Annotated in this window: 53 protein-coding genes and 4 tRNA genes (2 of these 57 only partly in view); 15 read left to right on the top strand and 42 right to left on the bottom strand. The window is 70.7% G+C overall.

Translation table 11 applies throughout. From position 1 onward, the window contains the following. Positions 1–922, bottom strand: the 5' portion of a protein-coding gene (locus FS532_RS07650) for a multidrug effflux MFS transporter (RefSeq protein WP_144752142.1). 335 nt of this gene lie to the left of the window's left edge; 922 of the gene's 1,257 nt are visible here — the first part of the coding sequence; its start codon is at positions 920–922; the stop codon falls past the left edge of the window. Positions 923–1,105: 183 nt separating this feature from the next. On the opposite strand from FS532_RS07650, the gene FS532_RS07645 reads away from it, so the two are divergent. Next, positions 1,106–1,687 carry a TetR/AcrR family transcriptional regulator gene (locus tag FS532_RS07645; RefSeq protein ID WP_186321952.1) on the top strand — a complete coding sequence of 194 codons (582 nt, stop codon included), beginning with the start codon at positions 1,106–1,108 and terminating at the stop codon, positions 1,685–1,687. A gap of 70 nt (positions 1,688–1,757) precedes the next feature. Here FS532_RS07645 and FS532_RS07640 read toward each other — a convergent pair whose 3' ends face one another. From FS532_RS07640 to FS532_RS07605, 8 genes are all read right to left on the bottom strand, one after another. Next, complete coding sequence (locus FS532_RS07640) at positions 1,758–3,740, bottom strand: S53 family peptidase (protein ID WP_260852605.1); 1,983 nt, start codon at positions 3,738–3,740, stop codon at positions 1,758–1,760. A gap of 181 nt (positions 3,741–3,921) precedes the next feature. Next, entirely contained in the window at positions 3,922–4,494 is a 573-nt protein-coding gene (locus FS532_RS07635) for a hypothetical protein (RefSeq protein WP_144752136.1), read from the bottom strand. Between the two features lie 10 nt (positions 4,495–4,504). Beyond that, a complete protein-coding gene (locus FS532_RS07630) occupies positions 4,505–5,893 on the bottom strand; it encodes an MFS transporter (protein WP_144752133.1) in 1,389 nt (462 codons plus the stop codon). A 94-nt stretch (positions 5,894–5,987) separates the two neighbouring features. After that, a complete protein-coding gene (locus FS532_RS07625; protein ID WP_144752130.1) occupies positions 5,988–7,133 on the bottom strand; it encodes a cystathionine gamma-synthase in 1,146 nt (381 codons plus the stop codon). Between the two features lie 59 nt (positions 7,134–7,192). Beyond that, on the bottom strand, positions 7,193–8,557 hold the full coding sequence (locus FS532_RS07620; RefSeq protein WP_144752126.1) for a cystathionine beta-synthase: 1,365 nt from the start codon (positions 8,555–8,557) through the stop codon (positions 7,193–7,195). 10 nt (positions 8,558–8,567) lie between these two features. Beyond that, a complete protein-coding gene (locus FS532_RS07615; RefSeq protein WP_144752122.1) occupies positions 8,568–10,001 on the bottom strand; it encodes a mechanosensitive ion channel domain-containing protein in 1,434 nt (477 codons plus the stop codon). Continuing rightward, a complete protein-coding gene (locus FS532_RS07610; protein WP_144752119.1) occupies positions 9,998–12,217 on the bottom strand; it encodes an adenylate/guanylate cyclase domain-containing protein in 2,220 nt (739 codons plus the stop codon). Before FS532_RS07610 ends, FS532_RS07615 begins: the two co-directional genes overlap by 4 nt. Before the next feature lie 242 nt (positions 12,218–12,459). Then, positions 12,460–14,340, bottom strand: coding sequence for an ABC transporter ATP-binding protein (locus FS532_RS07605; protein ID WP_260852616.1), 1,881 nt, complete (start codon positions 14,338–14,340; stop codon positions 12,460–12,462). A 189-nt stretch (positions 14,341–14,529) separates the two neighbouring features. On the opposite strand from FS532_RS07605, the gene FS532_RS07600 reads away from it, so the two are divergent. Next, complete coding sequence (locus FS532_RS07600) at positions 14,530–15,954, top strand: amino acid permease (RefSeq protein ID WP_144752116.1); 1,425 nt, start codon at positions 14,530–14,532, stop codon at positions 15,952–15,954. Between the two features lie 66 nt (positions 15,955–16,020). Here FS532_RS07600 and FS532_RS07595 read toward each other — a convergent pair whose 3' ends face one another. The 5 genes from FS532_RS07595 to FS532_RS07575 form a co-directional block, all read right to left on the bottom strand. Next, positions 16,021–17,067 (bottom strand): hypothetical protein, encoded by a 1,047-nt coding sequence (locus FS532_RS07595; RefSeq protein ID WP_144752113.1) that lies wholly within the window; start codon positions 17,065–17,067, stop codon positions 16,021–16,023. Positions 17,068–17,272: 205 nt separating this feature from the next. Continuing rightward, positions 17,273–17,656, bottom strand: coding sequence for a 50S ribosomal protein L7/L12 (gene rplL, locus FS532_RS07590; protein ID WP_058726969.1), 384 nt, complete (start codon positions 17,654–17,656; stop codon positions 17,273–17,275). 51 nt (positions 17,657–17,707) lie between these two features. Continuing rightward, positions 17,708–18,223 carry a 50S ribosomal protein L10 gene (rplJ, locus tag FS532_RS07585; protein ID WP_144752110.1) on the bottom strand — a complete coding sequence of 172 codons (516 nt, stop codon included), beginning with the start codon at positions 18,221–18,223 and terminating at the stop codon, positions 17,708–17,710. A 362-nt stretch (positions 18,224–18,585) separates the two neighbouring features. After that, entirely contained in the window at positions 18,586–20,139 is a 1,554-nt protein-coding gene (locus FS532_RS07580) for a sensor histidine kinase (protein WP_144752107.1), read from the bottom strand. Further along, positions 20,136–20,876: a response regulator transcription factor gene (locus FS532_RS07575; RefSeq protein WP_144752104.1), complete on the bottom strand. Its 741-nt coding sequence runs from the start codon at positions 20,874–20,876 to the stop codon at positions 20,136–20,138. The genes FS532_RS07580 and FS532_RS07575 overlap by 4 nt, the downstream gene beginning before the upstream one ends. A 105-nt stretch (positions 20,877–20,981) precedes the next feature. Between FS532_RS07575 and FS532_RS07570 the strand changes: the two genes are divergently transcribed. The 5 genes from FS532_RS07570 to FS532_RS07550 all read left to right on the top strand — a co-directional run bounded on the left by FS532_RS07570 (position 20,982) and on the right by FS532_RS07550 (position 26,572). Then, positions 20,982–22,040 (top strand): acyl-CoA dehydrogenase, encoded by a 1,059-nt coding sequence (locus FS532_RS07570; protein WP_186321951.1) that lies wholly within the window; start codon positions 20,982–20,984, stop codon positions 22,038–22,040. Continuing rightward, the gene (locus FS532_RS07565; RefSeq protein ID WP_144752101.1) at positions 22,034–23,395 is read left to right on the top strand and encodes a PIG-L family deacetylase; all 1,362 of its coding nucleotides are present in this window, start codon (positions 22,034–22,036) and stop codon (positions 23,393–23,395) included. Before FS532_RS07570 ends, FS532_RS07565 begins: the two co-directional genes overlap by 7 nt. After that, positions 23,392–24,120 carry a glycosyltransferase gene (locus tag FS532_RS07560; protein ID WP_144752098.1) on the top strand — a complete coding sequence of 243 codons (729 nt, stop codon included), beginning with the start codon at positions 23,392–23,394 and terminating at the stop codon, positions 24,118–24,120. Before FS532_RS07565 ends, FS532_RS07560 begins: the two co-directional genes overlap by 4 nt. Positions 24,121–24,209: 89 nt before the next feature. Continuing rightward, entirely contained in the window at positions 24,210–25,742 is a 1,533-nt protein-coding gene (locus tag FS532_RS07555) for an ABC transporter permease (RefSeq protein ID WP_144752095.1), read from the top strand. Positions 25,743–25,897: 155 nt separating this feature from the next. Continuing rightward, positions 25,898–26,572 carry an ABC transporter ATP-binding protein gene (locus FS532_RS07550; RefSeq protein ID WP_079238975.1) on the top strand — a complete coding sequence of 225 codons (675 nt, stop codon included), beginning with the start codon at positions 25,898–25,900 and terminating at the stop codon, positions 26,570–26,572. Between the two features lie 84 nt (positions 26,573–26,656). Here FS532_RS07550 and FS532_RS07545 read toward each other — a convergent pair whose 3' ends face one another. The 6 genes from FS532_RS07545 to FS532_RS07520 all read right to left on the bottom strand — a co-directional run bounded on the left by FS532_RS07545 (position 26,657) and on the right by FS532_RS07520 (position 33,077). Continuing rightward, complete coding sequence (locus tag FS532_RS07545; RefSeq protein WP_144752092.1) at positions 26,657–27,589, bottom strand: TolB family protein; 933 nt, start codon at positions 27,587–27,589, stop codon at positions 26,657–26,659. A 122-nt stretch (positions 27,590–27,711) separates the two neighbouring features. Beyond that, positions 27,712–28,551: a carbohydrate ABC transporter permease gene (locus FS532_RS07540; protein ID WP_097179843.1), complete on the bottom strand. Its 840-nt coding sequence runs from the start codon at positions 28,549–28,551 to the stop codon at positions 27,712–27,714. Continuing rightward, positions 28,544–29,539, bottom strand: coding sequence for a carbohydrate ABC transporter permease (locus tag FS532_RS07535; protein WP_097179844.1), 996 nt, complete (start codon positions 29,537–29,539; stop codon positions 28,544–28,546). The genes FS532_RS07540 and FS532_RS07535 overlap by 8 nt, the downstream gene beginning before the upstream one ends. 216 nt (positions 29,540–29,755) lie before the next feature. Next, positions 29,756–31,057, bottom strand: a complete 1,302-nt coding sequence (locus FS532_RS07530; RefSeq protein ID WP_079236579.1) for an ABC transporter substrate-binding protein — start codon at positions 31,055–31,057, stop codon at positions 29,756–29,758. 125 nt (positions 31,058–31,182) lie between these two features. Beyond that, positions 31,183–32,334 (bottom strand): Gfo/Idh/MocA family protein, encoded by a 1,152-nt coding sequence (locus FS532_RS07525; RefSeq protein WP_144752089.1) that lies wholly within the window; start codon positions 32,332–32,334, stop codon positions 31,183–31,185. Next, positions 32,331–33,077, bottom strand: a complete 747-nt coding sequence (locus FS532_RS07520; protein ID WP_222121954.1) for a sugar phosphate isomerase/epimerase family protein — start codon at positions 33,075–33,077, stop codon at positions 32,331–32,333. Before FS532_RS07520 ends, FS532_RS07525 begins: the two co-directional genes overlap by 4 nt. 213 nt (positions 33,078–33,290) lie before the next feature. Between FS532_RS07520 and FS532_RS07515 the strand changes: the two genes are divergently transcribed. After that, complete coding sequence (locus FS532_RS07515; RefSeq protein ID WP_186321950.1) at positions 33,291–34,502, top strand: ROK family transcriptional regulator; 1,212 nt, start codon at positions 33,291–33,293, stop codon at positions 34,500–34,502. Between the two features lie 58 nt (positions 34,503–34,560). Continuing rightward, positions 34,561–35,280 carry a YqaJ viral recombinase family protein gene (locus FS532_RS07510; RefSeq protein ID WP_144752082.1) on the top strand — a complete coding sequence of 240 codons (720 nt, stop codon included), beginning with the start codon at positions 34,561–34,563 and terminating at the stop codon, positions 35,278–35,280. On the opposite strand, the gene FS532_RS07505 is transcribed toward FS532_RS07510, so the two are convergent. The 6 genes from FS532_RS07505 to FS532_RS07480 form a co-directional block, all read right to left on the bottom strand. Further along, positions 35,277–35,885, bottom strand: a complete 609-nt coding sequence (locus FS532_RS07505; RefSeq protein ID WP_144752079.1) for a Pr6Pr family membrane protein — start codon at positions 35,883–35,885, stop codon at positions 35,277–35,279. The genes FS532_RS07510 and FS532_RS07505 overlap by 4 nt on opposite strands. A gap of 84 nt (positions 35,886–35,969) precedes the next feature. Then, positions 35,970–36,659, bottom strand: a complete 690-nt coding sequence (rplA, locus tag FS532_RS07500) for a 50S ribosomal protein L1 (protein WP_097179850.1) — start codon at positions 36,657–36,659, stop codon at positions 35,970–35,972. A gap of 88 nt (positions 36,660–36,747) precedes the next feature. Continuing rightward, positions 36,748–37,179 carry a 50S ribosomal protein L11 gene (gene rplK / locus FS532_RS07495; protein ID WP_079236584.1) on the bottom strand — a complete coding sequence of 144 codons (432 nt, stop codon included), beginning with the start codon at positions 37,177–37,179 and terminating at the stop codon, positions 36,748–36,750. Between the two features lie 141 nt (positions 37,180–37,320). Continuing rightward, the gene (nusG, locus tag FS532_RS07490) at positions 37,321–38,328 is read right to left on the bottom strand and encodes a transcription termination/antitermination protein NusG (RefSeq protein ID WP_144752076.1); all 1,008 of its coding nucleotides are present in this window, start codon (positions 38,326–38,328) and stop codon (positions 37,321–37,323) included. Positions 38,329–38,447: 119 nt separating this feature from the next. Continuing rightward, entirely contained in the window at positions 38,448–38,711 is a 264-nt protein-coding gene (gene secE / locus FS532_RS07485; RefSeq protein ID WP_402739123.1) for a preprotein translocase subunit SecE, read from the bottom strand. A 35-nt stretch (positions 38,712–38,746) separates the two neighbouring features. Further along, positions 38,747–38,819 (bottom strand) — tRNA-Trp (locus tag FS532_RS07480). 182 nt (positions 38,820–39,001) lie between these two features. On the opposite strand from FS532_RS07480, the gene FS532_RS07475 reads away from it, so the two are divergent. Next, complete coding sequence (locus FS532_RS07475) at positions 39,002–40,183, top strand: pyridoxal phosphate-dependent aminotransferase (protein WP_144752666.1); 1,182 nt, start codon at positions 39,002–39,004, stop codon at positions 40,181–40,183. 75 nt (positions 40,184–40,258) lie between these two features. Here the strand turns inward: FS532_RS07475 and FS532_RS07470 are convergent, their stop codons facing one another. From FS532_RS07470 to FS532_RS07460, 3 genes are read right to left on the bottom strand one after another with little or no spacing between them, the layout of a single operon-like run. Beyond that, complete coding sequence (locus FS532_RS07470; RefSeq protein ID WP_144752073.1) at positions 40,259–41,287, bottom strand: UDP-N-acetylmuramate dehydrogenase; 1,029 nt, start codon at positions 41,285–41,287, stop codon at positions 40,259–40,261. Between the two features lie 2 nt (positions 41,288–41,289). Then, positions 41,290–41,715 (bottom strand): MaoC/PaaZ C-terminal domain-containing protein, encoded by a 426-nt coding sequence (locus FS532_RS07465; protein ID WP_144752070.1) that lies wholly within the window; start codon positions 41,713–41,715, stop codon positions 41,290–41,292. Further along, positions 41,712–42,161: a MaoC family dehydratase N-terminal domain-containing protein gene (locus FS532_RS07460; RefSeq protein ID WP_079236588.1), complete on the bottom strand. Its 450-nt coding sequence runs from the start codon at positions 42,159–42,161 to the stop codon at positions 41,712–41,714. The genes FS532_RS07465 and FS532_RS07460 overlap by 4 nt, the downstream gene beginning before the upstream one ends. Before the next feature lie 137 nt (positions 42,162–42,298). Between FS532_RS07460 and FS532_RS07455 the strand changes: the two genes are divergently transcribed. Then, positions 42,299–42,688, top strand: a complete 390-nt coding sequence (locus tag FS532_RS07455) for a hypothetical protein (protein WP_144752067.1) — start codon at positions 42,299–42,301, stop codon at positions 42,686–42,688. A gap of 193 nt (positions 42,689–42,881) precedes the next feature. On the opposite strand, the gene FS532_RS07450 is transcribed toward FS532_RS07455, so the two are convergent. The 5 genes from FS532_RS07450 to FS532_RS07430 all read right to left on the bottom strand — a co-directional run bounded on the left by FS532_RS07450 (position 42,882) and on the right by FS532_RS07430 (position 45,445). Beyond that, positions 42,882–42,955: transfer RNA gene (locus FS532_RS07450), tRNA-Met, on the bottom strand. Between the two features lie 32 nt (positions 42,956–42,987). Beyond that, positions 42,988–43,059: transfer RNA gene (locus tag FS532_RS07445), tRNA-Thr, on the bottom strand. 91 nt (positions 43,060–43,150) lie between these two features. Further along, positions 43,151–44,335 (bottom strand): M23 family metallopeptidase, encoded by a 1,185-nt coding sequence (locus FS532_RS07440; protein ID WP_144752064.1) that lies wholly within the window; start codon positions 44,333–44,335, stop codon positions 43,151–43,153. A gap of 146 nt (positions 44,336–44,481) precedes the next feature. Next, a complete protein-coding gene (locus tag FS532_RS07435) occupies positions 44,482–45,303 on the bottom strand; it encodes an inositol monophosphatase family protein (RefSeq protein WP_144752061.1) in 822 nt (273 codons plus the stop codon). A gap of 57 nt (positions 45,304–45,360) precedes the next feature. Then, positions 45,361–45,445: transfer RNA gene (locus FS532_RS07430), tRNA-Tyr, on the bottom strand. 139 nt (positions 45,446–45,584) lie between these two features. Between FS532_RS07430 and FS532_RS07425 the strand changes: the two genes are divergently transcribed. Next, positions 45,585–46,073, top strand: coding sequence for a YajQ family cyclic di-GMP-binding protein (locus FS532_RS07425; RefSeq protein WP_069712130.1), 489 nt, complete (start codon positions 45,585–45,587; stop codon positions 46,071–46,073). Positions 46,074–46,089: 16 nt separating this feature from the next. Beyond that, the gene (cls, locus tag FS532_RS07420) at positions 46,090–47,550 is read left to right on the top strand and encodes a cardiolipin synthase (RefSeq protein ID WP_144752058.1); all 1,461 of its coding nucleotides are present in this window, start codon (positions 46,090–46,092) and stop codon (positions 47,548–47,550) included. A gap of 186 nt (positions 47,551–47,736) precedes the next feature. On the opposite strand, the gene FS532_RS07415 is transcribed toward cls, so the two are convergent. The 4 genes from FS532_RS07415 to FS532_RS07400 all read right to left on the bottom strand — a co-directional run bounded on the left by FS532_RS07415 (position 47,737) and on the right by FS532_RS07400 (position 52,250). Further along, positions 47,737–48,858 carry a heparan-alpha-glucosaminide N-acetyltransferase domain-containing protein gene (locus tag FS532_RS07415; RefSeq protein WP_144752055.1) on the bottom strand — a complete coding sequence of 374 codons (1,122 nt, stop codon included), beginning with the start codon at positions 48,856–48,858 and terminating at the stop codon, positions 47,737–47,739. Between the two features lie 17 nt (positions 48,859–48,875). Then, the gene (locus FS532_RS07410) at positions 48,876–50,246 is read right to left on the bottom strand and encodes an FAD-dependent oxidoreductase (protein WP_144752052.1); all 1,371 of its coding nucleotides are present in this window, start codon (positions 50,244–50,246) and stop codon (positions 48,876–48,878) included. Positions 50,247–50,336: 90 nt separating this feature from the next. Further along, a complete protein-coding gene (locus tag FS532_RS07405) occupies positions 50,337–51,416 on the bottom strand; it encodes a polyprenyl synthetase family protein (protein ID WP_079236595.1) in 1,080 nt (359 codons plus the stop codon). Between the two features lie 33 nt (positions 51,417–51,449). Continuing rightward, entirely contained in the window at positions 51,450–52,250 is an 801-nt protein-coding gene (locus FS532_RS07400; RefSeq protein ID WP_440130705.1) for a demethylmenaquinone methyltransferase, read from the bottom strand. Between the two features lie 73 nt (positions 52,251–52,323). Here FS532_RS07400 and FS532_RS07395 point away from each other — a divergent pair, with 73 nt between their 5' ends. Then, entirely contained in the window at positions 52,324–53,583 is a 1,260-nt protein-coding gene (locus FS532_RS07395; RefSeq protein ID WP_144752049.1) for an isochorismate synthase, read from the top strand. Between the two features lie 34 nt (positions 53,584–53,617). Here the strand turns inward: FS532_RS07395 and menD are convergent, their stop codons facing one another. Then, positions 53,618–55,318 carry a 2-succinyl-5-enolpyruvyl-6-hydroxy-3-cyclohexene-1-carboxylic-acid synthase gene (gene menD / locus FS532_RS07390; protein WP_313957233.1) on the bottom strand — a complete coding sequence of 567 codons (1,701 nt, stop codon included), beginning with the start codon at positions 55,316–55,318 and terminating at the stop codon, positions 53,618–53,620. A gap of 40 nt (positions 55,319–55,358) precedes the next feature. Then, positions 55,359–55,757 (bottom strand): PLDc N-terminal domain-containing protein, encoded by a 399-nt coding sequence (locus tag FS532_RS07385; protein ID WP_079236598.1) that lies wholly within the window; start codon positions 55,755–55,757, stop codon positions 55,359–55,361. Between the two features lie 63 nt (positions 55,758–55,820). Here FS532_RS07385 and FS532_RS07380 point away from each other — a divergent pair, with 63 nt between their 5' ends. Further along, positions 55,821–56,144, top strand: a complete 324-nt coding sequence (locus tag FS532_RS07380; protein ID WP_144752046.1) for a DUF4229 domain-containing protein — start codon at positions 55,821–55,823, stop codon at positions 56,142–56,144. Between the two features lie 11 nt (positions 56,145–56,155). Here the strand turns inward: FS532_RS07380 and FS532_RS07375 are convergent, their stop codons facing one another. Together FS532_RS07375 and FS532_RS07370 are read right to left on the bottom strand one after the other, a co-directional pair. Beyond that, positions 56,156–57,151 carry a 1,4-dihydroxy-2-naphthoate polyprenyltransferase gene (locus FS532_RS07375; protein ID WP_144752043.1) on the bottom strand — a complete coding sequence of 332 codons (996 nt, stop codon included), beginning with the start codon at positions 57,149–57,151 and terminating at the stop codon, positions 56,156–56,158. A gap of 46 nt (positions 57,152–57,197) precedes the next feature. Beyond that, on the bottom strand, positions 57,198–57,671 hold the final stretch of the coding sequence (locus FS532_RS07370) for an AMP-binding protein (protein ID WP_144752040.1). Its footprint extends 657 nt past the window's final position; the window shows 474 of its 1,131 coding nt (coding positions 658–1,131); the start codon falls outside the window, past its right edge — the gene reads right to left on this strand; its stop codon occupies positions 57,198–57,200.

Here is a 57,671-nt window from a genome sequence, read left to right as displayed (position 1 = left end):
GGAACAGCGTGGCGGTCGAGCACGCCAGGATCCACTGCGGTCCGACCCGTTGCGCCAACCGAGCCGACACCTGCACGCCGACGACGACGCCCACGGAGTTCACCGCGAAGAGCAGGCCGTACTGCTGGGCGTCGAGCCCGTACAAACCCTGGAACAGGAACGGTGAGGCGCTGAGGTACGAGAAGAGTCCGCTGAAGACCATCGCCCCGATGAGCGCGACCCCCACGAAGATGCGGTCCGAGAAGAGCGCACGGTAGCGCTGCCCGATCGTGGAGTGACCGGCCTCGTGCCGTCGCGCCGGCGGCAGCGTCTCCACGATGAGCAGGATCGACGCGATCACCACGGCGGCGCCGTAGCAGGCGAGGAACACGAACACGCCGCGCCAACTGACGAACCGGAGCATCTGCGACCCGATGAGCGGGGCGAGGATCGGCGCGAGGCCGTTCACCATCGCCAGCCGGGACAGCATCCGCACGAGGGGCTTGCCGCCGAACAGGTCACGGACGGTGGCCATCGCGACGACACCACCGGCCGAGGCACCCATGCCCTGCAGCACGCGGAAGAGCGCGAGGACCTCGACGTTCGGCGCGAGCGCGGCGCCGATCGAGGCGCCCACGTGCACGGTCGTCGCGATGATCAGCGGCAGGCGCCGGCCGACCTTGTCGCTCCACGGGCCGACGAGCAGCTGCCCGGCCGCGAAGCCGAGCGTCGTCGCCGTGAGGGTGAGCTGCACCGCGCCGTCGGTGATGCCGAACTCGTCCTTGAGCGACGGGAACGCCGGCAGGTAGAGGTCGATGGTGAACGGTCCGAGCGCGGTGAGGGCGCCCAGGACGAAGACGTAGACGAGTCGCTGCCGTCGGGAGAGCGAGTCTCCCGGGTGCAGGACGACCCGGAGCGAACCGGTGGTGGCGGGCGCGGTCACGAGCAGGAGTCCTTCGACGGTGAGGGGGGAGGGAGGTGATCGCGGGATCGATCGAATCGATTCGGCCGCGGAACCATCCTACGGGTCCCGTGTCGTGGTCCGCGCATGCGGTACCGTCGGGTAGCTCGGTACCGTCTGCGGACGATGTGTCGGGTGGAACCGGATCAGAAGGGGGATGGCGTCATGGTGGATGCCCGGATCCTGCACACGACCGCAGCCCTTCGCGAGGCGATCCTGCGTCTCGCCGCCGACCGCCCGGTCTCCGAGATCACCGTCGCCGACGTGACCCGCGCCGCCGGGATCAACCGGGCGACGTTCTACTCGCACGCGGTCTCCCCCGGATCGCTGCTCGCCGACGTCCTCACGCCGGAGCTCGACCGCATCCGCGAGGACGACGCCGACGCTCGTCGCGCTGCCGCCGATCGCGGGGCCGACGCCGACGAACTCGCGACGATCACCCGTCGCGGCATCAACGCCGTGGTCGAGCACGTGGTCGCCCACCGGGACATCTACGGCCGGGCGTTGCCGGACCCGAACGACGCGTCACTGCACCGGCTGCTCGTCGAGCACTTCACCGTGTCGAGCGCGCAGCACATCGCCTCGCTCGAGGCGGCGCACCGGCCCGAACTGCTCGACGACGTCGCGGCGGGGTTCGTCGCGCAGGGGTTCGTCGGGGCGATCGAGGCGTGGCTCGCAGGGTCGCGGCGCTCCCGGAAGGCACTCGTCGACACGATCGTGCTGTCGTTCCCCGCGTGGTGGCGCTGACGACTCGCGACTGACGGGAGGCACGGTGCCAGCTGGCACCGTGCCTCCCGTCAGTCGGTCGGTCGCGTCCCTACCGGCGCGCGACCTGCGTCAGGCCGGTGAACGACACCGCGCCGAGACCGGTCACGTCGTCGTACCCCTTGGCGGTGGTGAGCGACGTGTCGTGGTCGAGCGTGACGAGGTAGTCCTTGCCGGACGACGCACTGGTGTAGGCCAGGGCGATCGGCGACGACGGCGGCCGGACGTCGCTGAACGCGGACGGCGCGGCACGGTACGTGGCGTAGATCGTCGGGTTCGCGAAGCCGAGCCGGACGTTCGTCGACTGCTGCACGATCGCGGACAGCGCGGCCGTGATCGGCGACGCGAGCGAGGTCCCGCCGTACGTCTCGTTCTCGAACGGTCCGACCGCGAGGGTCGAGTCGTCCGTGATCGGACGGATGCCGATCGCGAACCCCGTGTACGGGTCGGCGAGTGCCGCGAGGTCCGGCGAGACGCGCTTGCCACCGGCGAGCGACGTGGGCACGACGCCCTTCTGGTAGGCGGGCTGGTCGAACAGGGTGCTCCGGCCGCCCCCGGCACCGCCGCCGACGATGCCGCCGGGCAGCGGGGTCGAGTAGACGTTGCCGCGGTCACTGCTGACGATCTGGTCGAGGACGTCGCCCCACCCGGTCTCGAAGGTCTTCTTCCCGTTCTTCCCGATGCCGAGGCTGGTGCCGCCGACCGAGGTCACCCACGGGCTGGACGCCGGGAAGTCCGGCTGGGCGCTGCCGAGCGCCGCCGACTCGTCGCCGTTGTCACCGCTCGAGAAGTACAGGCCGATGCCCTCGCCCGCAGCCTGGATGTGCAGGTTCTCCTGTCCGCGGATGCTCGAGAGCGGGACGTTCTCGCCGACGTCGCCGTAGCTGTTGCTCACGAGGTTCGCGAGGCCCTGGTCGAGGATCTTCGACATCGCGACGTCGAGCCCGCCACCGCAATTCGTGCCGCCGACGTAGAGGATCTTCGCCGCCGGGGCGACCGCGTGCACCGACTGGACGTCGAGCGTCTCCTCGCCCTGCCACCCGCTCGGCTGCTGGCAGAGCACCTGGTCGGTGAACTGCGACGTCGCGGGGATGCGCTGCTGGAAGGTCGCGCTCGTGAGCTGGGGCTCGCCGTTCTGCACGGAGTACGAGTTCGTGTCGTGCACGATCGTGGGCGAGGCGTACGCGTCGATGATCGCGACCGTCTGCCCCTGCCCCTGGACGCCCTTCGCCGCCAACGCGTCGACGCCGTACGCCGAGCGGATCTGCTTCGGCACGTAGCCGCACGCGAAGGTGTGCACGCTGGTCTTCCCGTAGGCGGCGGGGACCGTCGCGGTGTGCTCGCCGTCGTACTGGGAGCACGTCGCCTGGATGCCGGTGGGGGCGGTCGCCTGCTGACGGAGCGAGCGGGTCGGCGTGGACGAGGCCGGGGTCTCCCCCTGCTCGACCAGCTCCGGGTGCGTCAGGAGCCGGCCCTGGTCGACGCTGACGCCGCTGACGAGGCCCGCGACGGACGCCGGGAGCGTCGGAGCGGTCGACGGTGCGACGAGGGTGCGGCCGCCGTGCCGGTAGCTGTGCAGCGAGGTGCCGAGCACCGAGTCCACGACGGACGCCGGCCCGCGGAACACGACGTACTCGTGGCTGGCCGGCACCGCGGTGATGGTCAGGCCCTGGGCTCGCAGGAAGCCGGTCACCTGGTCGGCGTCGGCCTTCGTCGGCGCGTACTGCGCGATCCACTGGGCCGGGCTCAGGGGCTTGCGGTACCGGGCGTTGCCCGGGGTGGAGACCGCGGTCGCGAGGGCTTCCGCTCCGCGCTGGTTCGTGAGGGGCAGGTACACCTCGCCCTCGACGTCGGTGTCGGCGGCGACCGTACCGACGTCGTTCGTGCTCGTGGCCCACGACGGGGTCGAGTCGGGCAGCACGTGCCGGGTCGCGGCGTCGGCCGGGCCGGCGGCGAACAGCACGGCGCCGATGGTGCACGCTGCGGTGGTCAGGGCGATGGCTGCGGTTCGGGTGGAGCGGGGGCGTCGTTGCACTTCGGGTCCTCTCGACGGGCTGCGGTGAGGCGACTGTAGTGAGCGCCGAGTCACCCCGGACAGTCGGTCGTTCCACCGACGAACCACGTCACCCGTTCGGGGGACTCATACTGTCCCTCCACACAGCCGACCGCCCCGTGGTTGCTGGGGACCGCCGAGCAGCGCCTGAGTGCGACCTGGGTCAGTCGCCGACGGGCTTCTCACCCCGCTGGAGGGATTCGACCACCGCGGTCGCACGCGCCACCGTCGCGGCGTCGGAGTCCGTGCCCTGCACCCGGTAGTCGGCGGACACACCGTCCCCGCCCGTGCCGGACGTCGGCAGCGGATCGCCGAGGGCGACGATGACCACACCGGCGTCGTGCGCGACCTGGACCTCGCCGCTCAGCGATGCCGGGTCGGCTGCCTCGACGAGGATCGCCTTCGCGCCGGCCTTGACGAGCGCACGCATCGCCGTGCTCTGGTCGGCCGCCGGGTCGGCCGAGCCCGCGACCCGCACGTCCGGGGTGAACCCGGCAGCGGTCAGGTCGTCGTGGAACCGGTCCGACAGGGACACTCCGCCGGAGGTCGTGCCCGGGGTGGCCGCGGCGTGCAGGAGCACGACACCGACGACGGCGTGCTGGTCGAACCCGCCGTCCGAGCTCGTCAGGTCTGTGCTCTGCACGGGGGTCGGCGCCGCGGACGTCGTGCCCTGGCACCCGGTGAGGGCGAGGGCGGAGCCGACGATCACGGCTGCGGCGACGATGCGGAGGAGCACGGGTGCCACGCTACCCGCCAACTGGTGCCGCGGCCGGTGCCGGGACCGGACCCAGGCGACGGACGGCGACGACGGCGAGTGCCGCGATGAGCGTCATGCCGCCGAAGACGAGCGGGAACGACACGGCGCCGTCCGCACCACCCGTGCCGATGAACAGCAGGCCCGTGACGGCGAGTCCGATCACGCTGCCCGAGGCGTCCGCGATCGTCAGGGCCGAGCTCGCGAAGCCGTCGTCGCCCTCGCCCGAGAACCGGAGCGTCAACATCGAGGTCCGCGGGTAGACCGCTCCCATGCCCGCTCCGCCGACGAACCACCCGACGACGAGCACCCACCAGGGCAGGCCGAACGACGCGACCGCGAGTGCCGTGAGCAGGCTGACGAGCACAAGCGACAACCCGACGCCGAACGTCCGGGCGGCGGTGAGCCGTTCCTCGCCCAACCGACCGTGCAGCCAGCTCGACCCCGCCCAGCTCAGCGCCGCCACCGTCAGTGCGAGCCCGGCGGCCGAGGCGGACAGGCCGTCCTTCGCCTGCAGCAGGAACGGCACGTACGCCTCGCTCCCGAAGAACGACGCCGCGACGAGGCCGCGCAGCAGGATCACCGACGGCAACCCGGGCGCCGCACGGAAGGTGCCGGTCGGCAGCAGCGGGCGGAGCGCGAACCACGTGCCGACGAGGCCGATCACCACGGCGGCGACCCGTGCCCACGCGCCGAGGTCCGGGGCGACGTTCAGCAGCAGGATCGCCACGGCGGCCGCGACCGACCAGCCGATCCGGGAGCGCTGCCACGGTGGCCGGAGCTCGACTGCGGGCGGGTGCAGCCGGCCGAGCGTCGGGACGAGCAACGTGAACGCGCCGACGGCGATCACGAGCGCCCCCGCGAAGACCCAGTGCCAGTTCCAGACGTCGGTCACGATGCCCGCGAGCGCCGGACCGACCAGCGCCGGCACCACCCACGCGGCGGCGAACCCGGCGAACACGGGACCGTGCAGCTCGGCCGGGAAGATCCGGGCGACGAGCACGTAGAGCACGACGTCGATCGCGCCGGCGCCGAAGCCCTCGACGAGGCGTCCGGCGAGGAAGACCTCCATCGTCGGAGCCAGCATGACGATCGCGGTGCCGATCGCGAACAGGCCGGCGGACACCCACGCCACGATCCGGCCACCGGCACGGTCCGTCCAGTTGCCCGCGAGGACCATCCCCGGCACGCCGGCGGCGAGCGGTGCCGCGAACGCCAGCGCGTAGAGGGTCTCGCCGTCGAGGTCCCGGCTGATCTCCGGCATGACGGTCGTCATCGCGAGGTTCTGGAACGCGGCGACGGCGACGATCGCGACCATGCCGACGGTGGCGAGGGCGTACGGGCCGCTGAACAGACTGGTCCTCGTCGCGGCGGTGCTCACCCGATCATCGTAGGGCCAGCCACTGACGGCCTGGAGAAGCGTGGCGGGGCCGCCACGTGCCTCCAGGCCGTCGGTTCTTCAGCTGTCCAGCGCCTCAGCGCTGCAGCGCCTGCTGCAGGTCCGCGACGAGGTCGCCGGCGTCCTCGATGCCGACCGACAGGCGGACGACGTTCTCCGGGACGGCCAGTTCCGTCCCCTTCACCGAGGCGTGCGTCATCTCGCTCGGGTACCCGATCAGCGACTCGACGCCACCGAGGGACTCGGCGAGCGCGAACAGCTCCGTCGACTCGGCGAACCGCCGTGCGGCCTCGGGACCGCCCGAGAGCGCGACCGAGAGCATGCCGCCGAACCCGCGCATCTGGCGTGCGGCGACGTCGTGGCCGGGGTGGTCGGCGAGTCCCGGGTAGTAGACACGCTCGACGCCGGGCGCGGCGACGAGGGCCTCGGCCACGGCCTGCGCGTTCTGCGAGTGCCGCTCCATCCGGACCGCGAGCGTCTTGATGCCGCGGGTGGTCAGGAACGCGTCGAACGGCGACGAGACCGCGCCGGCGCCGAACTGCAGGAACTGGACCTTCGCGGCGAGTTCCTCGTCGGCGAGCACCACGGCACCACCGACGACGTCCGAGTGGCCGCCGAGGTACTTCGTGGTGGAGTAGACGACGACGTCGGCGCCGAGCGACAGCGGCTGCTGCAGGTAGGGCGACGCGAAGGTGTTGTCGACGACGACGAGCGCACCGGCCCCGTGACCGAGCTCGGCGAGGGCCGCGATGTCGGCGATCTTCATGAGCGGGTTCGTCGGCGTCTCGACCCACAGCACGGTCTGGTCCGGCGCGTCCTCGAGCGCGGCACGGACCTGGTCGAGGTCGCTCATGTCCACCACGACGAGCTCGACGCCCCACGGGACGTGCAACCGGCTCACCAGGCGGTGGGTGCCGCCGTACACGTCGTTGCCCATCACCACGCGGGCCCCGGGGACGAGGGCGGCGCGGAGCAGGGCGTCCTCGGCGGCCAGACCGGACGCGAAGGAGTACGCCGCGACGCCTCCGTCGAGGTCGGCGAGCAGGGTCTGCAGCGAGTCGCGCGTCGGGTTGCCGGCGCGGGAGTACTCGTAGCCGTTCCGCATGCCGCCGATGCCGTCCTGCACGTACGTGGACGTCAGGTGGATCGGCGGGATGACGGCGCCGGTGGGGCCGTCGGGCTCCTGTCCGGCGTGGACGGCACGGGTGCTGAACTCGGTCATGCGGGCTTCGTTCCTCGGTCGGTTCGGTCGGGTCGGTCGGATCGGGCGGGTCGGGCGGGTCACTCGGAGAGGTAGGTCAGGAGGTCGTGGCGGGTCAGGACGGTGACGGGCTTGCCGTCCTCGACCACCAGGAGCGCGTCGACGGACTCGAGCGCGCGACGGGCCGAGGACACCGACTCGCCGACACCGATGAGCGGCAGCGGCTCCCCCACGAAGCCGGTCAGGGCGTCCGCCATCTTCGCCGCGCCGGTGAAGACCTGCTCGAGCAGGTCCTTCTCCGCCACCGCGCCGACGACCTCGCCGATGACGACGGGCGGTTCCGCGCTGAGCACGGGCATCTGCGAGACGCCGTACTTCGTCATGATGTCGACGACCTCGCGCACGGTGTCCGCGGGGTGGGCGTGGACGAGGTCCGGCAGACGGCCGTCCTTGCCCGCGATGAGCGACCCGACGGTGCGCTCGTCGTCGGTCTCGGCGAAGCCGTAGGAGCGCATCCACCGGTCGTTGAAGATCTTGCCGAGGTAGCCGCGACCGCCGTCGGGCAGGAGCACCACGACGACGTCGTCCTCGGTGAGGTCCCGTGCGGCACGCAGGGCGGCGACGACGGCCATGCCGCTCGACCCGCCGACGAGCAGACCCTCTTCGCGCGCGAGGCGACGGGTCATCGCGAACGAGTCGGCGTCCGAGACGGCGATGATCTCGTCCGGCACGCCGGCGTCGTAGGCGTCGGGCCAGAAGTCCTCGCCGACGCCCTCGACCAGGTACGGCCGGCCGGTGCCGCCCGAGTAGACGGAGCCCTCCGGGTCGGCCCCGACGATGCGGACGCGTCCGTCGGAGGCCTCCTTCAGGAACCGGCCGGTACCCGAGATCGTGCCGCCCGTGCCGACGCCCGCGACGAAGTGGGTGATCTGCTGCTCGGTGTCGCGCCAGATCTCCGGACCGGTGGTCTCGTAGTGGCTGCGCGGGCCGTTCGGGTTCGCGTACTGGTTCGGCTTGTAGGCGCCCGGGATCTCGCGGACGAGCCGGTCGGACACCGAGTAGTAGGACTCGGGGTGCTCCGGCGGCACCGCGGTGGGCGTCACGACGATCTCGGCCCCGTACGCCGTCAGGACGTTCCGCTTGTCCTCGCCGACCTTGTCCGGCAGCACGAACACGCACCGGTACCCGCGCTGCTGGGCGACGAGCGCGAGCCCCACCCCGGTGTTGCCGGAGGTCGGCTCGACGATCGTGCCGCCCGGTCGCAGGTCACCGGAGGCCTCGGCCGCGTCGATGATCCGGGTGGCGATCCGGTCCTTCGAGGAACCGCCGGGGTTGAGGTACTCGACCTTCACGAGGACGGTCGCACGGACCCCCTCGGTCACCCGGTTGAGCTTGACGAGCGGGGTGTCGCCGACGAGGTCGACGACGGAGTTCGCGTATCGCACGCCGTCGAGTCTAGGCGGCGGACACCGTCTTCTGCTGGGACTCGACGTGTGCGGACACCGCGGCCGAGACCTCCTGCCGACGGCGGTCGATGACGTCGCCCATGTCCCGCGCGAGGGCCGGCGTCCCGCGCACGATCTGGTCGAGGGCGGTGGCGGGCACGACGAGGACGGCGACCTCGGTGAGCGCGACGGCGGTGGTGAGGAGTGCCTCCCGGGTGAGCGCCGTCTGGCCGAGGTAGTCCCCCGCCTCGACCCGCGTCGCCGGCAGCTGGGTGTCCTCGAACGGGACGCGCAGGTCGACGCTCCCCACGAGCACGAACCGCACGGCGTCGGGCACGGTGCCCGCGGTGACGATGGTCTCCCCCGCCGCGTACCGCTCGAGCCGTACGAGCGGGGCCATCGCGGTGGTGTCGTCCCCGGTCAGGTACAGGGTCGGGGCGATCGTCGCGAGCGCCTCGTCCCGCCGTTCGTCGGTGATGAAGTCGTCGGTGGTGTCGCCGTCCAGCCCGAGCCCCGCACGCCGGGCGGCGTACCAGAGCCACATCCGGAACTGGGCGAGCGCGTCCCCTTCCTGCGAGGGACCGCGCACCTCGAACGAGACCGTGTACCCGGACCCACCCGTCGGGACCGCGACCGGCTGGGTGCCCGGGTAGCGCTGCTGCAGGCCCGTCGCGACCCGCTGCAGGAGCGCGACCACGGCCGCCGGAGGGTCGTCCGTCGTGAACGTGACGTCGGTCGAGACCGGGAACGTGCCTCCCGTCCGGCTGAGGTTCGTGAACGACGCCCCCGCCAGCGAGGAGTTCGGCATGATCAGGATCCCGGCGCCCGTGTCGATGTGCACCGACCGCCAGTTCACCTCGACGACCCGGCCACGCACCCCGCCCGCGTCGAGCCAGTCGCCCAGCCGGAACGGCTGCTCGAACAGCAGGAACAGACCGGCGATGACCGGACCGACGGCGGACTGCAGCGCGAGACCGATGACGAGCGAGCCGACGCCGAGGGCCGTGAAGATCCCGCCGACGTCGGCGCCCCACACGATCTTGAACACGAGCGCGAGCCCGAGGGCGATGAGCACGATCCGGGCGATGTCCACGAAGATCGACGGGATCTTCTCGCGCCACGAGCCCTTCCGGGCGTTCGTGAACAGGACGATGTTCAGGCCGTTCAGCACGAAGACGATCACCAGGAAGCCGAGCACCGTGCCGATGATCTGGTTCACCACGGGCTTGCCCGGGTCGACCGCGTCGGTGACCTGCACGGACAGGATCAGGATCGCGATGATCGGTACGACGGCGTTCCGGAGCAGCCCGATCACCTTGTGCAGCGAGTTGCCGCGGCGCTCGAGGTTCGACTGCAGCTCCGTCAGGATCAACAGCAGCAGCGGGAGCCCGACGATCACGCTGATCGCGGGCCAGAACCAGGGCTGCTCCCAGAACGCGGTCACGATGCGCTCCGCTCGAGACGCCAGATCCGCTGCGGGCCGGCCTGGGTCTGGACCTCACCGACGTCCTGCACGCCGCCGCGGTCACCGAGCTTGTCCACGACCCGCTGCGTCGCGTACACACCGGGCGTCGGCGCGATGCCCTGCACGCGGTACGCCAGGCTCACGGCGTCGCCCCACATGTCGTAGACGATGCTCGACCGGCCGACCAGACCGCTCGTGACCTGGCCGGTGTCGATGCCGGCACGGAGACCGATCTTCGCCCCGTGCTGGGCGTTGAACCGTTCGAGGACGCCCTGCGCCTCTTCGGCCCAGTCGACGACCCGACGGACGTTGTCGACCCGCGGCACGCTCAGGCCGCAGCTGGCGAGGTAGCCGCTCCGCGTCGTGCGGACCCGCTCGATGCCGTGCCGGCCGGCTGCCTCGTCGAGGGAGCGCCACACGTCGTTCACGAGCGACAGGGACTCCTCGGCGGTGAGCCCGGACGCGAACTCGTCGAATCCGATGATGTCCGCGTAGACGACGGCGACGTCCTGGTGGTCGGCCGCGATGGTCTCGTCGCCCTGCTTGTAGCGGCGCGCGACCTCCTCGGGCATCAGGGTCAGCAGCAGCGTGTCGTTCTGCCGTCGCTGTTCGTCGAGCAGGTCCTGTTTCACCTGCAGGCTGCGACTCATGTCGTTGAACGCCAGGCCGAGGTCGCCGATCTCGTCGCCGGCCTTCGTCTTCACCTCGACGCCGAGGTCACCCGAACTCACCCGGTTCACCGCCGTCTGCAGGCGCCGGATCGGTCGGACGAACACCTGCGCCAAGAGCAGCGACAGCAGGCTCACGAGCACGATGATGCCGACCAGGGCGAGGCCGATGTTGCGCGCGAAGTCGTTCACGGGCGCGAACGCCTCGGAGGTGTCCGTCTGTGCGACGACGACCCACCGGAGGCCATCGACCTCGAGCGGGGCGTACGCCGACAGGACCTCCTTCCCGCGGTAGTCCGTCGAGATCACCGTCCCCGACTTGCCCTGCAGCGCCCGGGTCACCGGGGTGGTGTTCACCTCCTGCAACAGGACGGAGCCCTTCACCGCGACCTGGCGGGCCGCCGTCGACGGTGCCGTCCCGGCAGCGACGACGTCGCGCTGGTACTGCTTCGGGTGCTCGATGAGCTGGCGCGGGTACGACCGCATGAGGTGGTCGGCGCCGACGAGGTACGACTCCCCGGTGTCGCCGAGGCCGTCGTCCTTCCACTGGTCGTTGCCCGTCATGACGTTGTTGACGAGGCTGATCGGCACCTGGACCGCCATCACGCCGATGATCTTGCCGTCCTCCCCCACCGGCGACATCACCCAGAGCGTCGGGACGTTGAGGCTCGGTACGTACCGGGCGAAGTCGGTGACCACGAAGTCATCCGAGCTCGTCAGCTGCAGGGCCTGCTGGTACCCGGCCGCGAGGTTCGAGTCGCGGTACGGCCCGCTGTCGAGGTTCGTCCCGAGGTCCGCGCCGGAGTACGCCGAGTAGACGACGTCCCCGTCGGTGTTCATGAGCAGCAGGTCCTCGTACCCCGCGGCCTCCACCGCCTGCTGGAAGTACGACTGGTACTCCGCGTGCGCCCTCGACCAGGCGCTGCCGTCACCGGCGTCGTCCTGCTCGATGGCCTTGTCGTAGTCGTTGAACGGCGCCGTGTACCGCGCCTGCAGGTAGGCCTGCGGATCCTCGGTCGGCGCGAACTGGTCCGGGTTCGCGGTCCCACCGGAAGCCTTGTCGAGCTGCGGCACGAAACTGTCCCGGTACCAGGCGTCGACCTTCGTGTGGTCGTCGTCCGACACCGGCCGCGACTGCAGGTCGTCCCACCCGGACTCGAACGCCTTCGTCGCGCCGATCACGCTCTCGTTGCGGGTCTGGGCCACCACCGACTGGGTGAACTGCCCGAACGAGCGCTTGAGCTCCGTGATCCTGGCCTCGCGCAGGGACGTCACCTGGTTGAACGCGGCGTTCTCGAGCGAGTTCCGGCCGTTCAGGTAGCCGACCACGCCGACCACGAGCGAAGCCAGGATGCTCACGGCGAGGAGCATGACCAGCAGTTTCGACTGGATGTCCAGCGACCCGCTCGTGAGGAACGCGCGCAGCTTGCCCTTCTTGCGCGGTGCGTCCTCGACGACACGTGGCGCGTCGGAGCCGACGGGGCCGGTCGGGGGGATGGGATCGGACGTCGGTGGGACTGCGGTCACTTCGAACTCCGCTCAGGGGCACGGGCGCAGGTGCGCGTGCGTCCACAGGTACCACACGAGTAACACTCGTGTCAGCGTGTCCGCCGAATCAGTCTCCGTCGGGTCGTCGCGAGTCGACGGTCGTCGCGAGCCGACGGTCGACGGTCGTCGGACTGGAGGCGCGTGGCGGCGCCGCCACGCGCCTCCGGTCCGTTCGTCGGTCGCGTCTGCGTGCCGTGGTGACGTCGCCTGCGGTGGCCGGGTCAGCTGCCCAGCGCGTCAGCCGGTGCGTTCTGCTGGTGGTGCAGCATCGCGTAGATGCCGTCGCGCGCCAGGAGTTCCTCGTGACTGCCCTGTTCGACGATCTGCCCGTGGTCGAGGACGAAGACGACGTCGGCGTCGCGGATCGTCGACAGGCGGTGCGCGATCGAGATCGTCGTGCGGCCCGCCGCCGCGTTGTCGAGGGCCGTCTGCACCACGCGCTCGGAGATGGAGTCGAGGGCGCTCGTCGCCTCGTCGAGGACGAGCACAGGCGGGTCCTTGAGCAGCACGCGTGCGATCGCGATGCGCTGCTTCTCGCCGCCGGACAGGCGGTACCCGCGCTCCCCCACCACGGTGTCGTAGCCGTCCGGGAACGACGCGATCGTCTCGTGGATGTTCGCCGCCCGAGCTGCTTCCTCGAGTTCGGCGTCGGTGGCGTCGGGCTTCGCGTAGCGCAGGTTGTCGCCGATCGTGGCGTGGAACAGGTAGGTCTCCTGGCTGACGATGCCGACGTGGCGCATGAGGTCCTCGTGTGCCAGGTCGCGGACGTCCTGCCCGGCGAACCGCACCGAACCCGCGGTGGCCTCGTAGAGGCGCGGCACGAGGTACGAGACGGTCGTCTTGCCCGCGCCGGACGGTCCCACGAAGGCGGCGAACTGGCCGGGCTGGAGCTCGAACGACACCCCACGAAGAGTGGGCTTGTCGGCCTCGCCGTCCGGGTACGTGAACGTCACGTCGTCGAACGCCACGTGCCCGACGCGGGACTCGTCGACGGGCTTCGCGGTGGGCGGGTCGGTGATCGCGGGCTTGAGGTCGAGGTACTCGAAGATGCGGGCGAACAGCGCGCCGGAGGTCTGCAGGTCGAGGACGACGCGGAGCAGGCCGACCGTCGGGAACAGCAAGCGGGACTGCACGGTCGTGAACGCCACGATCGTCCCCGCCGTGATCGGGACGTCGCCGATGATGAGGTACGCGGCGACCACGTAGATGATCGCCGGGATGATCGACAGGAAGATCGACACGATCGCGAAGAACCACTGCCCCGACATCTGCTGGCGGACCTGCAGGCGGATCTGGTTGCGGTTCTCGTTGCCGTAGCGCTGCGTCTCCGCACGCTGCTGGTTGAAGCTCTTCGCGAGCAGGATGCCGGAGACGCTCAGTGCCTCCTGCGTGATCGCGGTCATGTCCGACAGCGACTCCTGCGTCTGCGCGGCGATCTTCGCGCGGACCTGGCCGACCCGTCGCTGCGCGATCACCAGCAGGGGCAGCAGGATGACCGCGACGAGGGTCATCTGCCAGCTGAGGAGCAGCATCGCGACGACGGCGGCGATCACCGTCACGGTGTTGCCCAGGATCGACGAGATCGTGTTGTTCAGCACGCTCGCGACGCCACCGACGTCGTTCTGCAGGCGCGACTGGATCACGCCGGTCTTCGTGCGGGTGAAGAACGCGAGCTCCATCCGCTGGAGGTGCCCGAACAGGCGCATGCGCATCGAGCCCATGACCTTGTTGCCGACGGTCGCGGTCAGGTAGGTCTGCCAGACGCCGAGCCCGGCGCTCGCGATCCAGAGCGCCACCATCGCGCCGACGAGGACGTACAGCACGGGCATGTCCGGGCCGCCGCCGCCCTTCGGGAACAGCCCCTCGTCGAACGCCCGCTGGGTGAGGAGCGGTGGGATGACCGAGATCGCGGCCCCGATGAGGACCAGCACGACCGTGAGGATGATCGCGTTCCGGTGCGGCACGAACAGCCCGGCGATGCGCTGGACGAGGTGCGGGATCTTCGGGGCCTCGGCGTTGGCGGCCTTCTGGGCCTCGAAGTCGCCGCTCGAGATCCGCCCGCCGCCCCGGCCGCCACCGCCGCCGCGCATGCCGCCGTGCATGCTCACGACGCGTCACCCCTGTCCATGCTGCCAACCTAGCCCTGGGCCCGGACATCGGCGGGGTCCGGCCCGGTCCTGGTCCATTCGACCGTGTTCAGGGTTCATTTGACCGTGTTCGGGGTTCATTTGACCCTGTTCAGGGGGCATGCGACCATTTCCCGTCCCCTTCCCCGCACCACTCGAGGTCCCATGACGTCCGCGCCCACCCGCCCCACGTCCCTGCGCGCACAGCTCGCCCGCCGCAAGCCGATCGAGCAGCTGCAGGCCGAGGCCGCGGCGGGGGTGAACGGGGAGCCGCTCCGCCGGTCGCTCGGTGTCTGGCACCTTACGATGATCAGCGTCGGCGCGACCCTCGGCACCGGCATCCTCGTGGTGCTCGGTACCGCCGTCCCCCTCGCGGGCCCGGCGGTCTGGATCTCGTTCGTGGTCGCCGGTGTCGCGGCGCTGCTGTCGGCCCTGTCGTACGCCGAGATGGCAGGTGCGGTGCCGACGTCGGGGTCGAGCTACTCGTACACGTACGCCACCATGGGCGAGGGGATCGCCTGGGTGTGCGGGTGGTGTCTCGTGCTCGAGTACGCCGTGTCCGTCGCCGCCGTCGCGGTGGGTGCGAGCGAGTACGTCGACGAGACCCTGCGCGTGTTCGGGCTCCACCTGCCCGCAACGCTGTCGGCCCCTCCGGGTGAGGGCGGCGTGGTCAACCTGCCGGCGGCGGTCCTGGTCCTGCTCGCCACCGCGATCCTGCTGCCCGGCGCGCGGGAGAGCGCCTGGGTGAACACCGTCATGGTCATCGTGAAGATCGCCCTGCTCGTGTTCTTCGTCGTCGTGGCGTTCTCGGCGTTCCAGGCGCAGAACTTCGAGCCGCTCGCGCCGATGGGTGCCGCCGGGGTGACCGCCGCGGCGTCCCGACTGTTCTTCTCGTACATCGGTTTCGATGCCGCCTCGACCGCCGGCGAAGAGGCGAAGAACCCCCGCCGCGACCTCCCCCGCGCCATCATCGGGTCGATCGCGCTCATCACGGCGCTGTACATCCTCGTGGCCATCGCCGCGATCGGTGCCCGGTCGTGGACGTCGTTCTCGTCGACCGAGGCCTCGCTCGTGCGCATCGTCGTCGACGTCACCGGCCAGCCGATCGTCGCGCTCGTCTTCTCGGTCGGCGCCGTGATCGCGATCGCCAGCGTGGTGCTCACCGTGCTCTACGGGCAGACCCGCATCCTGCTGACGATGGCCCGAGACGGCCTCGTGCCGAAGGTGTTCGGCCGGGTGTCGCACCGCACCGGCACCCCGATCGCGAACACCCTCATCATCGGGCTCGTCGTCACGGTCGTCGCCGCGCTCGTGCCCCTCGGGGAGCTCGCGGACGCGACGAGCATCGGCACCCTCGTGGCCTTCGCACTGGTGAACGTGTCCGTCATCGTGCTCCGTCGCACCCGGCCCGACCTCGAGCGGTCCTACCGGGTGCCGCTGTTCCCCGTCGTGCCGATCCTCGGCGCGCTCTGCTGCGTGCTGCTGGCGGTGTTCCTCGGCGTCGGTACCTGGATCGCCTTCGGCATCTGGATGGTCGCCGGCGCCGCGCTCTACCTGGCCTACGGCCGCCGCCACAGCACCCTGCGCTGACGCGGGCCGCGCTGCGCTGCGCTGCGCTGCAGGCGGCGCTACCGAGTTCACGCGCTGGGCGACACTTCACGCCCGCTGCCGCCCGTGATCTGTCGCCCAGCCAGCGAAGTTCGCTGTCCACAGGTGCCAGTCCACAGCACCACCGTCCACAGATCGCGGTCGGACCCCTCGCACCGGGGCGTCAACCGTGAGTCTGGCCCCATGAACGCTCACGTCCAGCGACCACCTCTGCATCGGGCGACAGCTGCTGATCCGTCGCACGCCCGGATGCTCCAACGTCGACACGCGGCGGGGGCACTCGTCCGGCTCATCGCAGGCGTGTACATCGGAACCGGCGACTGGGATCGACTCGACACGGTCGGCCGACACCTCGCCCGGGCTCGCGCGGTTGCCCCGCGACTGCGTCCAGGGTCGGTCTTCTCCCACATCAGCGCAGCGCTCATCCACGGCTGGCCACTCGTCGGCGACGCACCCGACCTCGTACACGTCACCGATCCTGCGATCCCCTCCATCCAGCACCGTGCGGGATGCATTCGCCACCCGATCAACGGCATCCCTCGCAACGATGGACGCACCTTCGAGGGTGTTGCGGTCACGTGCACACTCGACACCGCTGTCGACGTGATCAGGACCTGCGCACCCCACGTCGCAGCGACCGCCGTCGATGCCGCCGTTCGTCAGGGCGCCCTCTGCCCAGCCGAGCTCGGCCAGGCCCTGCCGTCCCGTCCGGCGCGGGGGTCCGTCCGTGCTGAGACCGTTCTCGCAGCGCTCGATGCTCGACACGAGTCCGTCGGTGAGTCGTTCGCCGCGGTCCGGTTCGTCCAGCTCGACCTCCCGCCCTGCGAACCGCAGGTCGAGTTCCGCCACCCAGACGGTTCCGTCGATCGAGTCGACTTCTGGATCCCGTCGCTCGGTATCGTCGTCGAGTTCGACGGGCGTCAGAAGTACGTCGATACGTCGATGCTCGATGGCCGCGATCCGGCCGACGTGCTCTGGGCAGAGAAGCGCCGGGAGGACCGACTCCGCGTCCACCCCATGGTCCGGACCGTCATCCGCGTCACATGGTGGCACCTCGTCGAACTGGACAGGCTCCGCGCGCTCTTCCGTGCTCATGGCGTCCGGGTCTGATCGAACGTCCTCACGTCCTCACGTCCTCAGCGACACTTCACGGGCGACACACGGCGTGAGATGTCGCTCAGCGCGAAAGGTCCCCAGCGGCTGCCAGGGGCGCCCGCGCTCCGCCCCACCCGACCCCACACACAAGACGAAGGCCGCCGCCCCCGGAGGGGCAGCGGCCTTCGTGACCGAACGGTCGAGACTACGCGAGCTCGATCGTGGCGCCGGCGGCCTCGAGGGCCTCCTTGGCCTTGTCAGCGGTCTCCTTGTTGACACCCTCGAGGATCTTGGCGTCGGCGGTCTCGACGAGCGCCTTGGCCTCACCGAGGCCGAGCGACGTCAGGCCACGGACCTCCTTGATGACCTGGATCTTCTTGTCACCAGCGGACTTGAGGACGACGTCGAACTCGGTCTTCTCCTCAGCGGCCTCGGCCGGAGCAGCGGCGCCGGGGGCGGCAGCAGCGGCGACCGGGGCGGCCGCGGTGACCTCGAAGACCTCTTCGAACTTCTTCACGAAGTCCGAGAGCTCGATGAGCGTGAGCTCCTTGAAGGCCTCGATGAGCTCGTCCTGCGAAAGCTTCGCCATGATTTTCTCCTACTACTAGCTAGTACGTGTGGTTGATGAACGCGTGCCTGATCAGGCCGCGGACTCCTGCTTCTCGCGAAGGGCGTCCACGGTGCGGACGGCCTGCGAGAGGGGTGTCTGGAACAGGTACGCAGCACCGAACAGCGAGGCCTTGAAGGCGCCGGCGAGCTTGCCGAGCAGAACTTCACGGGACTCGAGGTCGGCGAGCTTGTCCACCTCGGTCGCGGAGAGCGGGTTACCGTCGAAGTAACCACCCTTCACCACGAGCTCGGGGTTCGCCTTGGCGAATGCACGCAGCGACTTCGCGACGGCGACGGTGTCACCGTGGACGAAGGCGAGAGCGGACGGGCCGGCGAGTTCGTCGTCGAACGACGAGATGCCGGCGTTGTTCGCCGCGATCTTGGTCAGCGTGTTCTTCACCACGGCGTACGTGGCGTGCTCACGGATCGAGTTGCGGAGCTCCTTGAGCTGCGCGACCGTGAGACCGCGGTACTCGGTGAGCAGAACGGCGTTCGAGCTACGGAAGGACTCCGTGAGCTCGGCGACCGCAGCTTCCTTGTTCGCCATGGTTCTCCTTGGGGGTCTTGCCGGCAGCCCCAGGTCCACGAACGAAAAAAGCTCCGGCGCAGAGGCTCGGAGCTGCTCCCCCGAGAACGGAAGGAGTGGTTCGGAACACCTGCGCGGGATGCCTCTCCGGGAGAGGACCTTCGGTCACGCTGCAAGCAGCACGACATCCGGCGGTCTTTGGCTTCGAGAACTGTACCAGATGCCGTGGACGGCACCAAACACCGGACTGGAGGCGCGGTGCGGGCCCGCCCCGTGCCTCCAGTCCGTTAGTCGGTGCGTTCTGACCCATCGCGCGCGCGATGGAAAGCGGAAACGCGCGTAGGAGGCAGGAAGAAGCTGCCTCCTACGCGCGGTTCGGCCTCCTACGCGCGGTTCGGCACGTCGGACCACGTGTCGGCGTCGGGCACCTCGGGCACCGCAGGCACCTCGGTCTCCTCGCGCACCGCCGCCCCGGGCGCGGGCGCAGCGGGCGCGGCCGGCTGCTCCGCGGGCAGGTGCACCGTGAACACGGTGTCCCCCGGCTCGCTCGTCACGTCCACGGACCCGCCGTGCGCCTGCACGACCGCGTCCACGATCGCGAGCCCGAGCCCCGTCGATCCCGCGGAACGGGAGCGCGAGCTGTCAGCCCGGGCGAACCGTTCGAACAGCTTCGGCAGGAACTCCGGGTCGATGCCCTGTCCGGTGTCCCGCACGGTGAGGTCCACGCCGGAACCCGACTCCGACGGCGCGAGTCCGACGGTGATGCGGGTGCCGTCCGGGGTGTGGGTCCGGGCGTTGGTGACGAGGTTGACGATGACCTGGTGCAACCGCGCGGCATCGCCGACGACGACCACGGGCGCGTCGGGGACGTCGACCTCGATCGGGTGCTCGGGCGACGCGGCGTGGGCGTCGTTCACGGCGTCGAACACGAGCCCGGTCAGGTCCACGTCGTCGAACTGGATCTCGCGGCCCTCGTCGAGGCGGGCGAGGAGCAGCAGGTCCTCGACCATCGAGGTCATCCGGATCGACTCGGACTCGATGCGGCCCATCGCGTAGACGACGTCCTTCGGCAGGTCGCCGCCCATGCGTCTGGTGAGCTCGGCGTACCCGCGGACCGATGCCAGCGGGGTGCGGAGCTCGTGCGAGGCGTCGGCGACGAACTGCCGGACCTTCTGCTCGGAGCGCTCGCGCGCCTGCATGGCACCGGCGATGTGCCCGAGCATCCGGTTGAAGGCGCTGCCGACGCGGCCGACCTCGGTGCGGGGATCGGTGTCGGGGACGCGGACGTCCTGCAGGGCGTCGCTGCGCTCGAGCGGCATCCGCGCGACGGTGGAGGCGGTCTCGGCGACGCGCTCGAGCGGCCGCAGGGATCGGCGGACGACGACCGCGGCGACCACGGACGCGGCGACCAGGGCTGCGGCGACGACCAGGATGACGACGACGAGCAGTGACCGGACGCTCTCGTAGACGGGCGACATCGGGAGGCCGACCACCAGGACAGCGTTGCCGAGCACCGGGTTGTCGACCTGCACGGCGGCGACACGGTAGCGCCCGAGCGATCCCTTGAGGTCCATCGTCGCGGGGTCCACGCCGACCTTGACGTCGCCGAGCCGATCGAGCTGCTCCGTAGTCAGGGCGGAACGGGAACTGTCCTCGTTCAGCACGATGCCACCGGCGCCGCCACCGGTCACGTAGTACGCGGTGAGCGTCCCGGCTGCCTGCCCGAGCGGCTGGAGCGAGTCGTCGTTCGGCCGCTGGCCGTTCGGATCGCCCTGGCCGAACTTCGTGCTCGCGCGGCTCGTCGCCTTCTGCAGCTGACCGTCGATCGTGCCCGTCTGGATCGACGCGAGCGCGATGATGCTGCCCGCGCCGATGACCGCGCTGACGGCGACGACGAGCGCGACGATGCTCAGGACGAGCCGGCGGCGGAGGGTCACGAGGTGGGCTTGATGACGTACCCGACGCCGCGCACCGTGTGGATCATCGGGGTCTCGCCGGCGTCGATCTTCTTGCGCAGGTACGAGATGTAGATCTCGACCACGGAGGACTTGCCTCCGAAGTCGTACGACCACACGCGGTCGAGGATCTGCGCCTTCGACAGCACGCGGCGCGGGTTGCGCATGAGGAAGCGGAGGAGCTCGAACTCGGTGGCGGTCAGCTCGATCGAGCGGCCGGAACGGGAGACCTCGTACGACTCCTCGTCGAGCACCAGGTCGCCCACGACGATGCGCGAGTCTCCCGCCTCGGAGATCGAGATCTGCGACCGACGGATGAGACCGCGCAGCCGCGCCACCACTTCCTCCAGGGAGAACGGCTTCGTGACGTAGTCGTCGCCCCCCGCGGTGAGGCCGGTGACGCGGTCCTCCACGGAGTCCTTCGCGGTGAGGAACAGGACCGGGGTGTCGTCGTTGTTCTGCCGCAGCCGACTGAGCACCTGCAGGCCGTCGAGGTCCGGCATCATGACGTCGAGCACCATGGCGTCCGGCTTCCACTCGCGCGCCGTCGTCAGTGCGTCCTGCCCGCCGCTCGCGCTCTTGACGTCCCAGCCCTCGTAGCGGAGCGCCATGGACAGGAGGTCGGTGAGGCTGGCCTCGTCGTCGACGACGAGGATGCGCAACGGGGTTCCGTCGGCACGCGTGAGGCGCGGGGCTGCTGCAGGCTGGGAGATGGTCACGTCTTCGAGTATCGAGAGTTTCCTATGAGCGGTCTGTGGAGCGACCGTCGACGCTCTGTGGATTCCCGAGCAGGCACTCGGTGTCCGCTCCGTACCGTGAGCGGCATGCTCCGATCCTCGGCCTGGCCGGCCTCCGCCCGCACCGTCGACACCGCTCGGCTCGAGGAGTCCGCGCGGGTCACGGCGTCGTCCGGGAGGCACGGCTCGGCCCCGGCGGACCGACTCGCGTTCGCCCGGTCGGTCGCCTCCAGTGCCCCACTCCTGTCCGCCGGGACGGCCGGCGGGGCCTTCGCGGCACTCGCGGCCGTCGGCGCGGCCGACGTCGCCCTCGCGCGCACGGTCGAGCCGCACCTCGACGCGCTCGGGATCCTCGCCCAGGCCGGCGTCCCCGCGCCGGAGGGCTCGACGTGGGGCGTGTTCGCCGCCGAGGGACCGGGGCTGCGACTCACGGCGACGTCGGGCGGAACCGGCGGCTCGTTCGCGCTCGACGGCACGAAGCCGTGGTGCTCGCTCGCGTCGACGCTCTCGAACGCGCTCGTCACCGCCCACGTCGGGGACGAGCGGCAGCTGTTCGCGGTCGACCTCCGGCAGGACGGTGTGACCGTGCACGACGAGGCCTGGGTGGCGCGGGGCATGCCCGACGTGCCGAGCGGGCCGGTCGACTTCGCCGGGGTGCACGCCACGCCCGTCGGGGCTCCCGGCTGGTACCTCACGCGACCGGGCTTCGCGTGGGGCGGGATCGGCGTCGCGGCGTGCTGGTGGGGTGGGGCGGTCGGGCTCGGACGGGTCCTCCGCGACCTCGCCGCCGCTCGTCCGGACTCGGAGCTGCTGCAGGCGGCCCTCGGGGCGACGGTCGCGGACCTCGCCGACGCCGAGGACGCCCTCGCCGACGCCGCTGCCCGGATCGACGGTTCCGATCCGGCGTCGACGTCCGACGACGACTGGTCGCTGCTCGCCCAGGTCGTGCGCTCGCGCGTCCGCCGGGCCGTCGACGCCGTCCGGCACCGGGTGGTCGCGACGATCGGTCCCGCTCCCCTGACGTCCGACCCGGCGATCGCGGCACGGGTCGCGGACCTCGAGCTCTACGTCCTGCAGGACCACGGCGAACGGGACCTCGCCCGCATCGGCCGGATCGTCGTCGAGCGCGGCGGTGTCGCGTGGTGAGCTTCGACCACCGCGAGCCGGGCACCGACCCCGCGGACTGGACGGCCTTCCTGGACTCGGTCGCCGCACGGCCCCTGCGGCTCGACGCGGTCGCCTCGGTCGTGGTCGTCGCGCCGCACCCCGACGACGAGACCCTCGGGGCCGGCGGGCTGATCGCGACCGCCGCCGACGCCGGTGTCCCCGTGCACGTGCTGCTCGTCACCCACGGCGAGGGCTCGCACCCGGACTCGCCGAGCACCACCCCCGAGGATCTCCGGTCGATCCGAGACACCGAGTTCCGGGCGGCGCTGGCCGTCCTCGCCCCCGCGGCGAGCGCCACGGTCCTCGGCGTGCCGGACGGCGGGCTGCGCGAGCACCCGGACGTCCTCCGGGCGGCGCTGACCGAGCGGCTCGCGGGCGTCGACGGCCCCGTTATCGTCGTCGCACCGTGGCGCGGGGACGGGCACCGGGACCACCGGATCGCGGGCGAGGTCGCCGCGGACGTCGTGTCGCACGCGACCGGGTCGGCGCTGCTCGAGTACCCGGTCTGGGCGTGGCACTGGGATGAGCCGTCAGCCCCCGCGGCGCCGTGGGACCGCGCCCGATCACTGGCGCTGTCGTCGGCGGTCCTCGGTCGGAAGCGCGCCGCACTGGACGCGTACCCGTCGCAGACCCGGCCACTGTCGCCGGCACCGGGTGACGAGGCGATCGTGGACGACCGGCACGCGGCGCACCACCTCCGCCCGACGGAGTGGTTCTTCGCCGAGTCCCCGGCGCAGTCGTCCCGCTCGCGGGAGTCGTTCGACGCCCACTACGAGCGGAAGCCCGAGGGGTGGGACTTCGACGGTTCCTGGTACGAGCGACGGAAGCGTGCGGTGACGCTGGCGGCCCTCCCCCGCGAGCGCTACCGGTCCGCGCTCGAGCTCGGCTGCGCAACGGGCGTGCTCACCGCCGAGCTGACCGAGCGCGCCGACGCCGTGCTCGGGACCGACATCGCCGCGGCACCGCTGGAACGTGCGCAGCTCCGGGCGCCGGCCGCACGGTTCGTCCAGGCCCAGCTGCCGACCGAGTGGCCGGGTGGGCGGTGGGACCTCGTCGTGATGTCCGAGGTCGGCTACTACCTGTCGCCCGCCGACCTCGACGCGACCATCGACCGGGTGCTCGGGTCCCTGGACGACGACGGCGTCCTGGTCGCCTGTCACTGGCGACACCCGGACGACGACGCCGTGACCTCGGGCGACGTCGTGGACGCCCGACTCGCGGAGCGGTGGCCGCGACCGGCGCTCGTCCGGCACGTCGAAGAGGACTTCGTCCTGAGCGTGTTCCCCGGCCCGGCGGTGGTCTCCGTCGCGACGACCGAGGGCCTGACCCCGTGAGGCTCCCCGCGCGCATCGACGTCGTCGTCCCGGCGCACGACGAGGAGTCCGGCATCGGCGGCTGCACCGAGGCCCTGGCCGACGCGGTCCGGGTCCTGCGGCGAGCGCACCCCACCGTCGAGGTGTCGGTGGTCGTCGTCCTGGACGGCTGCACGGACCGGACGGCAGCCGTCCTGCGGTCGACGGCCGCCGCGGACCCGCTCTGGGCCGCGGTCCCCCTCGAAGTCGTGGAGACCGCGCACCTCGGCGTCGGTCGGGCCCGGGCCGTGGGGACCACCCGCGCCCTCGCGACCGGCCCGGAGCCGTCCGAGCGGTGGACGGCCCACACCGACGCCGACTCCCGCGTCGACCCGGCCTGGCTCGTCCAGCAGGTCGCAGCGCACGCGGACGGCGCCCACGTCCTGGTCGGCGCGGTCGTCCCGGACCCGGACGACCTCGACCCCGTGGTCCTCGCCCGCTGGACGCACGCGCACCCGCCGGGCTCGACGCTCGGCCACGTGCACGGCGCGAACCTCGGGATCCGCGGCGACGTGTGCCTGGCGATCGGCGGCTTCGACCCGGTGCCCGAGCACGAGGACGTCCGGCTCGTCGAACGTGCGCGGGCTCTCGGGTTCGACGTCCAGGCCACGACCGACCTCCCCGTGGTGACGAGCGGCCGGTTCGACGGTCGGACACCCGGTGGGTACGCCGAGCACCTCCGGCGGACGTACGGCGACGCGAGCTGAGGGTCCCTTAGACAGCTCATAGGGACCGGCAGCGCCGCTCATCGACTGCCTCCCTACGGTCTCCTCGACCCCAACACCGAGGAGAACCAATGTTCCTGACCTACCTCAGGCGCGAACTCACGAACCGCAAGAAGCAGACCGTCATCATCGCGATCGGCATGGCGCTCGCCATCGCACTCGTGGTCATCGTGTCCTCGATCGCGGGCGGCGTGAAGGCCGCGCAGGCGAGTGTGCTGCAGTCCGTGTACGGCGTCGGCACGGACATCACCGTGACGAAGACCGAGACCCCGACCGGCTCGTCCACCGGCCGCCCGAGCTTCGACTTCGGCAGCCAGGGCAGCTCCGGCAGCGGCAGCGGCTCGACCGACCTGTCGCAGTCCCGGCTCGCCGTGTCCCGCGGGTCCAGCACGCTCAGCGCCTCGGACGTCAAGACCGTCACGAGCACGAGCGGGGTCAAGGCGGCGACCGGTGTCCTGACCCTGGAGAACAGCACGTTCTCGGGCCAGGTCCAGCAGCAGTCGGACAGCAGCAGCTCGAGCGACAGCAGCGGCACCTCGACCCAGCAGGGTCCGCCGAGCGGTGGCGAGGGCGGCGGCGGCTTCGGCGGCGGATCGTTCAGCGTCGACTCGTTCACCGTGACGGGCATCCCGGTGTCCGGCGATGCCGTCGGGCCGCTGACGAGCACAGAGCTCACGAAGGGCCGGACGTTCACGAGTGCCGACGCGGGCAAGGACGTCGTCGTGCTCGACGCCAGCTACGCGAAGAGCGAGTCGAAGGCCGTGGGCGACACCGTCTCGATCGGCGGGAAGGACTTCACGGTCATCGGGATCGTCTCGTCGACCGGTTCGTCGTCGACCACCGGATCGAACACGTACATCCCGCTCGACACCGCGCAGACCCTGGCCGACCTCGACGGCAAGGTCACCTCGATCTACGTCTCCGCCGAGTCGTCCTCCGACGTGAGCACGATCAAGTCCGCGCTGCAGAAGCAGCTCACCAGCGCGACCGTCTCCACCGAGGCCGACCTCGCGTCGAGCGTGTCCGGGTCGCTGAGCACCGCATCGAACCTCGTGTCGAACCTCGGCACCTGGCTGTCGATCGTCGTCCTCGCCGCGGCGTTCCTCATCGCCATCCTCTTCACCATCTCCGGCGTGACCCGTCGCACCCGTGAGTTCGGCACCCTCAAGGCGATCGGCTGGTCGAACGGCCGCATCACCCGGCAGGTGGCGGGCGAGTCCCTCGTGCAGGGGCTCATCGGCGGGGTGATCGGCGCCGCCGCCGGCCTCATCGGCATCCTCGTGGTGAACGTCATCGCCCCGACGATCTCGGCGAGCGCCACGAGCTCCACGAACCGCGGCGGAGCAGGCGGCGGGATGCCCGGTGGTGCAGCGACGGCAGCGGCCGGCAGCGGCACCACGGGCGGCGCACCGGCCGGTGGCTTCGGCGGCGGCGGGGCGAGCACCGCCTCGACGACCGACGTGGTCCTGCACGCCCCGGTCACGGTCGAGGTGATCCTGCTCGCGATCGGCCTGGCGATCCTCGGCGGACTCATCGCCGGCGCCCTCGGCGGCTGGCGCGCGAGCCGGCTCCGTCCGGCCGAGGCCCTGCGGAGCGTGGCCTGATGACCGGGCCGGCCACCGGCACGACACCGGTCCCCGAACCGACCACCGCACCCGAACCGACGACGCGCCCCGAAGGAGCAACCGTGACCGACACCGACGTGACCAGCAGCGCGACCGCACCGTCCGCTGCGGACGCGAGCCGCGCCTCCAGGCCGATCTACGCCCTGAAGAACGTGAGCAAGACGTACAAGCAGAAGAACCGGACCGTCACGGCGCTGACGAACGTCGACCTGACCATCCCGCAGGGGCAGCTCGTCGCGATCCAGGGGCCGACCGGCGGCGGCAAGTCGACGCTGCTGCAGATGCTCGGCGCGCTCGACCGGCCGAGCGCCGGCAGCGTGCTCCTCGGCGAGCAGGACGTCGCGAAGCTCGGCGACCGGGCCCTCACCGACCTGCGCGCCACGGAGATCGGGTTCGTGTTCCAGAGCTTCAACCTCATCCCGACGTTGACTGCCCTGGAGAACGTCGAGACGGCGTTCGCGGGGTCCCTCGCGAACCGGTCCCGCACCGAGATCCGCGACCGGGCCACCGCGGCGCTGCGGGAGGTCGGGCTCGGCGAACGACTCGACCACCTGCCCGCCGAGCTCTCCGGCGGGCAGCAGCAGCGCGTGGCCATCGCACGGGCGCTGGTCAAGAACCCGAGCGTGCTGCTGGCGGACGAACCGACCGGAGCCCTCGACGAGGCGACCCGTGACGAGATCATGGGCCTCATCGAGAAGCAGTGGAAGGAGCGCGGGCTCACCGTCGTCATCGTGACGCACGACTCGTGGGTGGCCCGCCGGGCCGAGCGTCGCCTGCACATCAAGCAGGGGCAGGTGCGCGAGGTCTGAGGGCCTGCTGACGTTTCGCGCTGAGCGACAGTCCACGGGCCAGCGGGCGCGTGGACTGTCGCTCAGCGCGTGGACTCGTGGTGGCTACGGCGCCACCGGGTAGTCGCAGTACGCGAACCACCGCGAGTCGGGCGACCAAGGCGGCACGTTGACCGTCCCCTGGCCACCGTCGAGCGTGACGAGGGTCTCCGGGACCACGGCGATCCGGGCGCCGCGCACCAGGACCCCGGGCAGCAGTCGGAGCTCCACGCGGTGGTCAGCGGGGTGCCCCTGCACGCCGGGCTCGTACGACAGGTACAGCAGATGCGAGCCGTCCGGCGAGACGTGCGGGAACCAGTTCACCCGGTCGTCGGTCGTGATCCGGACCGGGTCCGTCGCCCCCGGCCAGAGGGAGACGAGCTGCGCGGTGCCCGGCGTGAACCGCTCCGAGTTCCACACGAGCATGTCGCCCGCGAAGGAGACGCCGTCGTCAGCGTGCTCGTCCCGGGTCAGGAACGTCGGGTCCCCGGTGGCGAGGTCGACCAACGCGACGTCGGTGGTCCAGACACCGTCCTCGGTCCGCTCCCCGACGATCGCCGCGAGCGTTCCGTCAACCCCGATGCCGTGCAGGTAGAACTTCCGGACGACCGGCAGCGCGGTGGTCACGTCGGTGAGGGTCGCCGCCGCTCCCCCTGCCGGTAGCGGGACGCGGTACAGGTCCCCGTCGCGGCCGCTCACCACGACGGAGTTGCCCGAGGGGTCGACCACGTGGTCGTTGTTGATCTCGGGTACGCCGGGCATCGGCACCCGCTCGAGCGCGGACTCGTCGAGGACGGTGTCGACGTCGGCAGGGAGCCGCAGCAGCCAGAGGTCACCGTTCGCGTTCAGGACGAGGGTGCCGTCGGCCATGACGTTCGGTGCTTCGACCAACACCGACGACGACTCGAACACCAACCGACTCGCGCGGGACTCGACGTCGTACACGTGCACCCGGCTGGTCTGTCCCGGCAGCAGCTGCCGCCCTCGTGTCTCGCTCATGCGTCCCATCCTGCCGCCACACAGTGGGCGGAGACAGCAGAACACCGGTGTTCGTGCGTCGCACCGCGGGATGCGGGGGTGCCTTGCACGAACACCGGTGTTTTGCGGAGGGACGGCCCCGCCTACTTCACAGCACCGGCCGTCAGACCGGCCACGAACTGGCGCTGCACGATGAGGAACGCGATCACCACGGGGATCGACACCACGAGGGACGCCGCCATGATCTGGTTCCAGTACACGTTCGTCTGCGTGGAGTACTGCTGCAGACCGACCGCCAGCGTCTGCCCGTCGCCGTTGGTCATGACCGAGGCGAAGAGGACCTCACCCCAGGCCGTCATGAACGAGTAGATGCCGACCGCGACCAGACCCGGACGGGCCGAGGGCAGGATGACCCGGAACAGGGCACCCATCGGGCCGGAGCCGTCGACCATCGCGGCCTCGTCGAGTTCACGCGGGATGGTCTCGAAGTAGCCCGCGAGCATCCAGATCGAGAACGGGAGCGTGAACGTCAGGTAGGTGATGATCAGGCCGGTCCAGCTGCCGACGAGCTGGATGCCGAGCGCGTTGCCGAGGTTCGTGAAGATCAGGAACAGCGGCAGCAGGAACAGCACGCCGGGGAACATCTGGGTGGAGAGCACCGCGGTGGTGAAGGTGCTCTTGCCCTTGAAGTTCCAACGCGAGACACCGTAGGCGGCGAACGTGGCGATGATCAGCGAGAACACCGTCGCGACCGTGCAGACCACGAGCGAGTTCACGAAGTACTTGCCGAGCGGGACCGTCGACCACATGTCGATGAACGGCTGGATGGTGATGTTGGTCGGGATCCACGTGAAGTCGTTCTGCACGTCACCGAGCGGCTTGATGGCCGTGGTGATCATCACGTAGAGCGGGACGACCGTGAACAGGGTCAGGACGACCAGGGTCACGACCTTGAAGGACTTGGCGCCGAATGTCTCACGCACGGACGGACCTCCGGTTGGTCACGGCGAGGTAGATGCCGGTGACGATGAGCAGGAAGATGAGGAGCAGGACGCTCATCGCGGCACCGGAGCCGAAGTTCCAGGTGATGAAGGACGCGTTGTAGATGTGGAAGCTCAGCAGGTCCGCGGCCGGGGGCTGCGCGGTCGAGCCGAACAGCACGAACGGCGTGTTGAAGTCGTTGAACGTCCAGAGGAACATCACGAGCACGAGCGTCACGTTGACCGGGCGCACCATCGGCAGCGTGATCGAGCGCCACTGCCGGAAGGGCTTCGCACCGTCGACCGACGCGGCCTCGTACACGTCGTTCGGCACGGACTGCAGGCCGGCCATGAGCATGAGGAACGCGAACGGCCAGGTCTTCCAGATCGCCACGACGACGACCGAGACGAAGGCGTTCGAGCCGATGAGCCAGAACGGGCCCGTGCCGTTGAACAGGTGCAGCTGGTCCACGAGGATGTGGTTGATCGCACCCGAGTCACGCTGGAACATGAACTTCCAGGTGATGATGCCGGCGTACATCGGCAGCGCGTACGGCACGAGGAAGAGCGTGCGGAACAGCCCGCGACCCTTGAACGGCTTCTGCAGCGCGACCGCGGCGGCCATGCCGAAGGTCCACGAGAGCCCGACCACGAGGACCGTGAAGCCGCACGTGATGAGGAACGAGTTCAGGACGCCCTTGCCGATCGCCTGGTCGAAGTCGATGACGACCGAGTAGTTCCGCAGTCCCGCGAACGGCGCTGCACCCCAGTTGGCGATGAAGTACTTCGTGAGCTGGATGAACGAGATCCAGATGCCGGTGAGCATCGGCACGATGTGGATGAGCAGCTCGAACAGGATGGCCGGCGCGACGAGCGCGTACGGCAGCCAGTGGGTCTTGCGCTTGCGACCGGGCGGACGGCCCGACATCGTCGGGGCCTTCGTGTGCGTCAGGTCGATGCGCTCGGAATCGGGCAGGACCGAGGTGGACATGGGCGGGGGCCTTTCGGCAGGAGGGGGATCGGGTGCTTCGCGCCGGTCCGTGGCAGCGGACTGGAGGCGCGGCATGCGTGAGCCGATCGGCTCACCCCCGGCGTGTGGCCGGGTGCAGAACGCGAGGTCGTCCGGCCGACGCGAGCGGGGCCGTGGACCTGAGGGGTGGAGGCCCGGGACGCGTCCTGCGGACGCGACCCGGGCCTCCAGACCGGATCAGCCGTTCGCCTGGGACACCTGGTCCTGAGCGGTCTGCAGCGCGGTCTTGATGTCGCTGTCGGAAACGGTGGAACCGGTCGCGATCTTGGCGAACATGTCGTTCATCGCCTTGCCGACCGTGGACTCGAACTGGTCCTCGGCGGGCACCAGCGGGAGCGGCTTCGCCTTGTTGTTGTAGATGTCGAGGAACGTCTTCGTCTGCTCGTCGGTGACCGAGTCAGCAGCCGCGGCGAGCACCGGCAGCGCCGAGTACGGCTTGTCGAGCGTCGTCTGCGTGTCAGCGCTCGTCATGTACTTGACGAACTTGAGCGCGCCGTCCTTGTTCTTCGTGTTCTTGAAGATCGACAGGTTGATGCCGGCCGGGAAGGACGCGATGTCCTCGCCGCCCGCAGTGGTCGGGAACGGCACGACGCCGAACTCGTCCGTCTTCATGCCCTGCGACGTGATGGTCGCGTTCGCGTTGTTCTGCGTGAGCATCATCGCGGCCTTGCCGTTCGCGAAGTCCGAGACGGCCTGGGTGCCGTTGTCGTACTGCGCGTTCGACGGGTTGACGACCTTGTCGGACTGCATCAGGTCGAGGTAGCGCTTGATGCCGTCGACGTTTGCCTTCTGGGTGAAGGTCGGCTTGCCGTCCTTGTCGAACCACTCGCCACCGTTCTGGGCGGAGGTGATGAACGCGAAGTGCGAGTTCTCGGTGTAGGAGCCACCGGCGATGGTGAACCCGTACTTGTCGCCCGAGGTGAGCTTCTTCGCGTCGGCGGTGAGGTCCTCCCACGTGGTCGGCGCTTCGATGCCGGCGTCCGAGAACATCTTCTTGTTGTAGTACAGGCCGTAGGCGAGGCCGTAGAGCGGGACGCTCGTGACGGTCTTGCCGGGCGCACCACCGGTGGAGAGCGCGACCTTGCCGAACTTGTCGGACCCGCCGATCGCCTTCATCTCCGAGTCACCGAACTCCTGGAAAGCGCCGGTGGCCTGGAGCGACGTCGCCCAGGTGTTGCCGATGTTGACGACGTCCGGGCCCTGGCCCGAGGTGACGGCGGTCTGGATCTTGTTCTGCAGGTCGTTCCAGCCGATGACCTGGAGGTCGACCTTGATCCCGGTCTCCTTGGTGAACTTCTTGAGGACGGGGGTCAGCACCTCCTTGTCGTTCTGGAGGGACGTGCCCTGGTTGGACGCCCAGTACGTGAGCGTCTTGGAGTCACCGGACGAACCGGAGCCTCCGGAGGAGCAGGCTGCGAGGCCGGTCACGGTGAGTGCCGCGGCCGCGGTGATGGCCAGTGCGCGGATGGCAGTGCGCATGACTCTCTACTTTCTCGTCGTTGAGATGGTGCAGGGGTTGGAACGGTGTTGCTGTCGGGTGCTGCTGTGTGGGTGCGGTGCCCTCTCGGTCGGTCCGTCGTCCGACGGACCGACCGGCCCGTCGGTCAGGACAGGGTGGACGCCGCGGGGTCCCAGCCCTCAGGGAGGGTCGGGGAGGGTGCGACGGTGCTCTCCACGAGCACCGTCTCACCACGTTCGGCGGCCTCGGCGATGGAGACCATCACGTCGAGGACGTGGAAGGCGAGGGCACCGGGGACCCGGTTCTCCTCACCGACGCGCAGTGCACGGGCGAGGTCGACCACGCCGGTGCCGCGCGAGTAGGTGGACCCGACGGCCGGGATCGTCTCGGGCTCGTCGGAACCGAGCGCGTAGAGCTCGGTGTCGCCGTCGAAGTTGTTCGGGTCGGGGAACACGACGGTGCCGGTCTCGCCCGCGATCTCGACGAAGCCGGTGCGGCCGCGGTCGGACTCGAACGAGAAGACGCTCTGCGCGCTCCCGCCGTTCTCGAACTCGATGAGTGCCGAGTGGTTCGTCGGGACCTCGACCGGGAACTCGGTGCCGGCCTTCGGGCCGGAGCCGATCGTGCGGGTCGCGCGGGACTTCGACGCGGTCGCGGTGACCTTCTTGACCGGACCGAACGCCTGCACGAGGGTCGTGATGTAATACGGGCCGATGTCGAAGAGCGGGCCGGCGCCGTAGGCGAAGAGGAACTCGGGGCTCGGGTGCCACGACTCCGGTCCGGGGCTCTGGAAGAGCGTCAGGCCGTTCAGGGGCTTCCCGATGCGGCCGTCGCGGATCGTCCGGAGCGCGGTCTGCAGACCTGCGCCGAGGAACGTGTCCGGCGCGACGCTGACGGTCTTGCCGGCGGCGCGTGCGGCGTCCCGGAGCTGCGCGGCACTGTCGCGGTCGAGCGCGTACGGCTTCTCGCCCCAGACGTGCTTGCCGGCGGCGAGGGCCTGCAGGGCGACCTCGACGTGGGCGGCGGGGATGGTCAGGTTGACGACGATCTCGATGTCGTCGTCGGCGAGGAGCTCCTCGACGGTCCCTGACCCGGCGACGCCCCACTTCTCGGCCTGAGACGCTGCACGGGGCAGGTCGATGTCGGCGATGAAGCGGACCTCGACGTCGGGGAAGACGGTGAGGTTGCCGAGGTACTGGTCCGAGATGACCCCGGCGCCGATGACGCCGACGCCGACCGGGCCGGTGCGGCGGGCTCCGTCGGTGGTCTGCTGCGCGGCGGTGGTGGTGTCGGTCATGCTCGGGCCCCCTCGAGGAACGTGTAGGAGTCGGTGACGGCCTTGAAGACGTCACCCTCGTGGTCGTCGAGTTCGACGACCCACTGGGCGTCCGGTGCGGCGCCGGTGATGGCGGCGATCGGCATGATGCCGTCGCCGACCGCGACCTGCTTCTTGTCGTCGTGCGAGCCGTCGCCGTCCTTGACGTGCAGGAACTGGACCTTGTCGCCGTACTTGCCGATGATCGCCACCGGGTCGTCCCCGCCGACCTGCACCCAGTAGGTGTCGAGCTCGAGGACGACGTCGTCGGACAGGGCGTCCGCGAAGACCTCGTAGGCGCTGACGCCGTCGATGCGGTTCGAGAACTCGAACGCGTGGTTGTGGTAGCCGAGGGTGAGGCCGTGGTCGGCCGCCCGCGGGGCGAGGGCGCTGAGCTCGCGGGCGATCGCCTCGACGTCCTCACGCGTGGTCCAGCGGGCCTCGTCGATGTGCGGGTCGATCAGGGTGCCGAGGCCGACGGTGACGCTCGCGTGGAAGATCTGCTCGAGGTCCTGCTCGCCGGCGGCCAGGAGGCGGGCGTGGCCGCTCGGGCTCTGCAGGCCGGCTGCGGCGAGGGCATCGCGGAGCGCCTCGGCACGGTCGACGAAGCCGAAGGCCTCGACGTTCGTGTAGCCGATGTCGGCGATGCGCTGCAGCGTGCCGGGGAGGTCGGCAGCGAGGGCGTCGCGGACTGTGTAGAGCTGGACCGAGAGCGGTTGGGTCACCAGGGCTTCTCCTCGTCGAGATGGTGCGGTCGACATCGACCGAGCGCTGCGGTCGACTTCGACCGAGCGCTGCGGTCGACTTCGACCGAGCGTGTGGTCGACTTCGACCGAGCGTCACACTACGAGCACTTCTGTCGGCGGTCAAGCAGAAGTTCGAGGAATGTCGACGGACTTCGTTGCGTGCCGCGTTCGATGTGTGCTTCACTCCCCCACATGGTCGACTTGACTCGGACGGCAGCGTCGCCTCCGGTCGGGACGAGCGAGCTCTTCCAGATCCTCCGCGACGGCGTGCCGCGGACCCGGGCCGAGCTCGCCGCACTGACGGGACTCGCACGCTCGACGATCGGCGTGCGCCTCGATGCCCTCATCGAGGTCGGACTCGTCGGACCGGTGGACACCGCGGCATCCACCGGAGGGCGCCCGCCCGCGCAGGTCGCCCTGGTGCCGCGCGCACGACTGGTGATCGCCGCCGACCTCGGCGCCTCGCACGGTCGCGTCGCCGTGACGGACCTCGTCGCCGCGCCGCTCGCCACCCGCGAGGCCCGGATCGACATCGCCGCCGGCCCGGTCCCCACCCTCACCTGGCTCGTCGAGACCATCGACGGCCTGCTCGACGAGGTCGGCCGAGCACGGGACGACGTCATCGCGATCGGCATCGGCGTGCCCGGCCCGGTCGAGTTCTCCACCGGACGCCCTGCGAACCCACCGATCATGCCCGGCTGGGACGGCTTCGACGTGCCCGGCTGGCTCCGGAACCACATCGCCGCCCACGTCCTGCTCGACAACGACGTCAACATCGCGGCGCTCGGCGAACGGGAGCACGGTTGGCCGGACGTCGACCACCTGCTGTTCGTCAAGGTGGCCACGGGTATCGGCTCCGGGATCGTGTCGGACGGCGAGCTCCAGCGTGGCGCACAGGGCACCGCGGGCGACATCGGCCACGTCCGGGTCTCGAGCGCCGGGGACGTGCCGTGCCACTGCGGGAACACCGGGTGCCTCGAGGCCGTCGCCTCCGGACCGGCGATCGCCCGCCGGCTCCGCGCGAAGGGGCACGACGTCCACACCGGTGCGGACGTCCTCGACCTGGTGAACCGGTCCGACCTCGACGCCATCCAGGCGGTGCGACAGGCCGGACGGGACATCGGCGAGGTCCTGGCCACGTGCGTGTCGCTCATGAACCCGTCCGTGATCGCCCTGGGCGGTTCGATCACGCAGGCCGGGGAGCACCTGCTCGCCGGCGTCCGCGAGGTCGTCTACTCACGCTCGATGCCCCTCGCGACCGAGCACCTCGTCATCGCACAGTCCCGTGCCGGGTCCCTCGCCGCACTGCAGGGCGCCGCGGCCCTCGCCATCGGGTACGCGCTCTCCCCCGCCGGGGTCGACGAACTCGTCGCCTACGCCGAGGGCCACCAGTTGGTGTCCTGACCGCTCGCGTCCGGTGCGTCGGTTTCGCCGCGTCGGTGCTCGGGGAGACAATCGTGTGGTGACGATCGTGCAGCCCACCCTGTGGGGCGACCTGGACCCCGGCCTGGAGGCACAGCCCGCCCCCGGCACGTCGGCGTCCGTCGTGCCCGTGGCCGGTTCCACGGCGTCGGGTCCCGTCGCGCACGACGCGTTCACCGCACTGCGCGGGCACACCGAGCGCATCGTCGCGCACTCGTCCGACCGCGTCGCCTGGCTCCGCGCTCGCGCGATGGGCATCACCGCGACCGACGTCGCCCGTCTCGCCTCACTGCACGCGGTCGAGGCCGTCGTCACCGACAAGCGCTACGGCTCGCGCTTCTCCGGCAACTCGTACACCGAGCACGGCAAGGAACGCGAACCGCACATCGCCGCGTGGGTGGCCGCGACGCACGGCATCCAGCCGTCCGCGCACCTGTTCCACGCCGCGACGAACCGCGCGCACCTCGCCACCCCGGACGGCGTCGGCGTCGACGGGGCCTCCCGAGTCGTGCTCGCCGAGATCAAGACCACGGCGAAGGGCTGGCGGAGCATCCCCCGGCACTACCTCCGGCAGATCTGGTGGCAGCAGTACGTGCTCGGTGCCGACCGCACGCTGTTCGTCTGGGAGCGCCACGACGAGTTCGTGCCGGTCGCCGACGAGCCCGAGTGCCGCTGGGTCGACCGCGACGACGACCAGATCCGCGGCCTCATCCAGCTCGCGGACCTGGTGCTCGACCGCCTGCGCGGGTTCCGCAGCTAGACCTTCACGAGGCGCAGTCTGCTCATCCCGATGACCAGGATCCCCATCAGCACGATCGAGACCGCGACCCCGAGGCAGTACAGCGCGACGACCCCGTAGCCGAGGTCCGGGTTCAGGAACGGGTACGGGACCCACCCGTCCGTCGCGCCGCGGACCAGGACGACGATGGTCCAGACGGCCGGGTAGACGAGGAACCACCACACGTGGCGCAGGAGCAGCTTCGAGCGGTCGGAGAAGAGCAGCCAGTCCAGGACCGCGTAGGCGGGGATGACCTTGTGCAGGATGTCGTTCGACCACTGCACGTTCGCCGACACGTCGACGTTCGTGAGCAGCGTGTTGTAGACGATGCCGGTCGTGGCGATGTACACCGTCGCCGCGCCCCGGAGCAGGCTCACCCCGAGGTCCGCGCGCTTCCGTCGGGCAGCCGCGACGAGGGTCACGGCGAAGGCCACCGCGATGATGATGTTCGACTGGATCGTGAAGTACCCGAAGAAGTTCCACGGGTTGTAGGCGTCGAGCTTCGAGCTGACGAGCCACTGTCCGACGATCGCGGCGACGACGGCGATGACGGCGATCAGCCGGAGCGAGTTCACGAGGGTGCGCACGGAATCACGCTACCGGGACATCGCGCCCCGCATGCGAAAGGACCCGCACCGAAACCGGTGCGGGTCCTTTCGGTGATCCGTGGATCAGATGCTGTTGACGTCCAGCGGGATGCCGGGGCCGAAGGTCGTCGAGACGGCGCCCTTCATGATGTAGCGACCCTTCGAGGCACTCGGCTTGAGGCGGTTGATCTCCTCGAGCGCGGTCGAGATGTTCTCGTCGAGCTGCTCCGGCGTGAACGAGGCCTTGCCGACGACGAAGTGCACGTTGGCGTGCTTGTCGACGCGGAACTCGATCTTGCCGCCCTTGATGTCGTTGACGGCCTGCGCCACGTTCGGGGTCACGGTGCCGGTCTTCGGGTTCGGCATGAGGCCACGCGGGCCGAGCACCTTGCCGAGACGACCGACCTTGCCCATGAGCTCCGGCGTCGCGACGGCAGAGTCGAAGGCGGTGTAGCCCTCGGCGACCTTCGCGATGAGCTCGTCGCCACCGACCTCGTCGGCACCGGCGGCGATGGCTGCCTCAGCAGCAGCGCCGACGGCGAAGACGATGACGCGAGCGGTCTTGCCCGTGCCGTGCGGCAGGATGACCGTGCCACGGACCATCTGGTCCGCCTTGCGCGGGTCGACGCCGAGCTTGAGCGCGACCTCGACGGTGGAGTCCGTCTTGGCCGAACCGGTCTCCTTGGCCAGCGCGACGGCCTCGGTGGGGGTGTAGAACTTGTCGGCCTCGATCTTCGCGGCCGCGGCCTGGTAGGCCTTGGACTTCTTCGCCATGGTGTTCTCCTTGGGAGCTACGTGGTTGACGAGCCGGCGAGGCTCTCCCACGGAAGGGTGTTGGGGTGTGTGCCTGAGGCGGGGAGGCTTACGCCTCGACCGTGATGCCCATCGAACGCGCGGTGCCGGCGATGATCTTCGCGGCGGCGTCGATGTCGTTGGCGTTCAGGTCGGCCTGCTTCGTCTCGGCGATCTGACGGACCTGGTCCATCGAGATCTTCGCGACCTTGACCGTGTGCGGGGTCGAGGACCCCTTCTGCACACCCGCAGCCTTCTTGATGAGCTCGGCAGCCGGCGGGGTCTTGAGGACGAACGTGAACGAACGGTCCTCGTAGACGGTGATCTCGACCGGCACGACGTTGCCACGCTGCGACTCGGTCGCCGCGTTGTACGCCTTGCAGAACTCCATGATGTTGACGCCGTGCTGACCGAGCGCGGGACCGATCGGCGGGGCCGGGTTGGCGGCGCCTGCATTGATCTGCAGCTTGATCAGGCCCGTGACCTTCTTCTTCGGTGCCATGACTTGTCTTCCTCCTGGAATCGAACGCACGGGGATCCGTGCCCTCTCCCGCTGGTCCGGCCGTTCCGGACCGCGGTGAAGCCCCGCGCGCACGAGGCGCGCGGGGCCAAACTCGATAAGTGTAGCGGGTGTGGGCCCTGACTACAGCTTGGTGACCTGGTCGAAGCTGAGCTCGACCGGGGTCTCACGCTCGAACAGCGAGACGAGCACGGTGAGCTTGCCGCTCTCTGGCTTGATCTCGGAGATCGAACCCGGGAGGCCCGCGAACGAGCCTTCCTTGATGGTGATGGTCTCGCCGATCTCGAAGTCGACCTCGGCCGCCGGCTGCGACTGGGCAGCGCCGCCGCCCTTCGCACCGCCCTTGGTCGGAGCCGCCTCGGCGACCTGCACGAGGGACTTCAGCATGCCGAACGCCTCGTCGAAGCGGAGCGGCGTGGGGTTGTGCGCGTTGCCGACGAACCCGGTGACGCCCGGGGTGTGGCGGACGACGGACCACGAGTCCTCGTTGAGGTCCATGCGGACGAGCACGTACGAGGGGATCCGGACGCGAGTGACCAGCTTGCGCTGCCCGTTCTTGATCTCGACGACGTCCTCCATCGGGACCTCGACCTGGTAGATGTAGTCCTCCATCGACATCGAGACCATGCGGTTCTCGATGTTCGACTTCACGCGGCGCTCGAAGCCCGCGTAGGAGTGGATGACGTACCACTTGCCCGGCTTCATCCGCAGCTCGGCCTTGAACGCCTCGTACGGGTCCACCTCGGCGGGCTCTTCGTCCTCGTCGTCGAGCGCCTCGTCGGCAGGGAGGGTCTCGTTCGCCTCGGTGGCGGACTCCTCTTCCAGCTCGACCTCTTCTTCGTCCTCGACCGCTTCGACGGCGGCCTCGGCCTCGTCAGCGGTGTCGACCTCGAGCGCGTCGTCCACGACGGCGTCGGCCTCGGGGTCCTGGGACTCGGCGAGAGCGGTCAGCTCTTCCTCGATACCGAGGGAGGGGTCGTCCTCACCCTCGACGGAGATCGCACGCTCCTCAGCGGACTCGGCGGAGCGCTCCTCGCCGGTCTCGACGTCGCCTTCCTGGTTCTCCTCGACCTCGGAGGACTGCTCGGCAGCCGTGGCGAGGTCGATGTCGTCGCGGGAGTTGTCAGACACTGTCGATTCTTTCCGTTCGGTGGTGCGGATCGGGTTGGCGGGCGGATCGGTTCACGATCGGCGCCGTCTCGGGCGACCGTACTCCTGTCCGCGGACGGCCAGGACAGCCGAGGTCCGGGTCAGGCCGTCGGCCCGTTGCCGAACACGTACCCGACGCCGAGTCCGAACGCGAAGTCGAGGATCGACACCAGGATCATCATCACGACGACGAAGACCAGGACGACGCCCGTGTAGCTGAAGAGCTCCTTGCGGGTCGGCGTGACCACCTTGCGGAGTTCCGCGATGACCTGCCGGATGAAGAGCACGATGGCAGCGAAGGGCCCGCGGCGCTCGGCCCGGTCCTGCTTCGCCTTGGCGACGACGTCGTCCGCCGTCGTCTCCATGTCTTTGCTCGCCAACTTCTACCCTTCCAGATGTGCAGGGCGGACAGGACTCGAACCTGCAACCTGCGGTTTTGGAGACCGCTGCTCTACCAATTGAGCCACCGCCCTTCAGAACGCAGTTCGTCACCGATCCGCGTTCCGGTGGACGAGTCTACGGGAGTCCGTCACACGGTGTCCACTTGACGGATGCTCCGGCGTGCCGCGCCGATAGGCTGGGACCCGTGAGCACCGAAGCCCCAGGCCCCGAGTCCACCGCCAACCCCGCTGCCGCGAGCACCGATCGGCCGCGCATCGCGTCCCGCATCGCCGCGATCGCCGAGTCCGCGACGCTCAAGGTCGATGCCAAGGCCAAGGCACTGAAGGCCGCCGGCCGCCCGGTGATCTCGTTCGCCGCCGGCGAGCCGGACTTCGCCACGCCGCAGCACGTCGTCGACGCCGCCGTCCAGGCCGCGCAGGACCCGAAGAACCACCGGTACACGCCGGCCACCGGTCTCCCCGAGCTGAAGCAGGCGATCGCCGAGAAGACCGCACGCGAGTCCGGCATCACCGTCGACCCCGCGCAGGTCATCGTCACGAACGGCGGCAAGCAGGCCGTCTACCAGGCCTTCCAGACGATCGTCGACGCCGGTGACGAGGTCATCCTCCCCGCTCCGTACTGGACCACCTACCCCGAGGCCATCCGCCTGGCCGGCGGCGTCCCCGTCGACGTCTTCGCCGGCAGCGACCAGGACTACCTGGTCACGGTCGAGCAGCTCGAGGCCGCTCGCACCCCGAAGACCAAGGCGCTGCTGTTCTGCTCACCGTCGAACCCGACCGGCTCGGTGTACACCGCCGAGCAGACGAAGGCCATCGGCGAGTGGGCGCTCGAGCACGGCATCTGGGTGATCAGCGACGAGATCTACCAGGACCTCGTGTACGACGGCGTCCGGTTCACGGGCATCCTCGAAGCGGTCCCCGCCCTCGCCGACACGACGATCCTCGTCAACGGCGTCGCCAAGACGTACGCGATGACCGGTTGGCGGGTCGGCTGGTTCATCGGCCCGACCGACGCCGTGAAGGCCGCGTCGAACCTGCAGTCGCACCTGTCGTCGAACGTGTCGAACGTCTCGCAGCGCGCCGCGATCGCCGCCCTCACCGGTCCGCAGGAGCCCGTCACGGCCATGCGCGAGGCCTTCGACCGTCGCCGTCAGGCCATCGTCGCCGGGCTCAACGCCATCCCGGGCTTCGTGACGCCGACCCCGCAGGGAGCCTTCTACGTCTACCCGGACGTCACGGCACTGCTGGGCCGCGAGTGGGCCGGTACGACGCCGACCACCACGCTCGAACTGGCGGACCTCATCCTCGAGCACGCCGAGGTCGCGGTCGTCCCGGGCGAGGCCTTCGGTCCGTCGGGCTACCTGCGCCTGTCCTACGCGCTGGGCGACGACGACATCGCCGAGGGCGTGGCCCGGCTCGCGAAGTTCTTCGCGTAGTCACCGAGCACGCGGAACGGCCCACCTCGTCGAGGTGGGCCGTTCCGCGTTGCGGGCCTGGAGGCGCGGCTCGGCTCAGGCGAGCAGGTCGCCGACCGACACGGGTTCCGGCACGAGCGAGACCCCGAAGCGGTTCAGGACGGTCACCTGGACGTAGCGGGCGAGTTCCGCCACCTGGGCGGCGGTCGCTCCGCCGCGGTTCGTCAGCGCGAGGGTGTGCTTCGACGAGATCGCGGCACGGGAACCGGGCACGGCGTACCCACGGTGCACCCCGGCGTGCTCGATGAGCCACGCCGCGCTGAGCTTCACGTCGTCACCGGCCGGCCAGCGCGGGGCATCGGCGGGCAGGGTCTCGGCGAAGGCGGCGGACACGATCGGGTTCGTGAAGAAGGACCCGGCACTCCAGGTGTCGTGGTCGTCCGCGTCGAGGACCATGCCCTTCGTGCCGCGGAGCCGCAGCACCTCGGACCGGACCGTCGACGGCGACACCAGGGCCCCGAGCTCGACGCCGAGCGAACCGGCCAGCTGCGCGTACCGGACCGGGACGCCGTCCGCCGAGGCCGTACCGAGCCGGAACTCGACCGTCAGCACGACGCCGCGGCGGCCGTGCTTGAGCGTCGACGTGCGGTAGCCGAGCGCCAGCTCGGCCGCGGGCACCCACGCACGCTCCCCCGTGGACGCGTCGAGGAACTCGATCCGGGTGAGCACGTCGGACAGCTCGACCCCGTAGGCGCCGATGTTCTGCACGGGGGCGGCACCGACCGTGCCCGGGATGCCGCTCAGTGCCTCCAGGCCGGTCCAACCGTGCTCGACGGTCGAGGCGACGAACGCGTCCCACGGCTCACCGGCCGCGACGCGGACGGTGACGCCGTCCGCGTCCGTGTCGGCGTCCACGCCCGTGGTGCGGACCAGGACGACGGTGCCGTCGAACCCGTCGTCGGCGACCAGGAGGTTGCTGCCGCCACCGAGGACGAGCCACTCGTCGTCGCCCCACGCCGAGACGGCGTGGTCGACGAGCTCGTCGGTCGTCGTCGCGGTGAGCAGCCGCGTGGCGGGACCACCGACGCGCAGCGTCGTGAGGTCCGCGAGCACCGGCTCCGACACGGTCAGCGGAACGCCACCGTGACCTGCGCCTTGCCGAGCACGGTCTGCCCGGCGGCGGTCACGGTGAGGTCGATGCGCTGCGGACGGCCCTCGTCGTCGACGGCGCCGACCTTGGCGACGACGCCGACGGTGGCGCCCTGCTCGGGGTCGACGACCACGGGCCGGGTGAAGCGGACGCCGTAGCGGACGACGACACCGCGGTCGCCGAGCCACTCGGACACCGGCTGCACCGCGAGGCCCATCGTGAGCATGCCGTGCGCGAGGACGCCGGGCAGCTTGACGGACGCGGCGACGTCGTCGCGGTAGTGGATCGGGTTGAAGTCGCCCGAGGCGCCGGCGTAGCGGACGAGCGAGTCACGGGTGAGGTGGACCTCGCGCTCGGCGACGACGGTGCCGACCTCGAGCGCGGTCACGGGTGCGGTGGTCATGCGTCGTCTCCTCGGACGACGAGGGTGGAGGTCGCCGTGACGACGTGCTCCCCCGCGGCGTCGTTCATCGTGCTCTCGGCCGTGACCATGGCGTTGCCGCCGAGGGTCTTGACGCTCGTGACGGTCAGGGTCGCGGTGAGTTCGTCGCCGGCCACGATGGGTCGGTCGTAGGTGAAGGCCTGCTCGCCGTGGACGACGCGCGAGAAGTCGATCCCGGCGTCCGGCTCGGCGAGGAGCTGGGCGAGCGTGGCCTCCTGCACGACGACCGCGAAGGTCGGCGGCGCGACGACGTCGTCGTAGCCGGCGGCGCGGGCGGCCTCGGGCTCATGGTGAATCGGGTTCGTCGCGAACACGGCGCGGGAGAACTCCCGCACCTTCTCACGACCGACCAGGTACGGCTGGGCCGGCGGGAACGTCCTGCCGACGAGCTCGGGGTTCACAGACACGTCCGGCAGTCTAGCGACGCCCGTCTGGGGGCCTGTCGTTCATGAGTATGCATCGGCTATGGTTGTCGGACACGGTTCGGGGGAACCGACGCCGGCGTCCGGGAGTCCGGGCCGGCAGTTCCGGGGAGGGGAGCACGATGGAGTCGACGACCGAGTTCGCGGTGCACACGGGCGACCGGTGCACGGCCATGGAGGTCGCGGGCGCGGCACTGCGCCAGACCGGGCACCACGTCGAGTCGACCGGCGGCACGATCACCGCCACCACCGGCAGCCGCCTGCTGACGATCCTGCTCGGGGCCCTGGTGCACCCGTCGCGGGAGTTCCGCCGGTACGAGCTGTCGACGACCGTCACGGGGACGTCCACCACGATCACCCTGCGCCACTCCGGGCACGGCACGGCGGTGTCGGGCGGGGGCATCGGCGCCGACCGGCGGCGGAGCGCCTGGCAGCAGGTGAACGCGACGCTCGAGCGCGCCCTCCGGTCCGCCGGGGTGCTCGCCGCGCGGCCGGAGCACCGCCCGTTCTGACGCGCGGCGCGGGCATGGCCGCCGGGTTCGGACCCGTCGGGCCGGCGTCGCCGGTTCGCGCCCCGTTCCGAACACTGCGCCCCGTCACACCGGGGCGCGATGTCCACACGGGGGCGCGATTGCCCACACCTCGTGCGCCGGGCGCGTGCGCCCCGGGAACGACGAAAGCCCGGCGCGGACGCCGGGCTTGCGGTAGCGAGGGCGGGACTTGAACCCGCGACCCCACGATTATGAGTCGTGTGCTCTAACCAACTGAGCTACCCCGCCAAGGATCCGGAGCGACAACAGCTCCGGGTCGGAGCCCCGAGTCAGGATTGAACTGACGACCCCTTCCTTACCATGGAAGTGCTCTACCACTGAGCTATCGGGGCATGTGCCGCTCGGCGGCACCACACGAGGATAGCAGACCCGCGACGGTGGTCAGGAACCCGGCGTGACGCCCGGGCGTGCCGCGTGGGACCGCTAGTTCGCGTTGGCCTTGAGCCACGCCAGCGGGTCCACCGGGACGCCGTCGACGTGGACCTCGAGGTGCAGGTGCGGGCCCGTCGAGTTGCCCGTGCTGCCGACGAGTCCGAGCTCGTCACCGACCTCGACCTGCTGGCCCTTGACGACCTTGAAGGAGTTGTCCTCCATGTGGCCGTAGACGCTGGTGAACTGCTTGCCGTCCACCTCGTGCTCGACCCAGACGTCGTTGCCGAAGCCGCCGTCGTCCGCCTGCACCTTGATGACGGTGCCGGCCGCGATGACCCGGATGGGGGTGCCCTCACCCGGAGCGAAGTCGACGCCCATGTGGTTCGTCGAGCAGAACGAGCAGCCCTCGACCTGACGGCCGCCGAACCCCGAGGTGATCGGCACGCCGGTGAGGAACGGCCACTGGATCGTGCCGTTCGGGTCGTTCGTGAAGCTCGACGAATCGACGTTCTTGTACTGCGTGGCCGATGACACCGAGTACTGGTCGCGGTTCGTCTCGGCGTCGGTCGCACCCGAGCCGACGCTGAGCGACTGGGTCGCACCGGAGGCCGTCGCCCGCTGCGACGTCGAACCCGGCTCCGGCGTGTAGAGCGCCTGCGCGGGCAGCGAGGTCGAGACCACGAGGCCGGCGGCGAACAGCAGCGCGCCGACGGCGGTGACGCGCGACGCGGCCCTGCGGAACGACGCACCCTGCTTCGCGGACGAGGACGCGGACGCGGACACCCGGGTCGCCTGAGCGGGGCGGGCCGCGGTGACGGCGGGCCGGACCGGACGACCGGTGCGACGCGACGCCGGCACCTGACCGAGGACGCGGCGAGGCTGAACGGGCGCTGCGGTCCGTACGGGCGCCGTCGCCGCCACGACGGGCGACGAGGGCGCGGGCGGCGTCACGGGGCCGGCGGTCGACGCCGGCATGACCGGCGACGCCGGTGCGAGGTCGATGGGGGACGCGGGTGCCGGCGGGGCCACCGGGCTCACGAGGTCCTCGAAGGACGGCCTGGAGGCGCGCTCCGGCTCCGCCACGGCCGTCGCCCGATCGAGGCGGTCGCCCTTGTTCGCTGCTGCCGCCGCGGCTCGTTCCGCCTCGATCCGTTCCCGTCGGGTCATGTGGACGACCGGTGCGGGTGCGTTCACGGGGCCGTCGGTGTGCTCGGGCGAGAGGGAGGAATGGGGCATGCGTTCGGTGGCGATCCTGATCGGGGCGAGGTGCGCTCGTTGGTAACGAGCAGATAACGGGACCAGAGAACGGTAGCAGGAGCACTACCGTGTCGCCAGTCGTGGTCATGACCACACGGCTCCCCCAGACCGAGGGGTCAGGTCGCTCACAGCGCGAGTACGGACCCCTCGAGGCGCAGCAGCAAGGCGGCGAGGTCGTCGACGATCGCCGGACTCGCGAAGAGGAACGACCGCGTCCCGCCGGCCTCCCAGATGCGCACGGCTGCCCCGGCCTCCTGCGCCACGATCGATCCGGCGGCCATGTCCCACGGGTTGATCCCACGCTCGTAGTAGGCGTCCACGGTCCCCGCTCCGACCGCGCAGCAGTCCAACGACGCCGCTCCCCCGCGCCGGATGTCCCGGACCTCGCCGATGAGCCCGGCGAGCACGTCGACCTGCTGCCGCCGACGGTCCGCGGTGTAGCCGAAACCGGTCGCGACGAGCGTCTCGGCGAGGGACGCCGGCGACCCGGCGTGCAGCGGCACCCCGTTGCGCGTCGCCCCCTCGCCGACCACTGCCCGGTGCACGACGCCGGTGGCCGGTGCGACGACGACGCCGGCGACCGGTTCCCACGTCGTCGGGTCGGCTGCGCCGCGGACGACGCCGATGCTCACGCCGTACTCGGGGCTGCCGTAGAGGTAGTTGACGGTCCCGTCGATCGGGTCGACGACCCAGGTGATCCCCGACGTACCCGCGCCGGTACCCGATTCCTCGCCGAAGAACGCGTCGTCCGGGCGGGCCGCGGCGATCCGCGACCGGATGAGCGCCTCGACCTCGCGGTCGGCTGCCGTGACCACGTCGACGATGCTCGACTTCCGGTCGGCGACCTCGACACCCTCGGCACGGCGCTCGGCGGCGAGCGACGCTGCTTCGCGGGCGATGGCCTCGGCGAGGTCGGCGAACTGGGACGGCGTTGGATCGACGGGCATGCGACCAGCCTGCCGGAAACGGAACGGCCCCGTCCGCAGTGGACGGGGCCGTTCCGATGGTGGCAAGTGAGGGATTCGAACCCCCGAAGGCTACGCCGGCTGATTTACAGTCAGATCCCTTTGGCCGCTTGGGTAACTTGCCATGTGCGCACCCGGCCCGTGTAGTCACCAACCGAAGGCGCGCATGAAAGCATAGCCGATCCGGGACGGTGCTCGTGACCACCGTGCGCCGATCCGTGGGTGCCGAACCGCGCCTCCCGTCCGCCGTTAGGCTGTCCCGCATGGCAGACAGTTCCTTCGACGTGGTCAGCAAGGTCGACAAGATGGAGGCGGAGAACGCCCTCAACCAGGCCGCCAAGGAGATCGAGCAGCGGTACGACTTCAAGGGTGCCGACGCATCGATCGCGTTCAGCGGTGAGGACGTCCTCATCAAGGCGAACTCGGAAGAGCGCGCGAAGGCCGTCCTCGACGTCCTGCAGAGCAAGGCGATCAAGCGGAACATCAGCCTCAAGAGCCTCGACGCGGGCGACCCGTACCCGTCGGGCAAGGAGTACCGCATCGAGGTGAAGTTCAAGAACGGCATCGAGCAGGACGTCGCGAAGAAGATCGGCGCGTTCCTCCGGGCCAACGCCCCGAAGACCGTGAAGAACCAGATCCAGGGCGACGAACTGCGCGTCTCCTCGAAGAGCCGCGACGACCTGCAGAACACGATCCAGCTCCTCAAGGGTGAAGAGTTCGACGTGCCGCTGCAGTTCATCAACTTCCGCTGACGCGCCGCGCACCGCTGTGGAGCACTGGCTCAGCGTCGCCATCACGGTCTTCCTGGTCCTGCTGGACCTGGCGATCCGTGTCTTCTCGATCATCTACGTCCCGATCAACCGCAAGCCGCAGACGGCCACGGCCTGGCTGCTGGCGATCTTCCTCATCCCCTACATCGGCTTCATCGTCTTCCTGGTCATCGGGTCGACGAAGCTGCCGCACGCCCGGCGTGAGAAGCAGACGGAGATCAACGCGTACATCCTCGAGCAGACCGAGGGCATCGAGCGGGTGCGCCGCGACCACCCGTGGCCGGCGTGGCTCGACAGCATCACGCGCCTGAACCGCGAGCTCGGCGCGATGCCCCTGGTCGGCGGCAACTCGGCGGAGCTCTACCCCGACTACGACGAGTCGATCGCCGAGATGACCCGCGCGATCGACGACTCGCGGCGGTTCGTGCACGTCGAGTTCTACATCGCGACGCTCGACGACACCACGCGCCCGTTCTTCGAGGCGCTCGCCCGGGCGCAGGCCCGCGGCGTCACAGTCCGGTTCCTGCTCGACCACTGGGCCAGCCGCGGCTACCCCGGGTACAAGGACACGCTGGCGTTCATGGACCGCGCCGGCATCGAGTGGCACCTGATGCTGCCGCTGCTGCCGCTGCAGGGGAAGTTCCAGCGCCCGGACCTCCGCAACCACCGGAAGATCATGGTGATCGACGGCTCGGTGGCGTTCACCGGGTCGCAGAACCTCATCGACAAGTCCTACGACCTGAAATCGCACGTCGACAAGGGCATGGAGTACAAGGACCTGTTCGCCCGGTTCGAGGGTCCCGTCGTGGCCGGCCTCAACGCCCTGTTCGTGACCGACTGGTACAGCGAGACCGACGAGCTGCTGCTCCGCGAGAGCGACCCCGTCCAGCGCGCCGACCGGGGTGACGCACTGGACTGCCAGGTCGTGCCGTCCGGCCCCGGGTTCGACGGCGAGAACAACCTGCGACTCTTCAACGCGCTGCTGTACTCGGCGCAGAGCAAGGTGTCGATCACGTCGCCCTACTTCGTCCCGGACGACTCCATGCTCTACGCGATCACGACCACGGCGCAGCGCGGTGTCGAGGTCGAGCTGTTCGTCGGCGAGATGGGCGACCACGCGATGACGTGGCACGCGCAGCGCTCCTACTACGAGGGCCTGCTCCGGGCCGGCGTGAAGATCTGGCTCTACCGGGCGCCGACGATCCTGCACGCGAAGCACTTCACGATCGATGACGACGTGGCCGTGATCGGGTCGAGCAACATGGACATGCGGTCGTTCAGCCTCAACCTCGAGGTCTCCGTGATGGTGCGCGGCAGCCGGTTCGTCGACGCCCTGCGCGAGGTGCAGGACGCGTACAAGGAGCACAGCTTCGAGCTGACGCTCGACGCGTGGGTGGAGCGGCCGCGGCGGTCCCAAGTGCTCGACAACGTCGCGCGGCTCACGGCGGCGCTGCAGTAGCACCGGTCTGGAGGCGCGGGTCGGCCGGCGCGGGTCGGCTCACGCCCGCACCGTGCGCGGTCTCGTGCACGGGCGCTCGCCAGTGTGCGAGGTTCCGACCGCAGTGCGAGGGCGCGAGGCTCGCACACTGCGCGGGAACTCGCGCCGTACGGATCGCGGGTCGGGTCGGCCTCGCACCGTGCGCGGTCAGGCGCGCGGGTCCGGCACCAGGCGGGTCAAGCGGGCGGTCAGGCGCTCCAGCGGTCCACGCCCGAGGAACGCGCGCCAGGTCATCGCGAAGAGCACCGAGCCGATCGCGAACCACCACCACGCAGCATCCGAGTCGGGGTACTCCGGCAGCATCGCGAGCACGATGAGGTGCCCCGCGTAGACGGTGAGCGGCATCGAGCCCACTGCGGCCAGCGGGAACGCGATCCGCTCGGCCGTCCGCCCCCGCCCGTCGAACACGAGCGTGCACAGGGCGATGACCGCGACCGCGATGCCCGAGGTCGCGACGACGTCGACGATCGACGACGAGTGGTCCCGCGGTGAGAGGAACAGCTGGGCGAGTGCCTCGGACCCGGTGCTGCCCTCCCCCGCGTACGGCACCCCGGGGAACGCGGACGCCGCGTCGTCGGGCACCGGGGCGAGGGCGTTCCCGACCAGGTACGCGACCACGGCGACCACTGCGCCGGACGTGAGCAGCACGACCTGCCGGCCCCGCGCCTCCAGGCCGCTGCGGGCGACGGCGAGACCGACCAGGACGTACGCCAGGAAGGTGACGACGGGGTAGACGAGGCCGAGCTGGACCTCCCACATGCCCGCGTCCGCGTAGAGCGGGACGGTCGCCAGTGCGACCACCGGTGAGAGCACGGCACACAGTCCGGCGAGCACGAGCAGCCACCGCGCCCGTACGCGGAGCACCGGGACGGCGAGCAGGAACAGGACGCCGTACGTCGGCAGGATCACGTACACCGGCGTCTGCAACGCCATCAGCAGCAGACCGACCGCGACCACCGCGACCGCGCGGATGGCCAGCCGACCCCGCACCCGCTCGATCGCGGGCGGACCGGGTGGCGTGGTGCGCCCGCTCGTGAGGCCGATCGAGACCCCGGCGAGCACCGCGAAGAGCGACGACGACCGCCCGTGCGCGACCGCCGCCCAGGTACCGGGGTCCGACCAGTCGACCGCGTCCGCGATACCGCCGACATGCGTCGCCATCATGCCGAGCAGCGCGATCGCGCGAGCGACGTCGACGCCCTGGAGTCGGCCTGCCGGGACGAGCACGCCCCGCATCGCGGTGGGCGGTGCGGGGCGTGCGTCGGTCACGGCGTCGGCTCTCGTCCCTAGCTCGCGGTGGCGTTCGCGCGACCGAGGGAGACGTCGATCATCTCCTCGCGCGGGACGACCTTGATGCGCTCGCGGCCGTGGGGCTCGCCGAGCGCGAGCTCGTGGGCGTCGAGGTTGTGCCAGCCGTCGAGGTCGGTGTACTCGACACCGCGCTCGGTGAGCAGTGCCGGGATCGCACCCTCGGACGGGTCCTCCGGCGTCCACCAGCTCGCTTGGTCGTTCACGATGTGCTGCACGGTCTCCATCGCGTCGGACTTCGTGTGCCCGATCAGGCCGACCGGACCGCGTTTGATCCAACCCGTGGCGTAGACGCCCGGGAGCTGCTGGTTGTCGTCGTCGAGGACCTGGCCCTCGTGGTTCGGGATGACGCCGTGCCGGTCGTCGAACGGCACACCGGGCAGCGGCGAACCGAAGTAGCCCACCGCTCGGTACGCGGCCTGGATCGGGATCTCGCGGATCTCCCCGGTGCCCTCGACGCCGCCCTGGCCGTTCGGACGCGTGCGCTCGTAGCGGATCGCGGTGACCTTGCCGTCCTCGCCGACGAGCTCGAGCGGCTTCGCGTAGAAGTGCAGGTGCAGACGACGGCTGGCCTGCCCGGTCTCGCGCGTGCGCCACTGCTCCAGCACGCGGTTCATCACCATCACCTGCTTGTTCGTGGCGATGGCGGTCTTGGAAGCTTCGTCGTGGTCGAAGTCCTCGTCGTAGACGATCATGTCGACGTCGCGGAGCTCACCGAGTTCGCGGAGCTCGAGCGGGGTGAACTTCACCTGCGCCGGGCCGCGACGACCGAACACGTGCACGTCGGTCACCGGCGAGGCCTTGAGGCCCTCGTACACGTTCGCCGGGATCTCGGTCGGCAGCAGGTCGTCTGCGTGCTTCGCGAGGATGCGCGAGACGTCGAGGGCGACGTTGCCGTTGCCGATCACCGCGACGCTCTCGGCCGTGAGCGGCCAGGTACGCGGGACGTCGGGGTGGCCGTCGAACCAGCTGACGAAGTCGGCCGCGCCGTACGACCCCTCGAGCTCGACACCGGGGACGTCGAGGTCGGCGTCCTTGATCGCACCGGTCGAGAAGACCACCGCGTGGTAGTGCTTCCGGAGGTCGTCGAGGGTGATGTCCTCGCCGAAGCGGACGTTGCCGAAGAGCCGGACGACGCCGCGGTCCAGCACGTCGCGCAGGGCGTTGATGATGCCCTTGATGCGGGGGTGGTCGGGGGCGACGCCGTAGCGGACCAGCCCGTACGGCGCAGGCAGCTGCTCGAACAGGTCGATCGACACGTCGTGGCCGTGGGCCTCGCGCAGCAGGATGTCCGCGGCGTAGATGCCGGCGGGGCCGGCGCCGACGATGGCGACTCGGAGGGTGGGCACTGATCGTCTCCTGGTTCGTTCGGGTGGGGTGCTCCCGAGGGCGGTGGTCGCGTCGTCGCGGCGTTGGTGCGACTGCTGCGGTCGGCCGGGTCAGCGGCTGCGGTCGACGACCGACTCGGCGAAGCGGATCAGGGCCCGCTTCACCGTGCCGTCCGGCAGCGGCGCGAGCGCGTCGACCGCCTCGGTCGCCCAGCGGACCGCGACGGCCCGGGTGGCGGCGGTGGCCTCGTGCTCACGGAGCGCGGCCACGGCGGACTGGTACGGCGCCGAGTCGACGACGTCGTCCGGGGCGGCGTTGACGTCCCGCTCGATGCGTTCGAGGAGCGCCACCGCATCCGGTGCACCCGTCGCGGCGAGGCGCCGGAGCTGCAGCAGCGGCAGGGTGTCCACGCCGGCGCGGAGGTCGTTCCCGGCGATCTTGCCGGTCTTGTCCTTCGCGGGGGCGAGGTCGATGACGTCGTCGACGAGCTGGAACGCAACGCCGACCTTCTCGCCGAAGGTGCCGACGGCGTCGAGGTAGGAGCGATCGGCGCCCGAGAACATCACGCCGGCGCGCGCGGCCGTCGCGATGAGCGAACCGGTCTTGTCGCTGAGGACCTGGATGTAGTGCTCGACCGGGTCGTCCTCGGGCTGGGGACCGGTGGTCTCGTGCAACTGTCCCATGCAGAGCCGCTGGAAGGTCTCGGCCTGCATCCGGATGCCCTCGGTCCCGAGGTCCGCCGTGATGAGACTGGCGCGGGCGAAGAGCAGGTCGCCGGTGAGGATGGCCACGTTGTTGCCGTACGTCACGTGCGCCGCCGGGACACCGCGCCGCACGGGCGCTTCGTCCATGACGTCGTCGTGGTACAGCGACGCGAGGTGGGTCGTCTCGATGCTGACGGCGGCCTTGACGACCGCGTCGGTCACGCCGTCACCGAGCTGCGCGATGAGGAGCGTCAGTGTCGGTCGGATCCGCTTGCCGCCCGCCGAGAGCAGGTACCGGCTCGTCGTGTCGGCGAGGGTGTCGGTCGAGCGCATGGCTTCTTCGAGGCCCTGCTCGACGAGCTCCAGCCCGTCGTCGACAGCCGCGATGAACCGTCGCTCCGAGGGCGTGGCGAACAGTCGCTCGCCGATGCCCAGCGACGCGCGGAGACTCGGTGCGCGACGTGCGACCGGGACGCTCGGATTCAAGTGCTGCTCCGTGTTCGGGGGTGGAGGGACCGGTCAGGCGTCGGTGGGGTCGACGCTCGGCTGCTCACCGGTGTGCTGGTGCTCACGGCGGGCCTTGGCGCGCCGGGCGACGGACTCGCGGACCGTGCCCGCCACGGGCTTGCGACCGCGGTGCAGTGCGACGATACCGGCCGTGAGGTTGCGGTAGGCGACCATCGTGAAGCCGACCCCCCGGAGCCACTGGCTGAGGACCTGCTGCTCGGGCCACGCCTCGATCGACTCGGCCAGGTAGCGGTAGGCCGCGGGGTTGCTGCTCGAGAGCCGCGCGACGCCGGGGAGCACGCGCTTGAGGTACGTGCCGTAGCCGAAGCGGAGCACCGCGAGCGGCGGCGTCGAGAACTCGCAGATCACGACGCGCCCGCCGGGCTTGAGGACGCGCAGCATCTCGCCGAGCGCTTGCATCGGGTCGTTGACGTTGCGCAGCCCGAAGGAGATGGAGACGGCGTCGAAGGTGTCGTCGTCGAACGGCAGGTGCTCGGCGTCGCCCTCGACGAAGGTGATCTCGGGGTGGCGCTCCCGACCGACGGCGATCATGCCCGCGGAGAGGTCGAGCGCCGTGACGTCGGCGCCCTTCTTCGCGAAGGCCGCCGCACTCGTCCCCGTGCCGGCGGCGATGTCGAGCACCTTCTCGCCGGGCTGGGGGTCGACCGCGCGGACCGTCGCGACACGCCACAGCGGGGCGTTGCCCGCGGAGAGGATGTCGTTCGTGAGGTCGTACTTCGCGGCGACGTCGTCGAACATGGCCGCCACCTCGTCCGGCCGCTTGTTCAGGTCCGCTCTGCTCACCCACAACATCCTAGAGGTCCCGCCCGTGGGTTCCCCCGAGCACGGCGCGTGCGGGACCGGAACCGGCGCGTACGATCGGTCCGTGACCCGAACCACCACGGCGGCCCCACCGCTGACGGTCTCGACCCGGATCCTCGACGACCCGGGCGCCGTCCTCCGCCACACCCTCCGGGACAGCCCACTCGCCTTCGTCCGGAACGGCGACGGCATCGTCGGGATCGGCGAGGCGCTGCGCTTCACCTTCACCGGACCGGAGCGGATGCGGGAGGCCGCGGCCGTGTGGCGCACCATCGTGCAGGACGCCGAGGTCGACGACCCCGTGCAGCTCCGCGGCACCGGTCTCGTCGCCTTCGGGTCGTTCACGTTCGCCGACGACTCCGCCGAGACGAGCGTGCTCATCGTCCCGCGCGTCGTGATCGGCCGCCGACGGGGGAAGGCGTGGCTCACCGCGGTCGACACGACACCGGACCCGGAGCCACTGACGTTCACCCGCACGTCGGTGCCGGTGCCGCACGTCGGCCCGCACGTGTCGGTCGCGCTGCGGCCCGGACGCATCGACGCGGACGCCTACGCCGAGCGGGTCGCCGACGCCGTCCGCCGGATCGCCGCGGGCGACGCCGAGAAGGTCGTCCTGGCCCGCGACCTCGTCGGCACCCTGCCGGACGACGCCGACCGCCGGGCGATCCTGCTCGACCTGGCCGACGCCTACCCGCAGTGTGTGACGTTCGCCGTCGACGGGCTCGTCGGCGCGACACCGGAGACGCTCGCCCGGACGGACGGCACACGGCTGTCCGCACGCGTCCTCGCCGGCAGTGCCGCACGGGGCACGGACGCCGTGTCCGACCGCGCAGCTGCCGAGGCCCTCGCCGCGAGCGCGAAGGACGTCGGCGAGCACGCGTTCGCGATCGACAGCCTGCTCGCCGCGCTCCGCCCGATCGCGTCGGACCTGCGTGCGGACCCGGAGCCCTTCCGCCTGCAGCTGCCCAACCTGTGGCACCTCGCCACCGACGTGCAGGCGACCCTGCCCGTGGGCACGACCTCGCTCGACGTCGCCGACGTGCTGCACCCGACGGCCGCGGTCGCGGGGACCCCGACGGACGTCGCCGTGCGGCTGGTGTCCGAGCTCGAGGGCGTCGACCGGGGTCGCTACGCCGGCCCCGTCGGCTGGCTCGGTGCGAACGGCGACGGTGAGTGGATGCTCGCGCTCCGCAGCGCCCGGATCGCCGACGACGGGTCCGTGCGGGCGTGGGCCGGTGCGGGGATCGTGGGCGGGTCCGACCCGGCACGGGAGGTCGCCGAGACCGCGCTCAAGTTCCGCCCGATCACCGACGCCCTGGCCTGAGGCCCCGCCCGCGCTGGTCGCGGCGCGGAGTCCGTCAGTCGGCCAGCGGCACCTCGATGACGACGCGCTCCGCCGGGTCCGTCAGCACGCGCTCCAGGTCGCCCCACGTCGCCGCGCGCCGGTACTCCCACCCGAGCCCCGTCACGACACGCTCGACGTCGACGAACTGCGGCGTGGTCATCATCCGGCGCATGTCCGCCTCGGGGGTGGTCGCCGCGACCTCGAGCCCACGGAAGATCGCACCACCGGAGTCGTTGCCGACGACGACCTGCACGCGGTGCCGCGGTTCCTCGGTCCCCGTGACGAACGCGCCGAGGTCGTGCAGGAGCGTGAGGTCACCGACCAGCACGCGCGTGGTACCGATCGACGACGAGGACCGTTCGAGCGCCGCGGCGATGCCCAGCGCGGTGGACACGGTGCCGTCGATGCCGGCGAGCCCGCGGTTCGCGTGCACCCGGATCGGCTTGCCCGCGACGTGCCCGTCGGCGACGCGGATGATCTGCGAGGCGCCGAGGACCAGTCGGTCGTGCGGCCAGGTCGCTCCCCAGACGGCGTCGGCGAGCATGGCCCGGTCGACGGGACGGCGGCGGAGTGCGACCTCGTCGCGGAGGAACTTGTTGCGCTCGGCCCGGTCGCTCGAGCGCTTCGCGTCGAGGTCCGGCCCGGCGTCGCCGCCGCCCAGCAGCGCGCGGCTCGTCGCCACCCAGCGTCCCACCCACGCACGGTGCTCCGGCCGGGTGCGGCCCGTCACGCGGACGTCGGACACGAAGGTGGTCGCGGCGGTCGGCCTGGAGGCACGGGCCGGGTCGAAGGGATCGGCGCCCGGACCGCGGACCACGATGGTCTCGACGTCGTCGCGCTGCAGGAGCGCGGGGACCTCACGACTGAGGGTGGGGTGGCCGAGCACGACGGCGCGGCGCACCGCACCGCCGAACTCCGGCTCGCGCAGGAGCTCGCGGTACGTCACCACGAGGTTGCGGCCGAAGCGCGCCCCGCTCGACACCTCGGCGACCAGCGGCGCACCGAGCTCCCAGGCGATCCGTTCGGCGTCCGGCCCTGCGTCGTGCCCCGCGATGACGACCGTCCCGGGCTCGTCGTCCGGCGACAGCTCGGCGACCGGGAGTCCCGAGTGCACGCGGCGGGTGGCGAACGCGAGGTCGACCTCGTCGTCGGGCACCGGCTGCACGTCGTCGTCACCGAGGCCGGCGGAGAGCGGCTCGCGGAACGCCACGTTGAGCTGCACCGGTCCGGGCTGCCCCTCGTGCCCCGCGGCCGCGGCGACCGCCTGACGCACGAGGGTGCGGACGGTGTCCGTGGTGCTCGCGTCGACGCCGTGCACGGTCGGCGCCTGGACGTCCCGCACGAACGAGACGGCAGCGCCGAAGATCCCCGGCTGGACGGTGGTCTGGTTGCTCCCGATGCCGCGGAGCTCGTCGGGGCGGTCGGCGCTCACGACGATCATCGGCACGCCGGAGTGGTGCGCCTCGAGCACGGCGGGGTGCAGGTTGGCGACGGCGGTGCCGGACGTGGTGACGACGGCGGCGGGTCGACCGGACTCGACCGCGAGGCCGAGGGCGTAGAAGCCGGCGGTCCGTTCGTCGAGTCGGACGTGCACGCTGGTGCCGCCCGCACGCTCGAGGGCGACGGCGGCGAGGGCAAGCGCTTGCGAGCGTGAACCCGGGCTGACGACGACGTCGGTGACGCCGGCGCGCGCCAGCTCGGCGAAGAGCGTCAGTGCGAAGTCGGTCGCGGGGCTGCCGGAACCCGCGCGACCGTCAGCGATCGGTGCGGCCGTCGTCGTCGCGGTGCTGGTCGCGGCGGTCGCGGTCCGCGCGTCGCTCGCGTTCGCGGAACTGCTGTTCGAGGTCTCGGAGGGTCTCGTCGTCCTGGTCCTTGTCCGTGGGGTGCCGCTCGGGGCCGTGCGGGCCCCCGAGGAAGTCCGGGTCGTCTTCGGGTCCACGGTACCCGGAGCCGCCGCCCGGCTTCGTCGCGGGCGCACGGCCCAGGAGGAACCAGAGGACCCCGCCGAGCACCGGCAGGACGATCACGAGCAGCAGCCAGACGCCACGGCTGAGGGAACGGACACGTTCGCGGGGCATCGTGGCGCAGTCGATCGCCGCGTACACCGTGAAGGCCACGGCGGCCACGACGACGATCAACCACAGTCGGACCATGCCCGGAGTCTAGGTCGCGAGGCTGTGGGGTCCCTGCCGGTCGCGCATCCGTAGACTTGCCGCGTGAAAGCGTGGCTCGTCTACACCCTGGCCCGTCTCGGCATCTTCGCCGTGGCTGTGGCACTGCTCCTGCTGACCCCGATGCCCTGGTACTGGGCCGTCATCGTGGGCGCGCTGGTGGGGCTGCTCGTCTCCTACATCGCATTGGGCAAGCTGCGCGAGCAGGTCACGCTGAGCCTCGCGAACCGCCGGGGGAAGCCCGAGCGTGACGCGGACACCGACTTCGAGGACGACTTCGTCGACGCCGAGGACACGGACGCGCCCGTCGCACGCCCGGTGTCGGACGCCGACCGCCACGCCGCGCGCCGGGACGCCGACGAGGACTGATCGCCTGAGCCCTACGGGGCGGTGGCGAGCGTGATCCCGAGCACGACGCCGAACACGAGCGACGCGAACGACGACAGCTGCAGGGCCGTGATGAGCTCGCGGGGCTTCCGGGACGACACCCCGATCGCCAGAGCCGGGAGCGCCAACAGCAGCGAGAAGTACGTGAAGCCGGTCCGGAAGTACAGCAGCACGAACCAGAGCAGCACCACGTACGGCAGCATCAGGAACAGGCCGTAGAGCACCCGCGCCACCGGGCGGCCGACGACGACCGCGAGGGTGCGCTTGCCGGCAAGACGGTCCTCGTCGATGTCGCGGATGTTGTTCACCATGAGGACCGCGCAGGCGAAGAACCCGGCGGCGATCGCGGCGGCCCACCCGCTCGGCGTCACCCTGCCGATGAGGACGAACTGGGTGCCGAGGACGGCGACGAGTCCGAAGAACACGAACACGAAGACCTCGCCCAGGGCGTTGTACCCGTAGGGCTTCTTGCCGCCGGTGTAGAACCAGGCGGCGACGATCGCGGCAGCCCCCACGAGGAGCAGCCACCACAGCTGGGTGAGCACCACGATGACGATGCCGGCGACGGCGGCCAGGCCGAAGAACGTCAACGCGACGGTCAGCACGGTTCGGGGCTTCGCGAGTCCGGCGCCGGTGAGCCGTGCCGGGCCGACGCGGAACTCGTCGGTACCGCGGACGCCGTCGGAGTAGTCGTTGCTGTAGTTCACGCCGATCTGCAGGAACAGCGCGACGAGCAGGGCGAGCACCGCGATGACGGCGTGACCGTCCTTCGCGAGGAACGCACCGAAGTCACTCGGTTCACCGCTGTCGACGAAGGCCACCGTCGTGCCCATCACGACCGGGACGACGCCGAGCGTCAGGGTGCGGAGGCGTGCGCCGCCGATCCAGTCGCTCGCGGTCGCCTTCCGCTTCGTGCGCTGCGGTGCCGCGGCCTTCGCCGGGTTGCCGGAGCGGCCCTTGGACTGCGTCGAGTTCTTCGTTCGTGCCACGACCGTCCATCATATTCGCGACGCGTCGGCGTCCGGTCGCGCGGAGCTACGAAACCGCCATGTCCTGGATCGCCCGACGGTCGGGCTTGCCGGACGCGAGCATCGGGATCTCGGACACGACGACGACCGCAGCCGGACGCGCTGCCCGGCCGAGCGCGGCGCCGACGTGGGCACGCACGATCTCGAGATCGATCGTCCGCGCGGTCACCACGACCGGCACCTCGCCCCACTCCCCCGACGCCCGGCGGGTCACGACGGCGGCGTCCTGTCCGGGCAGTTCCCGCACCAGGCGCTCCACCTGTCCGAGCGGGACCTTCTCACCGCCGGAGATCACGACGTCGTCGAGCCGGCCGAGCACCCGGACCACGCCGTCGCGCACCTCGGCGGCGTCGCCCGTGCGGTACCAGCGGAGACCGTCGCGCTCGGTGAAGGCGGCGGCCGTGCGCTGGTCGTCGTCGAGGTACCCCTCGGCGAGCATCGGGCCGGCCAGGAACAGCTCGCCGTCGACCACCTCGGCGCG

Origin of the sequence: Curtobacterium pusillum, assembly GCF_007673235.1 — a bacterium.
Classification (GTDB): Bacteria; Actinomycetota; Actinomycetes; order Actinomycetales; family Microbacteriaceae; genus Curtobacterium; species Curtobacterium pusillum_C.
The sequence above is the reverse complement of the archived record's forward strand: the minus strand, read 5'-3'. Positions and strand labels throughout refer to the sequence as shown.

Coding starts and splice junctions, on each gene's coding strand:
- rplK (WP_079236584.1), bottom strand. CDS start 37,179: ATGGCACCGAAGAAGAAGGTCACGGGCCTGATCAAGCTGCAGATCAAT.
- FS532_RS07435 (WP_144752061.1), bottom strand. CDS start 45,303: ATGCCCGTCGATCCAACGCCGTCCCAGTTCGCCGACCTCGCCGAGGCC.
- FS532_RS07605 (WP_260852616.1), bottom strand. CDS start 14,340: ATGCACGGCGGCATGCGCGGCGGCGGTGGCGGCCGGGGCGGCGGGCGG.
- secE (WP_402739123.1), bottom strand. CDS start 38,711: ATGGAGACGACGGCGGACGACGTCGTCGCCAAGGCGAAGCAGGACCGG.
- FS532_RS07465 (WP_144752070.1), bottom strand. CDS start 41,715: ATGACCACCGCACCCGTGACCGCGCTCGAGGTCGGCACCGTCGTCGCC.
- FS532_RS07530 (WP_079236579.1), bottom strand. CDS start 31,057: ATGCGCACTGCCATCCGCGCACTGGCCATCACCGCGGCCGCGGCACTC.
- FS532_RS07455 (WP_144752067.1), top strand. CDS start 42,299: ATGGAGTCGACGACCGAGTTCGCGGTGCACACGGGCGACCGGTGCACG.
- rplA (WP_097179850.1), bottom strand. CDS start 36,659: ATGGCGAAGAAGTCCAAGGCCTACCAGGCCGCGGCCGCGAAGATCGAG.
- FS532_RS07625 (WP_144752130.1), bottom strand. CDS start 7,133: ATGACCGAGTTCAGCACCCGTGCCGTCCACGCCGGACAGGAGCCCGAC.
- rplL (WP_058726969.1), bottom strand. CDS start 17,656: ATGGCGAAGCTTTCGCAGGACGAGCTCATCGAGGCCTTCAAGGAGCTC.
- rplJ (WP_144752110.1), bottom strand. CDS start 18,223: ATGGCGAACAAGGAAGCTGCGGTCGCCGAGCTCACGGAGTCCTTCCGT.
- FS532_RS07400 (WP_440130705.1), bottom strand. CDS start 52,250: ATGTTGTGGGTGAGCAGAGCGGACCTGAACAAGCGGCCGGACGAGGTG.
- FS532_RS07440 (WP_144752064.1), bottom strand. CDS start 44,335: ATGCCCCATTCCTCCCTCTCGCCCGAGCACACCGACGGCCCCGTGAAC.
- FS532_RS07535 (WP_097179844.1), bottom strand. CDS start 29,539: ATGTCCACCTCGGTCCTGCCCGATTCCGAGCGCATCGACCTGACGCAC.
- FS532_RS07525 (WP_144752089.1), bottom strand. CDS start 32,334: ATGACCGACACCACCACCGCCGCGCAGCAGACCACCGACGGAGCCCGC.
- FS532_RS07425 (WP_069712130.1), top strand. CDS start 45,585: ATGGCAGACAGTTCCTTCGACGTGGTCAGCAAGGTCGACAAGATGGAG.
- FS532_RS07570 (WP_186321951.1), top strand. CDS start 20,982: ATGCTCCGATCCTCGGCCTGGCCGGCCTCCGCCCGCACCGTCGACACC.
- FS532_RS07545 (WP_144752092.1), bottom strand. CDS start 27,589: ATGAGCGAGACACGAGGGCGGCAGCTGCTGCCGGGACAGACCAGCCGG.
- FS532_RS07645 (WP_186321952.1), top strand. CDS start 1,106: ATGGTGGATGCCCGGATCCTGCACACGACCGCAGCCCTTCGCGAGGCG.
- FS532_RS07515 (WP_186321950.1), top strand. CDS start 33,291: ATGGTCGACTTGACTCGGACGGCAGCGTCGCCTCCGGTCGGGACGAGC.
- FS532_RS07385 (WP_079236598.1), bottom strand. CDS start 55,757: ATGGTCCGACTGTGGTTGATCGTCGTCGTGGCCGCCGTGGCCTTCACG.
- FS532_RS07600 (WP_144752116.1), top strand. CDS start 14,530: ATGACGTCCGCGCCCACCCGCCCCACGTCCCTGCGCGCACAGCTCGCC.
- FS532_RS07595 (WP_144752113.1), bottom strand. CDS start 17,067: ATGAGCACGGAAGAGCGCGCGGAGCCTGTCCAGTTCGACGAGGTGCCA.
- FS532_RS07555 (WP_144752095.1), top strand. CDS start 24,210: ATGTTCCTGACCTACCTCAGGCGCGAACTCACGAACCGCAAGAAGCAG.